The sequence below is a fragment of the Enterococcus sp. RTP21361st1_A6_RTP21361_211029 genome (assembly GCF_040910045.1).
Lineage (GTDB): Bacteria > Bacillota > Bacilli > Lactobacillales > Enterococcaceae > Enterococcus_D > Enterococcus_D gallinarum.
Genome location: NZ_JBDGBK010000009.1, coordinates 1 through 53,710, shown reverse-complemented (window position 1 = coordinate 53,710; position 53,710 = coordinate 1). Strand labels below are relative to the sequence as shown.

Below are 53,710 nucleotides of genomic sequence, written 5' to 3'. Positions count from 1 at the left end.
TAACAGTTAATCTTATCATACAAAAAAGGAGTGGATTTCTCCACTCCATAAAAGTCTAACTTTTTGGGGTCACTACATTTCTCTGCAGACGTGCGGCTTTTTTCTTTTTAGCTTTCTAGCTTTTGGTTTCTAAATCATGTAAAAACAGACCACTTAACAATTTGGGTTCAAACCATGTAGATTTAGGCGGCATGATCTCATTCGCATCGGCAACAGCCAATAAATCTTTCATCTGCGTTGGATACATCAAAAAGGCCATTGTCCATTCTCCGGAATCCACCATCCGTTCCAATTCTTCTGGACCACGAATTCCTCCTACAAAATCGATGCGCTTATCTGTGCGGACATCTTCAATACCGAGTAATGGCGCTAAGATATTTTTTTGCAAAAGAGAAACATCCAGACTTTCGACTGCGTCATTCCCTGCTTCTTTGATGGTTAAAGAGAACCATTCGTGGCCCAAATACAAATAGAAGGTTCCCTTTTGAGAAGGCTTGCTGCTAGTTGGCTTCTCAATGTGAAATTTCTCTGCTAGATGATCGAAGAAATGATCTGGAATCGGTACATTGACCACTCGGTTGTATTCCCAGATCGCCAATTCATTTTCCGGAAACAAAATCGCTAAGAAGCGCTCGCTTTCCTCACTATTGTTTTTTTCCTTGCGCTTTTGCAAGCCGACTTTCACTGCCGACTCGGTACGATGATGGCCGTCAGCGATATACAACGCATCAATCGCTGAGAATTCTTGTGATAAAGCAGCAATCACCGCAGAATCATCGATCAGCCAAACCCGATGATGGACCTCATGGTAACTCGTGAAATCATAGATCGGTTGATGGTGACTCTGCCAATCCTGGATCGTTTTTTTTAAGGACTCAGGCTGACGGTAACTTAGAAAGATTGGACTCGTGTTTGCATCACAAGCTTGGATGTGATTGATGCGGTCAACTTCTTTTTCTGGTCGAGTAAACTCATGTTTTTTGATTTTACCAGCTACATAATCCTCAATCGATGTGCAAACAACAAGCCCAGTTTGACTCCGCCCCGCCATTGTCAGCTCATATAAATAATAGGACGGTGCATTGTCTTGGATCAGCCATTTTTTTTCTCGAAAAGCAGCCAAATTTTCTGCTGCTTTCGCATACACTTGCGGATCATAAGGAGCAATATTTGGCAGATCGATTTCTGAGCGATCGATATGAAAATAGCTGTAAGGGTTGCCGGCAGCATATGCCGCTGCTTCTTGCGTGTTGACTACATCATAGGGCAACTCCGCAATTTTCTCTGCTAAGTCAGTTTGTGGGCGGATTGCTTTAAAAGGAAAAACTTGAACCATTAATAGCCTACCTCCTGATTCTTGATCACTCGCACGCGAATAATATCTTCTTTAGCTCGTAATTTATCTGCCACCGCTTCAAGCAATGCAGCATCTGTTGCTCCGACATCCACCAATGTGTAGGCATAGTCGTCACGTCCGCGATTCAACATATTATCGATGTTGATTCCAGATTCAGCGATGATCGAGGAAATTTGTCCTAGCATATTTGGCACGTTGCGGTTAATCACTGTTAAACGATACGGCGAATGGAACGCCATTTCTACGGTTGGAAAATTCACTGAGCGTTTGATCGTCCCAAACTCCAAAAATTTCTTCAATGTGCGGGCAGCCATTTTGGCACAATTGATCTCAGCCTCTTCTGTCGATGCTCCTAAATGCGGTAGAACTAGCACGTTGTCATGGCCCAGTAAGCGTTCATCTGCAAAATCAGTTGTATAACCAGCAATCTCATTATTATCTAACGCAGCAAGAGCTGCAGCTGTATCAACGATCTCACTACGAGAAAAGTTAAACAGTTTAGCCGTTGGCTTCATTTTGGCCAATTCATTCTTGCCCACTAAATGGCGGGTGTTTTCCATCAATGGCACGTGAAGAGTAATGAAATCACAGGTTGTGAAAATTTCTGCTAAATCATTGGCCCGTTTGACTCTGCGGGAGATGGTCCACGCTGTGTCCACCGAAACATAAGGATCATAGCCCACAACTTCCATCCCTAAGCGGTAGGCATCGTTAGCGACCATGGCACCAATCGAGCCTAACCCAACCACACCAAGCTTTTTGCCTTCTAGTTCCGTACCGGCGAATTGCTTTTTGTTGGCTTCTGCCTGTTCCTCTACATCTGATCCGTTCAGTGTTTGGACCCATTGAGCACCTTGGAGAATCGGGCGAACACTTAATAACAAGCTTGCAATAACCAACTCTTTGACTGCATTTGCATTAGCTCCTGGGGTATTGAAGACGACGATGCCTTGTTCTGTACATTCTTTGACCGGAATATTGTTCGTACCAGCTCCAGCTCGCGCAATCCCTAATACACTTTTTGGAAAAGGATAGTCATGCAGCTTTTGGCTTCGCAGCAAGATTCCTTCTGGCTCATCACTTTCATTGATGGCATATCTTTCTTTGTTTAGCCTTTGAAGCCCTTCTGGTGCAATCGCATTGAATGTCTTGATCTGATACATTTATTTGACCTCCGCTTCGAATGATTTCATGAAATCGACAAGTGCCTGAACGCCTTCGATAGGGAACGCATTGTACAAACTTGCTCGCATACCGCCTACCGAACGGTGTCCTTTTAAGTTTTTAAAGCCGGCTGCTTCTGCAGCTTCATTAAATTGTCGATCCAGCTCCTTATCGCCAGTGATAAAAGGAATGTTCGTTAGGGAGCGGCTATTTTTGTCTACGGGACTGCTAAACAAGTTCGATGCTTCGATCGCTTGATAGAGCAGTGCAGCTTTTTGTCGGTCTTGCGCAGTAATCGCTGCTACACCGCCTAATTCTTTCAACCACTCAAAAACCAGTTTTGCGATATAAATGCTGTAAGTAGGCGGCGTATTGTAAAGGGAACCGTTGTCAGCTTGAAGACGATAGTCCAACATTGGAGCAAAGACCGCTTCTTCATTTAATAAATCTTCTCGAATAATAACCACCGTCAATCCTGCTGGTCCAATGTTCTTTTGGGCACCTGCATAGATCATACCGAAATCTTCTACACGATACTCATTGGCCAAGATATTTGATGACATGTCAGCAATGATCGGGACTTTGCCAGCATCCGGAATCGTCTGAAAAGCTGTTCCTTCAATCGTATTATTCGTAGTAATATGCAGATAAGTCGCTGTTTGGTCGATGTTATCTACTGTGATTTCTGGAATATAAGTAAAATGCTTATCTTCACTTGATGCGATCACCTCAACCGTAGCAACTGCTTCAGCCGCTTGAATCGCTTTTTTTGACCAAGAGCCCGTGTTGATATAAAGGGCCTTTTTGTTTTTCGCTAAATTTAATGGCACCATACTAAATTGCAGACTTGCTCCACCTTGCAAAAACAGCACCCGATAGTTATCCGGGATCGCCATCAATTCCCGCAAGAGGGCTTCTGCGTCTTGAATGATCTCTTCAAACAAGGAAGACCGATGACTCAGCTCCATAACGGACATCCCACTGCCACGATAATCCAAAAGCTCGGATTGAGCTCTTTCCAATACGGGGCGGGGCAAGACGGCGGGACCAGCTGAAAAGTTATAAACAGTCATACAAAAATCTCTCCTTTGTTGTTAGATGTGACACCCATTATAGCAGAAGGAGGAATATGAAAAAAGGTTAAAAATAATTAAAATTCTCAATTTTCTGAAAAAAAGATGAAAGCAATTGATAACGTTCCTCAATTGCTTTCTAACCATTGCCAGATTTCATGAAATACGACTTGTTTATTGGTTTCATTTAAGATCTCGTGACGACCGCCTTCCAGCAAATAAACTGTCAGATGCCGCTGCCCTTGCTGGTTCAAATAGTTTGCTAGCTTACGGACACTCTTGCCATAATGGCCCACAGGATCTTCTTTTCCTGAAATCAGCAGTAACGGCAATTCGCGATCGATTTTCTGCAACAGGCGGGGGGCACTCGCTTTTTTTGTCAATAAAAACAAATCTCGATAGGCACTTAATGAAAAATGAAATTGCGTATGCGGATCTGCTAAATAAGCATCTACTTGTTGGGGATCACTGGACAACCAATCTTTCGCCGTTCGGTTGGGCTGAAACCGCCGATTATGTTGACCAAAAACCAGATTTTCCATCACGCGATAGGGCCATGCTTGCTGTCGAAAAGGCATCAACGACTTCGTCAATAAAGCGGCACTGGTCATTTTGGCCGGCGCTTCCAGTGTCGTCCCCATAATGATTGCTCCTGCCAATTTTGTATTTTTCTGATACAAAAAATTGCGCAAAACCAAAGAGCCCATACTATGACCTAAAAGATAATAAGGTTGAGCTGGAAACTGCTCCAACGCAAAACGCTGAACCAATCCCACATCTGCTACAAGATAATCCGCACCATTTGTTTCTCCAAATGTCCCATACTCGTTTTGCTCAGCTACTGTTTTCCCGTGTCCCAAGTGATCATGACCGATCACTGTGAATCCTTTTGAAACGAGATATTGAGCAAACGGATCGTACCGTTCAATGTGTTCAATCATGCCATGGATCAGCTGAAGCATTCCTTTGGACTGTCCCTCCGGCTGCCAAATTTTCACATAAAGTTGATCTTTGCCGTTTGAAGATCGAATCATTTCTTGCCTGGTTTTCATCCATTCACCTCATTTGCATTTACTTTTACGTCTACTTTGTAAAACGATTTGCTCCGTCCCATTTGTCTTTATTATACATGGAAGAAGGAAAACTGCCTATCTTGGCCTAGAGCTCTATCAGCGGCTCATCCTAATTACTCAAAAAAAAAACAGTATCATGGCACGTCTGTCCATGACACTGCTTTAGGATGTTAGTTTGCTTCATTCGGATCGAAGAACAGCCCTAAATTGAACAAGACAGATCACAGCATGGCCATTTGAGCCACGCCATTGCTTTCAGTGTTATGATATCTAAACCACTGAAAGCAGCTCTAGAAACTATTCTCCCTCTTTTGGTATGATCTCCATCCGATCGACACTCAGTGTGTCGACCCCAATTTCTGAAGACACTTCGATTTTGATAGTGCCTGCTTTCAAATTCATAGTAGTTTGGATAGGCTGATAGTATTGTGACGGATAGACCGCCAAACGTTGGCTGTCATCATCTGTTTTCAGTTGAACATACACGGGCTCATTCAATGACAAATAATCTTGAGTTTTAAGATAAACGATGACCGTCGCTTCACTAGCCTGTCCCATTGTTGGTTGAAAAACCAAACGATCTTCGGTCGATTCAAACCCTTGAACCACTTTTTTCATCAATGCTTCCTCGTCTGTCACTGTTACTAAATCACCTTCAAGAAGCGCATCACTGGCGGTCATTCGGATCCTTTTTGCTTCACCACTGGGAAGCTTCTGTGTTTCATTATCCGCTAAAGGAACTTCTAATTTCAGCTTGTTTTCTTCCCATTTGATTGGCTGCAAACGAATCGAGCGTTGCCAGCCAGAATGATCCCAACGAGCAGCGTGAAATATCAACCAGTCTTCGGTGCCGTCTTTCGACTTGGCAAACCCATTGTGCCCGGGACCAAAAACAGTTTCTGTCTGCTGAAAAATCGGTTCGGATTCTTTCGTCCAACTTCGGGTATCTAATGGATCATCTTGGCGATCCATTGTCAAAAGTCCCAGTGCATAATCATTGTCCCAACTTCCACTAGCCGAATAGACCACATTTACCGTATCTTCTTTGATGATCACTTGAGGTGCTTCGTTAATCAACGGCGTTTGCCGCATTTCCCATTCGTATTCCGGAGTCGAAATCAGCTGCTTTTCACCAATGACTTCTGTAGGTGAGATCATTTCAGCAATATAAATATTTTGGGCAATATTTTCATATCCTTCCCAACCTGACCAAAGGAAATACCGTTGTTCGTCTAATTCGAGGACAGTTCCATCAATAGCAAACTTGTCATCCAGTCCTTTGATTTCTTCCAACTGCCAATCATCACTGTAAGGATCCTGGTTTTCGTTGACTAGTGCATACATCCGGTGGGTTTCTGAGGGATGATTGGCCGCAAAATAAACGACCCACGTACCATCCAGCTGATGAAGTTCCGGTGCCCAGATACTTTCAAACTCCGCAGGCATTTCCCAGATGACTTTTTTCTCCCCCGCTGCTACTTCAGTCAGATTTTCCGAACGCCAAAGGGTTAAGTTGTTACCAGTAGTTTTCGTATAATAATAATATTTCTCATCTTGAAAAATCCACGGGTCTGCACCATCGTTGTCGATGATCGCTGTGAAATCGTCAACCAGCGTTTCATGAGAAGTACCGCAACCTCCTACGAAAGGAGTCGCCAAAATCAATGCACAAATAATACCATTTTTTCTCATTGTCTCTCCTTTCCAATGTTGCCGTCTGCATATCATTCAACTTGAGAAACATGAAATTGATCATTGATAGCTTTGATTGCTGCCAAGTCCACTTTAGGCTGACGGTCATAAGTCAACAACCCATTGATCTCCTGTTCGACATCGGTCAATTGCGTATAGCAATATCCCCAGAGCCCTACTGAAGCATAGACAGCCGACAGCACCCGTTGGTAGTCCTTTAAGAATTCAACTTCATTGTCGACTGACGTATACCCCCAACCTGGTTGTCCCGATACATCAAAGCCGATGCCACCAAATTCCGTTAACAAGATTGGTTGCTCCTGATAAGAAAAGCCGTTGGCAAAAATCGGCCACGGAGTAGAAAGCCGCTTAATCAGATTTTCGCGAGTTCGGAGGGTTTCTTTAAAGTAATCATATTTCTCAGTTTCTTCTTTTTGGCCATGGGCATAGTTGTGAATGGCGCAAATATCTGTTTCTGTCATTGCCCAACCATCATTTGAGATCACTAATCGTGTTTTATCCAATGCGTGCAAGAAATGATACATTGCTTGAGAGAAATGTTGCTGTGTTCGGTCAAAGGAAATCTTTGGCACGCCCCAGCTTTCATTGATCGGCACCCAAGTCACAATGGAGGGATGGCTAAAGTCTCTGGCAATGATCTCGGTCCATTCCCGCATCAGTCGTTCAACAGAATCTTCATTGTAAATCGCCGGAGCCGCACATTCTCCCCAAACCAGAAAACCTAACTGATCCGCCCAGTACAAAAAGCGCGGATCTTCTGTTTTTTGATGTTTGCGGCAACCATTGAAGCCCATTTCTTTTGCTAGTAAGATGTCTTTTTTAAAGTCTTCATCTGACGGTGCAGTCAAGAGGCCACTAGGCCAGTACCCTTGATCCAAAATCAACTTTTGATAGTAAGGTTTGTTGTTCAAATAGACCATGCCGTTTTCCGTATGGATTTTACGCATGCCGAAATAACTTTTCAGGTAGTCAATTGTTTCTCCATCGTTGATTAAAGAAAGTTTAATATCAAATAACTGGGGATTTTCCGGTGTCCAAGACCAACCGTCATGATGGAAATTGCTTCTGAAAATATGTTCCTGAAAAAGATCGGCATTGAACTTCATTTTTGCCGAATCTGCAGACAGTCTCCCCGCTGCGATTAGCTGTTCTTTAAAAGAGATCCGATAGTCCAGTTCACACTGCGGCTGGAACTGATTCAAGATCGTTTCAACAGTCACGGTCCCCTCATCAAAATTTGGAGTTAGATTGATTTCTTTCAAATAAGTCTCTGAAACGACTTCCAGCCATACTGGCTGCCAAATCCCGGTAGAATTCGTATACCAGATACCAGCAGATTCTGTCTCCCAGAATTGTTTTCCTCGAGGAATACTTTCATCTGCATGAGGATCAAATGCACGCACACTTATCGCTTGCTGACCGTCGACCAAATAATCGGTAATATCTACTTCAAAAGAGGTATGACCGCCTTGATGATTCGTTACATGACAACCATTGACAAAGACATCCGCCTCGTAATCCACCGCACCAAAATGCAAGACTACACGTTGACTGTCCATTGCCTGCACTGTGAATGTCCGGTAATACCAGACAATATCGTGAGGTTCTCGTTGGTTGATCCCGCTCAATTCGCTTTGATAGACGAAGGGCACCTTGATTCTATGCGGATAGGCTTCCTCCTCTTGATACCATTTCTCTTTTAGTCCTACATTTTTATCATCAAAGGCGAAGTGCCATTCTCCATTTAAATTCAGCCAGTTTTCTCGTTGAAACTGGGGTCTAGGGTATTCATTTCTGCTCATAGTTCCTCCAAAAAACAATTTATTTTATACCACTTTGCAATGACATTGATTCCATGAAACTCTTTTGCGCCACTAAATATAAAAGGAATGTCGGGATCAATGCTAAAAGAGCTCCTGCAGCTCCTACTCCCGGATACGTCATATATTGCCCTTGCAGCAACTGAAGTCCCGGCGTGATAGGCAGTTTATCAATATCGCTCATAACGATAGAAGGCCACAAGAAGTCGTTCCACGAACCAGTAAAACTAAATAACGCAACGACGGTTAAAACCGGCTTGATCAGCGGCAGAATAATATGATAAAAAATCTGAAATTCATTGGCCCCATCAATTACAGCCGACTCATCCAATTCTTTAGGAATCCCTAAGATAAACTGACGAACTAGAAAAATGTTATAGACACCTGCTGCGCCAGGAACGATCACGGCTAGAAACGTGTTGGTCCAGCCTAATGTATCCACGATTTTGAAATTGGGGATCAAATTGACGACACCAGGAAACATCATCGTTCCCAGCAATAATGCAAAAATCAAGTCTCGACCTTTAAACGTCAGCCGTGTATAGCCATAAGCCGCAAAAGAAACGATCACCATCACCAACAATGTGTGGGCTGTTGAAATGATCATCGAATTCAAAAACCAGCGAAAGACTGGCGATGAATCATTCCCCTGCAACAACCCTAAAAAGTTTGCGAAGGTCCACTCTTTAGGAATCAGGCTAAAGCCAACTTTTTGGATCTCAGCATCTGATTTGAAAGAGGTAAAAATAGCCCATATCAGAGGAAAAATCCAGACAATACAAACAATAGCTAATACGATAAATGCGACTCTTTTTCCTACTTTATTTTCTCGCATGGCTGTCCCCTTACCTCTCTAATTTTTTGATCATGATAAATTGAAAGACCGAAACGATCATGATAACGATCCCTAGTAAAATCGCCATCGCCGATGACATACCAGCAACGGACGTACTACTGCCAAAAGCATTCTCTTGAATATACATCATGAGTACTCTCGTCGAATTGTTCGGACCACCCCCGGTCAGCATCAATGGCTGTCCATAAATATTGAATTGAGCAATAGTCGTCATGACTGTTGTAAAAATCAGCTGATTCCGAATACTCGGCAACGAAATCCGGAAAAACTTCACTACACTGCTGGCTCCGTCAAGCTCGGCTGCCTCCATTTGTTCCCTGGGCACACCGTTCAACGCAGCTACATAAATGATCAAATTTCCTCCTAATGTCCACCAAATCGTTACGATCAAAATCGCGATCCAGGCCCATGGTTGTGTCCCGACAAAATTGATATCTATCCCAAAAACTTCTTTGATGGGGCCAAAGGATTTACTTAACAGAAACCCCCAGATGATCATTACAGCAGAGATGGCAAACAATGTCGGCAAGTAAAGAACCGATTGAAAAAAGCGCATCATCTTTGGCTTTGCGGACAATGCCACAGCTAATAGCAATGGAATCGCGATACACAGAGGTACTGATATCACTGCAAAGAATAGCGTGTTTTTCATCCCATTGAAAAATTGCGTATGATACAGCGAGTCTTGATCAAATAGAATCGTCTTAAAATTGTCTAAACCAATAAAAATCGGTGAACTAAAAAGATCCCATTCGGTAAAGGAAACATAAACACCAATTACAGCAGGAACCAAAAAGAATAAAATAAAAAGAATCATGTGGGGACCGATAAACAAAACGGGCCAACCACTGAGCTTTTTTTTGCTACTCATACATTACGCATCCTTTCATGCCTTGATAAAATCGACTAGAAAAAGACTGTGACAAAAACCACTTCTGCATGGAAGATGCTCTTTCGTGTAAGTTGCCAAGCTAACCAGATCAAAAGGCCACTCTTTGAGAAATCTTATATGAGTCCTCTTTTGGTATGTGTCTTCTCGACATGCCTGATCACTATCTTCTTTGCCTTCAGCTTTTGTCACAGACCCTGCGATTATTTCATTTTCTCTTCCACGACTTTTTGGATTTCACCAAAGGTATCTTTAATATCGGCTTTTCCAGTGATCATGTCCCAAGAACGATTGTCGTATTCATCAAAAATGTAAGACAATCCATCGACTGCATTCACAGAGATCGCCGCCTGTCCTTTTTCTGTTTTCAACAAGAAAGATTGCGGCATCTTGACATATTCCTCATTGTCAAGCATCGCTAGTGAAGTTGGATTGGCGCCAGATTTCACCCATTCTAACTGGTTTGCCTGCAACCAAGTCAAGAAATCCACCATTCCCTCTTTCTTTTCATCAGAGCGTTCTTCTTTTGTCTTAAACATCGCAAACTGATCAACTCCCGATCCTTGAACGATATTTTCCGCATCCCATTGCGGTGTAAAGGTTTCTCCCCACTCAAAGTCACTGATTTCTTCCATATTGCTCAACATCCACGTTCCTTCCGGCAAGAAGATCAACTGTTGATTCGCAAAAAGTTTATTGGCATCTTCCCCGTCTGGCACCATGTAGCCCGCATCATACAAATTTTTGAATTCCTGTACCGTGTTATACGAATACTCATTATCGATATTGATTTTGCCATCTTGATCTTGCCATTGTCCGCCCATTTGCTGATATAGATTGGAATAATTCTGCATCCCCCAGGTATAACCAAAGCTATAAACGCCATCTGCTTTTGCTTTTTCACCTGCCTGATTGATTTCTTCATAAGTCACGATGCCATCATCTAATGCTCCAGGAATGTATTTGTCTACCAGATCTTTGTTGTAATACATGACCCACGACCCCATGGTGGCAGGAATCCCATACTGGCTGTCCTCAAGAGTACCGGTATCCCAAGCTGCTTCAACATAATTGCTGCGATCTAGCTCTGTACCTTTGATCATGTCATCCCAAGAATCCAGCATCTCTTGGTTCTTATAGGTGGGAAGTGCTTCTGAAGCGACTAAAGCCAAATCTGGTACACCTTTCCCCGATTTACCTGCTGTAGTTAGTTTTGAGGTGAAGGTATCCCCTTGCATACTCACTAATTTCACTTTGAAATCCGGATCCGTCGCATTGTATTCGTCAATCGTCTTTTTGATTTTCTCCCCATCTGGTCCAGTTGTGGATGACCATAACAAAATTTCAGAACTCTTGCTTGAGTTGCCGCCGCCACTTCCACATGCTGACAATACGATGCCACACAGCAACGTCGCCCCTACTACTATAGCTGCTTTACTAAATTTCATTTTTCCACGCTCCTATTATTTAACTTATTTGTAAAACGATATTCCAACTCACTTTACTTTTTTCAACAACAATAAAAACCAAACTGTTTACACCGTTAAATTAACATCAAAATAAAGCGCTGTCAACAGCTATTTAACAACTAAAATAAAATATTTATATCGTTTAACTATAGTGTAAAATCATCAAGTTATGTTATAATAAACCTGCGCAATCAATTAACAAAAAAAGTATAACGAGGTGAATAGAATGGAATTAAATTTAGAGAAAACCTCTTTACCGGTTTATGAAGCTTTAGCCAATGAGACGCGTTTGGCAATTTTGAGAGAGTTAGGCGGGGAAAGAAAAAGCATCAGTGAGATTGGGGAAAAACTGGCAATCAGCAACGCACTCATGACCAAGCACATCAAAAAATTAGAGCAGGCACAATTGATCAGATTAGAAAAAGGAACGGGAAAAGATTGGAAAAAGAAGTTTCTAGCTTTAAAGACTGATTTCATCAACATCAACTTCCCCGAAAAAGTATTTCCAGAAATGAATTTGACTTCATTACCTGTGAAAATTGGTCACTTCACTGATTTTAGAGCCGAAGCTTCTTGTGGAATGGCTACAAAAGATCGCCTGATCGGCGCATTGGATGATCCTAAATCCTTTTTGGCACAAGAACGAGTAGATGCCAGTATTATCTGGTTAAACAATGGATTCTTAGAGTACAAAATTCCGAAACCGCTAAAAAATGGGGAAAAAATCGAAATGCTGGAAATCAGCATGGAGATTGCTTCTGAATTTCCTATTTCCAATAATTATTGGCCGAGTGATATTTCTTTCTATATCAACGATGTCTGTTTAGGAACCTATACTGTTCCAGGAAACTTTTCAGATGTACGGGGGGCATTGACCCCTCAATGGTGGATCGATGAGTTCAGTCAATACGGCTTGTTGAAACATCTGCGGATCAACCGTTTTGATACTTCGATCGACGGAGAAAAGCTGACCGACCATAACTTAAGCGAGATCGATTTGGATCACAGTGATTTCTTTACATTCAAAATTGCAGCACCGGCAACCGCAGAAAACGCTGGCGGTCTAACTATTTTTGGCGATCGTTGGGGCAATTACCCGCAGGATCTGCTTTTCAATTTTTATATTTCGGAATAAAAAAAGACACAGGCAAACAATCACCTGCATCACTTGATGATCTCTGTTAACTCTCCTTTGACTGCAAGATTTAACAGGGATCATTTGCTATGGCGGGATTCGTTTTTCTGTGTCTTGATTGCTCTTATTTTGCGCTGGCTACGGCAAAGATTCGTTCGATCAATTCCATGACGTTGCGAACTTCTTCATTTTTGACAATTGGTTCAGCACCGTGACGGACTACATGATAAAAATTCTTGTAGAAAGGATCAAAATCGGCTTTCGCTTCTGGAAATGGGATTGATTCTGCAGCCAATTCAGATGGCGGTGCCATTGTTTTCGTTAATCCAACACCTGCTTGGACAGGTTTAGGTGCGGCAACATCTTCGCGGCCAGTTGCCCGAACCATCTTACCATTCAACGCCCAATCTTGGATCGTAGCAGTTCCTTCAATTCCCTTAATGTACCAGCGAGGCAATTGGGTGTAATTGGAGGTCCCAACTTCCACGATTGCTTTGACACCATTTTCAAATGTGATCAAAGCAAAGAATCCATCGTCGACTTCTTCTCCCAGAATATAGCTTAAGTCAGCTTTCACATCTTTCACTGGACTGTCCACTAACCAAAGTATTTGATCCAACAAGTGAACGCCCCAGTCTAATACCATGCCGCCTCCTTGTTTTTTCACATGGCGCCAATCACCTGGGATGCCATTTGCACCTTGGACCCGTGATTCGATTTGGAAAAGATCACCGATCTGCCTATTACGATATAAATCGCGAACGATCAGAAAGTCTGGATCCCAGCGACGGTTTTGATGGACCATAAATGTATTGCCTGTTTCTTTGGCCACAGCAACGATTTCGTCTAGTTCAGCAGTGTTTAAAGCAACAGGTTTCTCACATACAACATGCTTACCCGCTCTGAGGGCTGCGATCGACAAATCCTTATGCAAATCATTCGGCGTTGCGATCAGCACTGCTTCAATGGTTTCATCTGCTAAGACTTCTTCATAACTTTTATAGATTTTATGCCCTTTTTCTTGTGAAATAGCTTGTCTTTCTTCCGAAATATCATAGGTTCCCACAATATGGATCCGTTCATTTTCATTCGGCAGGATGTTGTGCACATGGTAAGCACCCATACCGCCATAACCGATGACAACAAAATTGATTGCACTCATTTTCTATACTCCTCGTTACACCCACCACATTGCGGATGGTTCTTCTTTGATCATAATCGATTTCAAATTAGTGATTGCTCGGTTCAATCCTTCATCAACAGACATGATTGGATCTTCATGCTCGATACTCAAGACATAATCATACCCATAGATCCGCAATGCGGAAATGATGTCCGACCAAACTTGCAAGCTGTGCCCGCAGCCAACAGAGCGGAAAGTCCAAGCTCTTGTTTTGACATTGCTGTATGGCTGCATGTCTGTCAACCCATGCATGTTGATATTATCTTGATCAAGATACGTATCTTTGGCATGAAAATGATGAATCGCATCTGCTTCACCTAAAATCTTGACTGCTGCCACTGGATCGATCCCTTGCCACCACAAATGGCTTGGATCAAGGTTACAACCAATTGCTTTACCTGCAGCGTCGCGAAGTTTTAACATCGTATAAGGCGTATGAGCCAAGAATCCGCCATGCAGCTCAATACCGATTTTTACACCAGCAGCTTCTGCCTCGGTATTGATTTCTTTCCAATAAGGGATCAGCTTTTGCTCCCATTGATAGTTGTAATTATCATCGTATTCCGTTGGCCATGGCAGAACAGGCCAGTTGACTTGCGTGTCTGTTGCATTTCCTCCCGAAACACCAGAGAATCCATTGACGACAGGGACATTCATCAAACTGGCCAGCTTGATCGTTTTGCGTAATAATTCATCTGCTTCCTGCGCTTCATTTTTTAAAGGCGAAATGGGATTGTTGTGACAGCTTAACGCCGAGATTTCTAGTCCTTTGTCGGCTAATTTAGCTAAATATTCTTTCCGGTCTGCTTCACTAGCAAGCAACTTATCGATATCCAAGTGGGCATTGCCTGGAGAACCTCCTGTACCGATCTCAACTGTCTGCAATCCTTTTTCTGCAACTTCTGTGATCATTTCTTCAAACGTTAAATGATTGAATAATGGCGTAAATACTCCTAATTTCATTTGCCTACCTCCTCATTGGCTTGATAATGGCCGTACGTTGGGTACGTATTTTCTGTTGGTGCGCACCAACGTGCCGCGTTTTTGATAACTTTTTGTACTTTTTCGTTGTAATAACTCGGAAACGTCTCATGCCCAGGTTGGAAATAAAAGATCTTGCCATTGCCACGACGGAAGGTGCAGCCGCTGCGGAAGACTTCGCCTCCTGGGAACCAGCTAACAAAGATCAATTCGTCTGGAGTTGGGATGTCAAAGTGTTCCCCATACATTTCTTCTTTCTCAAGTTCAATAAATTCGCCGACACCTTCTACGATTGGATGACTCGGGTTGATATTCCAAATTCGACAATGCTGATCATCCACGCGCCATTTCAAGTCACAGGAAGTGCCCATCAATTTCTTGAAGACTTTTGAGAAGTGACCAGAATGGAGGACAATCAGACCCATTCCTTCTAACACCCGTTGTTGAACGCGCTGAACGATTTCGTCTTGTACTTCATCATGGGCCATATGCCCCCACCAAACGAGCACATCGGTATCAGCTAATACTTCGTTTGTTAATCCGTGTTCTGGTTCATCCAAGGTTGCTGTGCGAACTTGAAAATCATCTGCTTGCAAAAAGGCAGCGATTTGTCCGTGGATTCCTTCGGGATACATTGCCTGAACGGTTTCATCTGTTTTTTCGTGTCTAAATTCATTCCAAACAGTGACATGGATCATTGGTAAACCTCCTCAACGATAGCTTTTAATTGCAAATAATCGATGGCCGTCGCTTCTAAAGGTGCGTATTTTTGGAACGCTTCTTGTTCCACGATCAACCAAGGCAATTGGAATTGTTGCGCAACTGTGACATAGTCCTTGATAGGTAAAATGCCATTATTGATTTCTGTGCTTTCTTTTGGTTCTTCCTGCATATCTTTGATATGCAAAAGACCAACGGACTCTTGATGTTCTTTCAACCAAGTGAAAACATCAGTGCCGGAATAAGCGATCCAATAAAGATCTGCTTCTAATTTAAGTGCTGGATTTTCAGCTAACAATTCTTCAATCATTGATTTATTAGGAATCTCGGTAAATTCATGGGCATGATTGTGATAGTAGCATTCAAAGCCCTGAGCAGCTGCTTTCTTAGCAACTTCTGCAAACTCTCGGGCAAACTGTTGCCATTCTGCGAATGTCTCAAATGAAGCATATGGAACCACGAGTCGGTGATTCCCGATCGCTTTTTCATAGGCCAGTGTTGCTTCAAAATGATCCCGCAATGTTTCAAAGGGTAGATGAGAAGCAGCAACTCCCAAGTCGTATTCTTTTAGCGCGTTTGAGACCTCTGTTGCGGAATAACCGTAGTAACCCGCGAATTCGACTCCGTCATACCCGCTTTTTTTGACACTTTCAAGTGCTTGGAACAAGTCTTCTTTACACGCTTCTTGGATGCTCCATAACTGTAGTCCGATTTTTGGTTTCATGCTTTGCTCCTTTTTAGCGACTGCTTTTACAAGTAGACCGGTTCGCCAGTTGCTGAGGATTTGTAGATTGCTTCTAAAATCTCAGTAACTACCATTGCCTCTTCCGGCTTGACCACAGGTTCTGTGTCATTGATGATGGCGTTGATCCAAGATTGTGCTTCCAAGATTTCAGGCGTTTCGCCGTCCCCTTCATAGAAGTCGACACCACCAGTTTCCAACTCAATATTTTTTTCATACAACAAACTATGATCTTCGCCATTGATTGTTAAGCCATTATTCATATCCGCGCCAGCTTTGCTGCCCATCAATGTTGTTTTTGCTTCTTTGACATCTAAACTGTTCAACGCCCAGCTAGCTTCCAAGAAAATCGTTGCGCCATTTTCCATCACGACAAATCCAAAAGCAGAGTCTTCTACCGAAAACTTCTCTGGATCCCATGACCCCCAAGCGTTCGCCGCATTCTTTGTCTGAGATAATTCATGGTAAGCTTTTCCGACAACAAATTTAGGTTGGTAGTTATTCATCATCCACAATGTTAAATCAAGAGCATGCGTACCGATGTCGATCAATGGTCCCCCGCCTTGAGCTTCTTCGTCTAGAAAGACACCCCAAGTTGGTACTGCACGACGACGGATGGCATGGGCTTTCCCAAAATAGATATTGCCTAATTGTCCTTCCGCACAAACCTCGTGCAAGTAGCGGGAATCTTTTCTAAAACGATTTTGATAACCGATCGTTAATTTTTTGCCTGTTCGATTAGCGGCATCGATCATTGCTTTTGCTTCTTCTGTCGTTTTTGCCATTGGTTTTTCGCACATTACATGGCAATCTGCTTCTAATGCTGCGATGGACAATTCCGCGTGAGAAGCATTTGGTGTACAAACATGCACAACATCTAATTCAGCTTCTGCTAACATTTCTTTGTAGTCGCTGAATACCTGGGCATCTTCTGTACCGAAAGCTGTTTTAGCTTCCACTGCTCGTTCGACGATCAAATCACAAAATGCGACCATTTCCGCTTCTTTTACTTGTGATAATGCCGGCATGTGTTTGCCATTCGCAATCCCACCGCAACCAATGATTCCAATTCTTACTGTCATCTCTTTCCTCCTGAAAACGCTTATTATTTTCTACTCATTCATTATAGCGAAAGGATTTGACAGGTTCTTCCCAATTTCCTCTTAAAAAATTCCCGAAATTTATCTTATGGAACTCTCACTAAAACGAATCAAAGACTCCTTCACACCAAATAAAAGCACCCAAACAAACAGTGAACAATCGCTTAAAAATTGCGCTTGTTCAAGGGTTCGAGTGATTGACAAGATTGGCTCGTTGATCTAGCTTTCATCAAGTATTCAATTATTTAATTGTTTCTGATACTGCAATGGGGATTGTCCTACGGTCTCTTTGAACACGTGATGGAACGTTTTGACACTGGCAAATCCGGCTTTTTCCGCTACTTCTGCCATTGGAAGTTTCTCGTTTGCCAAAATGAATTTGGCTTGATTGATCCGGTATTCCGTCAGAAACTGCATGAATGTTTTTCCAGTATTCGTCTTAAAAAAGCGGGTAAAGTAATGGGGACTGAATCCAACATGCTTCGCTGTTTCTTCCATCGTTAAGACATCTTGGTAATGGGATTCAATATATTCAAACACTTCATCCAGACGTTGCAGCGTTTCTTTGTATTGAGCTGCAGAACGTTTTAAAGGAGCGATCTTTTTGGCACGCGGCGGCAACCCTTGATAACATTCGCCGATCAACTGATACAAAAAACCCATAGTCAAATAGCGTTTACCAGCTACTTGCTCTTCCTCTAACTGGTAGAGTTCGATCAACAATCCTGTGATTTTTTCGGTAAAACTGACTGGCCAATGCTTGCTGTGGGGTTCCCCCTCGTCAAAAAGTGTTTTTAAAGAAAGTTCTTTTTCTCGCAAAATGGTTTCATCAAACAGTGCGAAATCAAACTGATACACATAACGCTCACTCTCTGGAGAAGCCAAAAAATAGTGGGGCTGGCCACTGGCAAAAATGTACAGCTCGCCTTCTTCCAACTCAATGATCTCATCAGCTACCCCAATATTGACTTTTCCTCGTTTCGCATAAATCAGCTCGATTTCTTTATGTACATGGGGATAAACGATCGTCAGCCCATCATTAAGGAATGTCCGAAAGCGAAAATCGCTTTCAAATTCCGGAATCTCAAGATACATACTCATACTGCTATTTACTCCTTTGCTTCCATTCTCATCCATTATAGAACAAAGAATTTTTGTACGAAATGCTTTTCTGATTTTTTATGAAAAAATAGTCGCTTCTCGCTTTTTATGGTATCTTGTACAAAAAGGAGGTTATTATGAATTACTACGATCAGCATTTGCATACTTTTTTATCTTTTGATTCAGAAGAACGCTTCGAAAATTATTTAGCTTTTCAACCGGAATTTTTTGTGGCGACTGACCACTTTGATCTCAAGAACCCTTATTCAAATTATCGCGATGATATTCCCGATTATGAACAGCTTCAACAATGCCATCAGACTTTACAGGAACAAACAGCAACGAAACTTTTGAAAGGGATCGAAATCGGTGTCGTTCCTGGGCAAGAAACACAAATACGCGACTATCTGGATCAGCATCCTTATGACCTGAAGTTAGTCAGCATCCATCAAAACGGTTCCTTTGACTATATGGATGATGCCGTATTGGAGAAAGACAAACTTACCGTCGTCAAGTCTTATTTTGATCAGATGGCCACAGTTTTAGATACTTTTTCTGACGGACATATCCTGACCCATTTTGACTACGGGTTGCGGCGCTTCGACTTTACAGCAGAAGAACTTGCACAGCATTTCGAAAAAGAACTGACAGTTATTTTCAAGAAAGTCGTCGCTCGCGAGCTAGCTTTTGAAGTCAATGCCAAAAGCTTTGGTCCTTATCAAAATGCATCACTTTACGAATATGCGATCCCGCTCTATCAAAGTGTGGGGGGCAAACTCTTTACACTAGGTTCAGATGCGCATAAGTCCAGTGATTATCGCTTGTTATTTGCCGAAATGAGCCAGATGCTGTGCTCCTTCGGTGTAGAACAATTGGCCGTCTTTCAAGGAACCGAAAGATACATGGCAGATTTGCCTGAAGGTTGAGGGAGGATACTGTAAACAAAAACTTCTTCCTGCGAAGCATCCGTATAGCTAGTCGAATAACAATAGCAGAAAAAATCTATCCGGAGAATGGATTTATTTCTTTCCATCTTCAAGATAGATTTTTCTCGCTTTAAGATCGTTTTAATGAAAATGCTACTTCGCTCTTAGTTCATTGTTTTTCGTTTTTGCACATGCAAACTTTTAATTTTGTTACTTTTAAAACCACTGCTGAACACAGCGATCGTCACTACATATAAAATCAGCGGGATAACGAAAGTCACGAATAAAATCCCTTTTTCCGCAGTGCTTGATTGTGACTGATTCGCTGCATAGCCGGTAAAACTTAACACAAATCCCGGAACAGCACCACCTATAGCCATCGCAAATTTCATGATTAATGAAGTGAGAGAAGCAATCAATGCTGTCGCCTCTATGTCTAATTCGTTTCTTATCGTATCAACATTATCGGCCGAAATACTGTATTGCAGTGTATTCGTCAACCCTAATGCAAATTGCACCCCGCAATAGCATAAAACGAAAACGGCTGAGTGATGATTGATGACCAGAAATCCCAGCATACATAATGAAATCAATACCAAACCTGTAATGTACAGATGTTTTTTTCCATATCGCTGCGATAATTTTGGAACCAGAAGCCCTGCTGCCAATGCCCCCAGCATACCTAAGAAACTGGCTGCACTCAATAATTTAGGGTTGCTAATAATATAACTAAGATAATATAGAAGTGAACCATTGAAGATGTTCGTTGCCGCTGTAATGAATAGCATTGCTAGAAACAATGAAACAACTGGACGCAGTTTGAATACAGATAACGCATCCTTCATTGTATATTTTTCTTTTACCGGCTTTGTTACATAGGCAGCTTCCGTCCCTCTTTCCTTTACCATCAACGTCCCTACAATCGTAAAAAATAGAACAACTAGTACCGTCCCTACAATCAATAAAACGTATCCTTTCAAAGACGTTGCAAAAGCTGCGATTGCCAAAGGTGCTGCTACATTTAAGATAGCTGGACCTACCGTATATGAAATCCCTTTGATTGATGAAAGTTGATTACGCCCTTCATCCTCTTGCGTCAGTACGGGGATTAAACTATTCAAAGGAATATCCATAAAATCAAAAGTAATTCCTAGAAGGATGTAAGAAATACTAATAGCAATGATTTTTTGAGCTGGAAATAGGAGAGGCGAAAACCAAACAAGCAAATAGTTTAAGCAACAGATGATGACTCCTAAAATCAACACAGGTTTGTATTTCCCTATCTTTGTTCTTGGAAAACGATCAATCACAAAACCAATAAGTGGATCACTAACGCCATCTAAAAGTCTCGAAACAAGGAATAACATTCCTACCAAAGCTGGATTAACACCAATGACATCCGTATAGAAAATTAACAAATACGTATTTAATAGTGTCATAATAGGGATATTCCCTAGATTTGTTAAGGCAAATCCGAGTTTTTCAGACACTTTTAACCGATCACTATTCATTGCTTTCTTCCTTTCTTTGATGAATCCAGCTTGGACCTTTTTTACAACCTCATAACTTACAGGTTGATTGGCAAACATTGGCTGCTCTTTTCCATCTATCCGCAAGATCCCACCGTCTCGATTTGTACAAATTGTTAAGCACGTATCTGTCTTCTCAATCTTCACCCAGCCACCTTTAACTGGGAATATACACGTTAATTGATGAAAAGAATCGAGCTTAGGGTCAACTAAGAATGTTTCATAACCTGGTCGAATAGGTTGAATTCCTGCGAAATAACGTCCTAATAAGTAGATAGGACTGGCTCCCCATGCATGACATAAACTTTTCCCAAAAGGATCCCCATACATTTCATAAATAGCATTTCCACTTTCTCCAGGAATATACTCCTCCCAGAAAGTAACCGCTTCTTGTTCCACCATTCCACCCCAGTAGTCAAGAATAATCTCATGTACTTGACTTGTCTGTCCCAGTTTACAAAGGGCATCTTGTTCGAAGAATTTGAAGTAAGGAGTTGTGATTTGAGTGACTTCATCATTAAGCAATACATTTTTCAAAATTTGTTGCTTTTTCGTTTCATCTACAAAGTCGAATAAGACCGCAAAAATATTGGCATGGCGTGTCACATTTCTCTTTCCAGATAGATAAGAATCAATAAATGCCCCTTTTTCTTCATCCCAGAAATAACTCATTAAATTAGCTTTCAACTGTTCATATCTTGTCACAGAGTGATCAATATCACGATTCAAGATAGAGCCACAAACAGTCATAGCTTTGTATGCTTTCAATAACAGGACTTGTTCCGCTGCCAATGTCCCTTCCTTATCTATTTCAGACCAATCAATAAAAATCCAGTCCTTTTCGCGACCATAAATAAATCCTAACTCATTGGTTTGTTTTTCAAGATAGTCCATCATAGTCACCATTTTCGAATAAATCTGTGCAAGAAATGAGCTGTCCCCAGACATCATATAGTGATTTTCAATCCCTATGATCCATAAAATGGAATAATCAACAATTGTATTCATATGCTGTTTTACTTCATTTTGACCTCGCAATGCCATGATCGTTCGCTTATTGATATCTTCATCAAAGAATAAGTATTGGTTGATAAAATAGCTTTGGTAAGCATCCCCTGACCAGATCCAGCGATCTCGTTTGATTCCGTCAATAAAGAAAAGCCCACTGCACAATGTAAAGGTTTCTATAGATATATCCCATATTCGATTCATCACAGAGTCATCTGATTTGAATGTGGCTTGATTGTGTATGGGAAGATATTCATGCATCGCACGAATATCAATTGCTTCTGGTGCTATATTAGGAATGAAAAGATAACGAAAAGCACGTTTGCGAATGTTTGTTTCTTTTCTTACATTTTCCTGTTTGTAATAACACATTTGACTATCACATGCTTCTGCTTCTGATTCTCCATAGCAAATAGATATCGGTATCTCCGACAACAATTTATCGATCATTAATGAACCGAAAATCGTCCGTCCATAATCAAACAACGTGCCGCCAGCAACCGCCGTCTTCGAAACAGGGAAACAAGTTTCTATTTCATAATAGACTTTATTAGGGTCTTGCTCTTTATTCATATAAAGATTGCTCCATCCTACTGGAGCTTCTTCAACAAAGTTACTGCAATACCAGCCTTCATCACTCTTGATTCTTTCTCCTTCAATATAGATGGCTGGCAAACCGTTTGGATTCCCTACATTCACCCTAATCTTATTAAAACCGGGTTGACAGACAATCTCTTGTTCAAAAGAATATTTCACTTCATTCACTTCTACAAAGCCAATCCCTGTTGCATATACAACAAATGTCGTGGGACTTTGTAATTCATATTCACGTTTAAATTTTACATTTTTATGGCAGTCATCAATATACCAGTAAGCTGGCCAATCGTATCCTCGTTCTTCTCTAGAAAAATTTTGTAAAAGTCCTTGACGTATTTCAAAATCGCCAGCATACCAGATCCATCGTGGCCGTTCATTTGTTATCACTATTATCCGTTCCTTTCGTTTACTCATTTATATTCTATCGATCAACTACTTTACTAAATCAGCTAGATTAGAATCTCTTCGACTGTTTGCTCTCGTTTTAGCTCCTTTTTGCAATTTCATCATGACAGCTCCTGCAATAGCTGCTACTAGAACAATCGCCGCAAAGCCATACATCGAAAATTGAATATTGTTTGGCGATACCAAAAATGGTGTGACAAAGGCAAACAATCCGCAACACAACCGTGAAAAACCATTGATAACGCCTTGTAAGAATGCCCGAGATTCTGTTGGAAATGATTCTTGAGTCCAAACTTTATAGATGGCTTCCCCTGCTAATGGATTTCCAAAATTATAAAAAGCAATCGTTATCGCCAATGCGATGAATCCTGCACTACCGCCAATAACTGCCATACCAACCATTGCCATGAATTGAACAAAAGCGCCAACAAAAAATGCTTTATTCCGATGCTTTCCACCCGCTACTGAAGCAAAGATAATCGTAGTCACTAAAGAAATGATATTCAGCACAATACCTAGCCCTGTTGCTTGCATTTGTGTAGCACCAGCATTAGTCAAAGCGTATGTCTGAAATTGTCCCCATGTATTCGCTAACAAATTCCAACAAACATAAAAGACTAAAATAGCGAAGAAAAAGTTGCGATAAATTTTTGCATTGTTCCCACTAAAAATCTCTTTTAGTGAAATTTTTTGTTGATTGCTAACCAGATTCAACGCAGACTGACGTGCTGCACCTTCTTCGTGGAACATCCGAAATTTTTTTGAGACTGTCCGCCAAACCCACGCAAAGATTGAAAAGACCAATAAAATAACAAAAACAATACGCGCTCCCAAAACTCCATTGACTCCGGAAAGTAAGAAAGAACAAATATAGGAAATAAAAATACCAATTTGCCAAAATATTTGTGTCGAAGATACTAAACTTGCAGAAGTTTTTTCATCTGGTGCATCATGAGAGACAACGGTTAAACTGATTGGTAAATCCGCCCCAGATGCAATCCCCATGACGATGACTCCTAATAATAAAGCCACAAAATTTCCTGAAAATACACAAATTGCTGCTCCAATAGCATAAAACAAATTGATCCAGTTGAACGCTCGAATCAGGCCGAAGATTTTTGTAATTTGTCCTGCAAACAAAGAGCCGAACGCAATTGCAAAGGTTAGTGCACCAGAGATTAATCCAACTTGTCCCGCAGATAAGTTCAACCCTTTTTGCCAAACCGGTATGGTTGCCGAGAGACCAACGATACATCCAGAACCCAACATAGAACCTACACCGGCTGCAGTTGCTAAAGGAGAATACTTTTTCACTAATGATTGCTGCTTTCCATTTGTGTCCATTTGAAACATCCTTTCTTGTTCATAGGGTTATATTAAACGCTTACACAAAATGGTACAATTTCAAAAATGTAGGTCTTTACTATCAAATTCACAGGTCATAAATTTGAATTTTTTTGAAAGGCTATTTGTTTGATCTGACAAACCCTTTAATAGCAAAGTAAATATTGACTATTTATTGGGAATAACTTATATATAGAACTAACTATATAAAAAAATTAGGTGATTGACGGATGGAAAGTTTGATTAAACTTTTTGATATAGAAGATCGAATTGAAGCCCAGCAAAGAACTACTGGGAAGAATATTAATGAAATGAATTTAGACTATCATGGATCAGTAATTCCAAAAATACCCGTTAATGATTTTTTTGAAGAGGGATCTATTTATATCAATAAGCATCATCGCTACTCTTATACGTCTGCTCATACTCATAGTTTCATTGAAATGAATTACCTTCTAAGAGGATGTTGTCGGCAAAAAATAAACGGGGAGGCATGGAGGTTCACTGAACAGCAATTGATTATTATGGACACTGAAGTGATTCAGCAAATTGATTATGTAGGAAAAGATGATTTGATTCTCAATATTTTAATTGACAAACATACTTTACAAACAGAGCTCTTGAACCACTTGCCCGCTTCAAGTAATCCAGTCACGGACTTCTTTTTGAATGCTGCTAAAAAGGATAGTGTTCATAATACTTTTTTAGTTTTTGATTTAAAAGAACACGCGATCATCAATCAGCTTTTATTCTTGATGATTCACAAATTTTATCTCAAAGAAATCTTCTATCATCGTTCCTTAAGTCTCCTTTTAGGATCATGTTTATTGGAATTAGCAGCAATTCCTAGTTTGAATGAACTGTCGTTAACTTCTCAAAGAAATGATTTAGCTGCACTCTTAAAATATATTAACGATCATTACACAACTATCACTCTCAAAAAATTAGCCACGGAGTTTGGTTATAACCAAAACTATTTAGGTAATATGCTCAAGACAAAAACTGGCGCGACTTTTCAAGAAATGATCGACCAAAAACGTTTGATTGAAGCACAAAGATTACTTAGAGAATCTTCCATGACTATTGATACTATCGCTGAAAATTTAGGTTACAAGAGTACGCCCTCCTTATTCAAGCTCTTTCAAAACAAAATGCAGATGACTCCTACTCAATACCGTCACTTTTCAAAAAAAGTTAATTAATCACAAGTAAAATTTGTAATAAGCAATAGCAGGAAAAATTCTTTATCGTCAATTGAATTAAAGTCACTACGATATGAACAAAAAAAAGGATCCGGACCATAAATGTTTGATTGCTCCTGAACGTCCAAAATGTGTGACGATGTTCTCCTAAACTACCAGGGCATTACATAGATGATTCGGATCTTTTATTATTAGACTTATATCATAGTTTTTTATTTTTACTACTACTTCGCTTCAAGCACATCTTCTTTGGCATGGATCAATTGGGTCAAGAAGTCGCAATAAGGCGTGGGAACATTGTATTTTCGACCTTTACGCGAAATAGCCCCGTTGATGTAATCGATCTCCGTTTTACGATGATTATTGATCAAATCTTGATACATGGAAGGATAGTGTAAGCCAATACCTGCAGGATCATAGGTTTTTTCAATATGGGCAACGACTTCTGGAACATCTAGTTCTACCGATTCATGAGCCGCAACAGCTGCGAATTCTCCAACAATGGTTTGCACCATTTGTCGTGCAGTGGCTGTATTTCCAAACTGTGCAATGTTGACATCCAAAATTGAACATAAACCATTCAATGTACCATTGACACAGGCTTTACGATAGATTGAATAGCGAATATTTTCAGAGTATGACGCATTCAATCCAGAAGCAGTTAGTACCTCAGCCAGTTCTTTGGCCGCTGCTTCTTTGCCTTCACCAATGTTTTGCAGTTCAACCGATCCTTCCCCAAACAATCGAACTTGTCCAGGTCCAATCAAATCTGCTGTCCATAGGGTATTTCCTAAGAAAATTTTATCGGTAGCGACATATTTTTCAATTGTATCTTCATGTCCAATGCCATTAAGTAAGCAAAGTACTCTTGTTTGATCACCGATTAGTGAAGCAATGTCTTGCATCATTTGGTCTAATTGCATCGCTTTTGTAAAAACAATGATCAGATCCGCTGGCGTATCCGCCGTTACTTCGGACTGTGGATAAATGGGGAAAGATTCTGTGATTTCTTCTCCATCCAAATTTGCTTGTAGTCCATTGGTACGGATCGCTTCGATATGCGCTGGCCAACCATCGATCAACGTTACATCGTTGCCGCCTCTTTTTAATTTAATGGCAAATCGGCTGCCCATGGCACCAGCACCAGCAATAACAATTTTCATCTCTATTCCTCTTTCCTATCTGACAATTAGGTATAGTTTACTCCAAATCAAACAAATATGCGAGGAGCTTGCCTTTTTTAAAGTGAAATTTGTTAAAAAAATCAATTGGAATCGTTTGATTTTTCAGATAATTAAAGAACAAAAAAAGATCCTTTTCAGGATCTTTTTAAACCGTCACTTCAGACGCTAGTTGTGCTAAAACTGCTGCTTGTTCTTCTTGAGAGATATTGTGCTCAATGACGTAACGATTGTTTTCATTGGCGGCACATTCATAGCAGCAGCCGCCTAAGTGTGCCGCTTGATTCTCTTCCGAAGTGAGGAACTGACGATTGCACTCTGGATTTGCACAATTGACGTAACGCTCACATGGTGTGCCATCGAACCAATCGCGACCGATCACGGTCTTGTCGACATGATTGATCTCAACACTGATACGTTCATCAAAGACATACATCTTACCGTCCCACAACTCTCCTTGAACTTCTGGATCATTGCCATAAGCAAAAATTCCCCCGTGAAGTTGTGCTACGTCTTGGAATCCTTCTCGCAACAACCAGCCCGAGAATTTCTCGCAGCGAATCCCACCTGTGCAGTAAGTGACCACTTTTTTATCCATGAATTTCTCTTTGTTCTCAATGATCCATTGAGGCAATTCACGGAAACTGCGGATATCGGGACGGACCGCACCTCGAAAATGACCAAGATCGTATTCATAATCATTCCGCGCATCGATCACTACGGTATTTTCATCCAACAACGCTTCTTTGAAATCTTTCGGTTCTAGATACTTTCCGGTTAGTTCTAAAGGATCGATATCATCTTCTAAGTTCAATGACACCAATTCTTTTCGCGGTCGAACAAACAATTTTTTAAAGGCGTGTTCTTCCACCTCATCGATTTTGTAGTAGATTCCTTTGAAACGGGGGTCCGCTTCCATTTTTTCCATATAGGCATCCGTTGCTTCAATCGTTCCAGAAAGCGTTCCGTTGATTCCTTCTTTCGCAACAAGAATTCGACCTTTGATACCGATCTCTTTCCCAAAAGCTAAATGCTCTTTCGCAAAACTTTCTGGATCTTCGATGGTCGTGTATTTATAAAATAATAAAACGCGATAGTTCACAGTCATTCCTCCTTTTTTCCACCCTACAGTATAAAAAAGAAAAATGAAGAACACGAATTTTATGCTTGTACATAACCACACAATCCCTTTGCTTACCTAGATACCTGTCGTTTTTTGTTGTCAGAGTGAATCAGTGCTTTTTCCTAATTGTTCAACAAAAAAGGCCGTTACCTGATCCATGGTCTCTCCACGAACTAAATGTCGTTCTTCGCGAGAGATAAATGTCAGATTCGCTTCTGGATTCCCTTGCACAAAGGTTTCTACATCGGCGTAAGGGATTTTCTCATCTTCCGTCCCATGCCAGAACAACAATGGACGTCCAGCTAGTTTTTCTGGTTGCGTCTGGAGATCATAAGCTTCGATCCATCCCAGTAGCAACTGATAGTCATCTGGGACAAAGAAACCTGCAGCACCCGCATGTTTCTGGATCCGTTCACGGTAACCGATCATCGATGGCGAGCCCATCACACACGCAGCAGCGGTGATCTCCGGATGTTGACATAGCAAGCCGCAAGTCGTCATCCCTCCCATTGAAACGCCTCCTACAGCGATTTGCCTATTTACCAAGCCTAGATTTTCAAAGAAATCCACCAAATAAAAAAACTCAAATAAGTTGGTATGAATGCTTTGCCAGAAAATCAATGAAGGAATCTCGGATAGTTGGGTCTTTCGTTCGCCATGATTGGCGGCATCAGGTAAAATCACACGAAAGTTTTCCCGTGCTAGTTTTCGACCTTGCGTCAGTACCAATTCTTTACTCGTTTGCCAACCATGATAATAAATGATCAACGGCAACGGTTCATAGATCAAATGTTCTGGAACGACTTCCAATACTGGGATATTCCCGATTTTTCTTTTACGAACTGCAATTTTCATCTCTTTCCACCTCTGCTTAAGTATACGCATTCTGCTCTTACCTGCCAAATAATCCCTTCAATCACAAAAAAATCACACCAATGTTTTGGTGTGATCACATGTATCAGGAATGTAACACAGCTTCTCGTGCTAGTGCCAGACAGCCTAATGTTCCTGCATTGTCTTCTAATTCAGGTGTCACGATGTAGTCTGCAACTGCTGGTGTTTTGACATAGCCGTTGACCAATCGTTCAAAAGCTTGATGAACCTTTTCCACCATGTGACGCTGCTTCATTACGCCACCACCAAAAATAATGACATCCGGTGAAAGCATCAATGTAGTGTTGTAGGCGCATTGCGCGATATATTCAGCTTCGATGCTCCAGAAAGGCTCATCTTCAGACAGTTCCTGTCCTTTCTTTCCTAAGCGTTTTTCAATCGCTGGACCTGCGGCCATCCCTTCGAGACAGTTGCCATGAAATGGACAGCTGCCTTCGAATGAATCATCAGGATGAGGCACTACCAGCATATGTCCCATCTCCGGATGGCTGAATCCCTCAACAAAGCGGCCATCTTGTAATGCACCGCCGCCAACACCGGTGCCGATCGTATAATAAACTACACTGGATAGTCCTTTTCCTTTACCGAAAACATATTCCCCATAAGCTGCAGCATTGACATCTGTGGTCCAAGCAATGGGGATGGGAAAGGCTTGTTTCATCGTACCTACAAAATCAAAATTCTGCCAAGCTAATTTGGGTGTGGAGGTAATGTAGCCATACGTTGCGGAATCTCGATGGATATCGATTGGGCCAAAGGAACCAATACCGATCCCCACTAACTGGTCTTCATACTTTTTGAAAAAATCGATCACTAATGCCATTGTTTCTTCTGGTGTGGTGGTGGGAAAACTGACCCGTTCTTTAATGGTCATTTCTTCATCACCAATCGCACAAACAAATTTTGTACCGCCTGCTTCTATCGATCCGTACATCTTTTCGTCTCCTTTTCCATCGTTGCTTTCATTTTCTGTTTAAGTACTGGCAGAACTCGCAGCTGCACCATCATCGGCTTTTACGCGATCGATGGCAATGACGAGACAAATAATCAAGTCCTCCAGATCTTCCTCATAAACCGTTACTTCATAGGTATCCCCCCATGAGATCCATCGTTTATGAATCTCAGCAATTTGACGTCCCTGTCGATTGACGACAAAGTCCATGTCCCACCAATTCCCCTGAATTTCAATTCCTTGGGCATGGATGGAATAACGCGCTTTGAAAAGCGTGAATTCTTTTTCTAGAACAATTGCTTCTTCTCCATGTACCTCAACAAAAAACTTGGGCAATAGACTAAACACTTTCTTTGTGACTTCACCGATTTGCTGTTGTCGTTCATCATAAATCGCAAAGCTTTTAGGAATCTTCATGAAACTCCCTTCGACAAAATAGCGCGGCTTTTGCTGCTCATCCATGACAGTAAATTTTTCACCGATACTGAAGACTTTTTGCTTGATGTAAAGTTTTTTCATTTGATTACACCGCCTTTTCTTTCACATCGCCTGTATTGATCACAGGTTGAGTGCCTTTGTCAGTAATGATCGATACGAGTAAATTGTTGATCAATTGGACTTTTCGATCGTCAGTAAAGTTAATATCCTGGCCATCTTCGATCTGTTCCAAGGCCATTTGTGTCATGGAGACCGCTCCTTCAACAATGATTTGTCGTGCCGATAAAATTGCTTTGGCTTGCTGACGCTGCAACATGGCACTAGCGATCTCAGTGGCATACGCCAAGTGATTCAACCGCGTCTCGATCACCTCGACACCGGCTACCGCTAAACGCTCTTGCAGTTCTTGTGCCAGTTCTTCAGAAACTTCATTGGTATTGCCTCGCAAAGTCAAATCATCATCATTAAAAGTGTCATAAGGATACTGGGTAGCGATATGGCGAATCGCTGTTTCACTTTGGATCTCAACAAAATCTTGGTAGTAATCGACATCGAACAATGCTTTGGCCGTATCTACGACTCGAAAGACGACGACTGCTGAGATTTCGATCGGATTGCCATCAGAATCATTGACCTTCAATAAAGAGCTATTGAAGTTACGGACTTTCAATGATACATTGATTTTCTGTGTTAGCGGCACAGTCACAAAGAGTCCATTGTCTTTAATGGTACCTAAATATTGACCAAAGAAAAGAATCGCTTTCGCTTGATTCGGCTGCACAATCGTCAATGAACTAATGAACAAGATAGCGATGATCCACAACACGACACTGATGACTAACTCCCAAACCGCATTGCGGACAATCCCATCATAAAAGAGATAGCCGCCGCCGATCATTAAGGCGATCAAGACGATCAGTGCTAAGTAACCGTTAACATGAAACGTTTGTTTTTCTTTCATCTTTACTCCCTCATTTCTTTTAATACCATATTACCTTTGTTCACAAAAGACTTCAATTCTTCTTCTCATTTTTTTAACCCCTTTCATAGACCTGCGATCATACTATTTTGCAATCAACCAAATTCCCGCTACAATGAAATGAGAGTCAATTGACAAGAAAGGGGTATCCAAATGGCACAAAAAATTTCATTAGAAAACGTAAAATGGTAATTAGAAGAAATCATTCAGACTGTTGGGCCTGATCTATCTTCTGTTGTCGAAATTCAAAATCAAGAAGGAATCGATGTCGTGGTGATTGCCAAAGATGAATGGCAGCACCTCTTAGAACTACTCGATGCGCGCCATGCACAAGGCTATCGAATCGATCAAGAACTGCCAACGGATATATTGATTGACGTTGCTGATAGCGACAACGAATACCAACAAACAGCTGAACTAGAGATGGAATTACCGGAACGTGTCCATCCAGCACCAGACTTTGAATTAGACTCAGAAGAAATCGTTGAAAGCGATGATGTGCTGGATTAAGCTGAAAAAATAGACTACTGTGAAAAATCTTCCCCTAAAAATAGCATCCATTCGACCAATAGCCGAGCAATGTCGGAATACTTCCAGACTTTTCAGGTCATGTCGCATTTGCGGCATAGTTGACGTATTCTAAACATTGCTCGGCTCTTTATTATAAAAAATCGCGTGCTTTAATTTTTTGTACGATTGCTCACGTGCTTATGGAGTTCCGCCTAGCACGCAATCAATCAACTGACTTGTTTTTCCGATCTGCACCGGAGGATGCCACGATCGTTTTTAAGCGTTCGATCGCCGCTTGTAGTTCAACGCGTGCTTCTTCTTCTGGTTCTAGTTCTTCGCATTGCTGTAAGCGTTCTAGCCATTGTTCGGGTTCTTTGATGCCTAATTGTCCAATGGCCCAATAGGCTGTTCCACGGATGACAGGTCGGACGTCTTCTGTCGCACACCGCCAGATGGCTGGCAATGCGGTGCGATCTCCCAGATTTGCTAAGGCAATGATCGCATTACGCTGCAATGGTTTCTTCCCGCGCCAAGAACCAGATAAATGCCCAAACTGATTCTTAAAAGCTTTATTTGATAAAGAAAGCATTGGCTGCAACTTAGGATAAACGGTTTCTACTTCCGGTTCCATTTCCTGATGAAAATGGAAATCCTTGCCTCGATTGTAGGGACAGACCAACTGACAAATATCACAGCCATAGATGACATTATGCATCTTTTTACGATATTCCTCAGGCATCATGCCTTTTGTTTGTGTCTGATAGGAAAGGCAGCGCTGTGCGTTCATTCGCCCATCCCCTAAGAGCGCTTTTGTAGGACAGGCAGTAACACAGCGCATACAATCCCCACAGCCAAAGGGTACCGCTTCATCTGTTTCGAAGGAAATATTGGTGACGATCTCGCCTAAATAAACAAAAGAACCAAATTCTTCCGTGATCAATAAGCCATTGCGGCCAATAAACCCCAAACCAGCACGCTGTGCAACTGCCACATCCACCAGCTCACCGGTATCCACTTGCGGGGCAAACCGCCAGCTTTCTGCTTCTTCCAGATTCTCTGCTTGCGCTTTGATAAACTGGATCAATTTTTCTAAGCGATCACGTAAAATATCATGGTAATCGATCCCCCAAGAGGCGCGGGCAAACATCCCCCGTTTCTCATCTCGCGGCACTTTCTCTTTGATTTTTGTCGGATATGCCAGAGCGATCGCAATGATTGTTTGCGGATTTTCAAAGGTTCTTTCTGGATATATCCGCTCTTCGATCACTTGATGTTCGAAACCAGATGTATGGCCTTTCGCGCGCTGCTCCCTCAACGAGGACTCTAATTCATAAAACGGTTCAGCAGAAGCAAAGCCGATTTTATCAATACCTAAACGCTTGCTTTCTGCGATGATTTTCTCTTTTAAAGACATGATATACTCCTATCCAACATGTGTTCATCAGACCTTCGTCTTTGCTTTTTCTATTATACGAGACCACTTCCGATTAGTCGAATCGCTGCCCTCAAAAAATTCAAACAAAAAACTACCTAAACGCTCGGCGTCTATCTCCCAGTCTTTTTAGGAGATCAGCTGCCTCAGCATTCAGATAGTTTTCCTTGAATACCCCTCCATACAGCGCATTTCTGAGCTATCTAGAAGGGAGATTGTTTGATTGTATTATTTTTGTTACACCTATTAAATGTTTACCAACTAGCTTTTTTTACACCTGGCAATTTGCCTTCATGTGCCAATTGTCGAAAAGTGATCCGTGAAAGACCAAATTTACGCATATAGCCCCGTGGACGACCATCAGTCATATCCCGATTCTTCAAGCGATTCGGATTAGAATCTTTAGGCAATTTTGCTAAAGCTTGGTAATCTTTTGCTTGTTTCAATTGGTAACGGATCTCTGCGTATTGCTCGATCATTGCGGCTTGTTTTTTTGCTTTTGCTTGTTTTGATTTTTTGGCCATTATTTTCTCCTTTGTTTTTTCTATCCATCATTCTAAAAAGAAAAGAAATCAGCTAGCAGAGTCCTCCATTTTCGATTCAAAAACAACAAATCGAAATCATTACTATTTGAGCATTATGACTATATCAAGTTTCTGGGAACAAGTCAATGAAAAGCCCCTTCTTTCGAACAAACCGCTACTGTTTTTTAAGATTTCAATTATTTTTTCATCATTTCTTGCAATGACTTCTTGGCATGCTAGACTAAACAAGGAATCTGATAGAAATGGAGAATTATATGAAGCAAATAGATACGGGACTTACCTCAGAAGAAGTCACACAACGAACCGAACAAGACCAACACAACGATTATGAAACAAAAACATCGAAGTCTACGACAGCAATTTTTAAGGACAATATCCTCACATTGTTCAATTTGCTGAACTTGTTGATTGGTGTCTGTCTTCTGGCAGTTGGCGCCTATTCCAATTTATTTTATCTGGTAATCATTTTGATCAATATCACTGTAGGGATCAGTCAAGAGATCCATGCTCGAAATCTAGTCAAAAAACTCTCGATCATCGCCCAACAAGAAATACGTGTGATACGAGATGGCGTTACACAGTCGGTGGATGCCAAATCCCTGGTCCTTGATGATCTTGTTGTCATTGGTGCAGGAGAACAGATTCCAGCCGACATGGTGGTTTTATCTGGACAAGCCGATGTCAATGAGTCGATGCTGACAGGCGAAGCCGATCTCGTCGTCAAAGAAAACGACGCGACTCTCTTATCTGGCAGTTTTGTCGCCAGTGGAGAGGTCACTGCAAAAGTGATCCGCGTAGGAGCAGAGAATTATGCGGCAAAATTAAGCAATGAAGCCAAAACACATAAACCGCTGCGTTCAGAGCTAGTTTCTTCGATTCGCAAAGTCACAAAATTCACCAGTCTAGTGATTGTTCCATTAGGGGTGATCCTATTTCTACAAGCTTATTTATTTCGTGGTAGTGACTTAAAAGAAGCAGTGATCGTTTCGTCTGCTGCTTTATTGGGAATGCTGCCTAAAGGACTCGTCCTATTGATCAGCATTGCTTTGACCACGGGTGTCATCAAACTAACCAAAAAAAGGATCTTAGTCCAAGATATGTACGCGATCGAGACACTGGCCCATGTCGATACCCTCTGTTTAGACAAAACCGGCACATTAACGGAAGGTCGATTATCCGTCGAATCGATCCAGCCAATCGATGACACCCAAGATATAACGGCAATCTTAGGTAGTTATTTGGCTGCCAGTACCGACAACAATGTGACGATGCAAGCGTTGCGCCAAACCATCACCGGATCTGATCATTACCAGTCCTTTGCAGCGATGCCGTTTTCTTCTGATCGAAAATGGGGTGCTATCGCATTTCACGAATTAGGGGCAGTCTATCTAGGAGCACCTGAAAAGACGATCGCCAACCAACAGCTGCCGCAAATTCAAGAAGCGCAATCGGCTGGTTTAAGAGTCCTCGTCTTGACTCTTGATCCTCATTATAACGACGCCAATCAGCCCTTTGATCCAGCAAAGGCTGCCCCGCTGGCAGTTCTTGTTCTTGCTGATGTGATTCGGGAAAATGCAGAAAGCACATTGGCCTACCTGTCTGCAGAAGGAGTGGACTTGAAAGTGATCTCGGGTGACAATCCGATCACTGTTGCAGCCATCGCCAAACGCGCCGGATTGCCTAATTCAGAGAACTATATCGATCTTTCCCAACTAACTGAAGAAGCAGACGTTCGTCAAGCTGCCCAAACCTATACCGTTTTTGGGCGAGTGACGCCTCAGCAAAAGAAACTGCTAGTTTCTGAGTTGAAGGCACTAGGCAATACGGTCGCCATGACTGGAGACGGCGTCAATGACGTGTTGGCACTGCGTGAAGCCGATGTCAGTATCGCTATGGCTGCTGGGGACAGTGCGGCTCGTCAAATCGCGAATCTGGTTTTATTAGATTCCGATTTTACGACACTGCCAGCAGCACTCTTTGAAGGTCGCCGTGTCGTTAATAATGTGACGAAAGTATCTGGGATCTTTTTTATCAAAACGATCTACAGTTTCCTATTGTCCTTACTATGTGTTGCCACTTCTACGGCATTTCCTTTTATTCCGATCCAAATCACATTATTGGACCTAGCAATTGAAGGATATCCTTCCTTCTTCCTTTCCTTTGAAGAAGACAAAAAGCGAATCACCGGCCGTTACTTGCCTACCGCATTGCTGCGAGCGTTGCCGAGCGCACTCTTGGTGCTTCTGAATTATTTCGCTGTACAGTTCCTGCAAACTGACTATGGCTGGGAACCAATGACCGCAACTACATTGTTCTATTATCTGCTGATCGGCATCAGTTGTTTAGCTGTGATCCGCAGCTGTTTGCCGCTAAATCCATTGCGCTTATTTTTGATCGTAACCACGATTAGCGGAACATACATCGCCGCAATGCTCTTCCATCACATTTTAGAAGTAGGCTTTTTGACTAGCATCACCTTGCCAATCTTTGTTGGATTGATGGCGATCAACTGCTTATTGCAGTGGGGGCTATCTGCCCTTGCAACACAGATCACCCGCCGGCTAGAGCAAAACGCTACGGCTTGATCCTTTCAATAAAATAAATCCGAACAACGATGATCCCTTCTCCTGATTAAGATACTTATCAACGGTTGTTCGGATTTTTGTTGTTTCCGCTCATAAAATCTTTATTAACTTTCTGTCTTTCCTTAGTAGAAAAGGCGACTAGCAATTTCAGTTCTTCAACTTTGATATCCATGTTCAAAATACTTTTGACTATCAGCAAAATAGGTCTCAATCAAGGGATCCATTTTGCATAGGAGTGCTTTGGCTAAGGTAAATAGAGGCTCAAGATTATTCTCTTTTTTACAAATCAATAGATAGCTAGTCGCTAATTCACTGCTTGGAACAACTAACCCTACTGCTTGACACATATTCACAACCCGAATGTACCCTTTTCCTGCTTGCTGTTGTATTCCCATTGTCCGTTCATCAAAATGACCGAAAACAGTATCCCCGATGCCAAACAAGTCAATGGGTCCTTCTTTGACAACAATCACATCGAAATCAATGAGCATTGCCTGTAACTGTTGAATCAATGTTTCTCGAGAAAAGGTCGTTGCATCTTCAAAGGTTTTGTACATGCATTCGATGGTAGAAATATTAGAAAGTTCTTGGCGCATCTTCACGTCAATTCTATTATCGACCACTACCCTTCTTTTAGGTGTCTGCTTAAACATTTGGGGTAAGCAAAGGTGACAAAGCTGTTCAATCAGTGAGAGCTTTTTACTAATAAACCCTAGCGAGGGTGTAAATGAAATATTATCCGTTGATGTTTTTCTATTTACAGATAGATCAACAAATTGATTTCCAAGATCAGGATGGATAAATCCTACCAAATTTAAGGCAGACGCAGGAGCTAGAACGGATCCGCCCCCATCAGTGCCCAATCCAACATCGTTGATTCCTAGAAAAACATTCAATGCTGTGCCACTAGATGATCCTGACATAAAGCGACCAGTAATGGGGTTCTTCAAATCAAGATCAATCCCTCTGCCGCTAAAACTTGCTTTGTCTAATGTGTGTTGATGAAATCCGTTGCTTGATAAAAACGTTAAAAAGTCAGTCAACATAAATGATACTTGCTTCACTCCTAGATAATAGTCATTGAGTGTATTGATCTGCTTGATCGCATTGGGATAAACAGTTACTACTGAACCACTTGGATTTAACATGCCCAAACTAGTTTTTAGCGCATACTTTTGTACCCTTTCATGCATCCTTATACCTCCTTCCTAAAAAAGACTTGGCATAGCTTTTTATGAAAACAAGCACCCAAGTCTTTTTTATCAATCAAAAATTTCTTTTAAAAAGGAGTCACCATTTTGTGGTGCTGCCACCTTAAAATAGTCAGCAACCGTTGCTCCTACATCCGCTAAGGTCAGCCGCTCACCAATTTTTTTCCCTTGCACCCCCGGGCTATAAATTAATAGCGGGACGCGCTCACGAGTATGATTGCTGTGTCCAATCGTTGGGTCATTGCCATGATCAGCCATCACAATCAATAGATCTCCTTCTCGCATCTCAAGTAACAATTCGCCAATTCTACGATCACTTACTTCCAAACGATCTGCATACTTCTCAGTATCCTCCGCATGCCCCGCTAAATCGGTTTCTTGAATATTCAAAGCAATAAATCCGTGATCAATTGTTTTTACTTCACTCATCAAATTATCAAACAATCCTTCAGAATCAACCCCGGGAAATAGTCGATGACTTTCCGTTTGAATAATATCAGCAATTTTTCCTAGGAAAGATACCGTGATTCCTGCTTTATCCAAGATGGTCGGTGTTTGGACATTTTTGTCAATCCCATACCCCAAGTGAACGACTTGATAGCCATGATTGTAAACACCTGATTCAGGAGCATCCACTCCAGCAATCTCATCATTTTTCACTTTTTTGGCTGATAATAAGTCATCTAAAACAATCTGTTCTCCACCAAAAGTGATCACACGAGAGACTTGAACAACGTCTCTAACCGCTTGTCCTATTTTTTTTAAGTTAGTAAAATCAACTAAATCCAGACAAGCCGATACATTATAGACTTGTCCATAATCAGTTTCCAAGTTATCGCCGACTGTTGCCACCTCGTTGACCACTAAGATTTGAGTCCCTTTCTCACCAACTCGCCGCACTTGATACCCTTGTTTCACTAAATTCTCTTCCACTACATCAATCTTTTGGTTGAATGGCTGAATCAAAGGGATTTTTGGTGTCGTTCCCATAATTTCCTGATGTCCTAAAAAAGAATCCGCACCATAGTGAGCCAAATTACTCGTTCCATAATTTGCTGTTTTAGAAAAATGATGACGTCCAATTTCCTCCCCTAAAGCATTCATTAAGCCTAATTTTTCCAAGGTTGGTATTTGAATATTCGGTATGTCTCGAATAATATGTCCAGCTGTCGTACTGCCAATATCACGTGGCCGTACCTCCTGTACATCATTCATAGCACCAACACCAAAACTATCTAATACAATAACGACAAATCTCCCCATATTCTCACCTTCTAATTTGTTTTCCAAGACTGTCATATATTCCTTCAATTCTAGGTTGTCCAGTTTGAATCCCTGACACTACAGCAACATCACTTCTAGTAACAAATATTTGAGTGCGAAATGCCGCAAGTACTGTTGCACCAACTTCATGTGTGAGTTTAGTTGAAAGATAATAATCAATACTATCATTACCAAAAGGTATAACTTCATCTTTTGCTAGCTTCTGGTCGTCAGTAGAAATCATTACGCTTTCTAAATGCCCTCGCCGATAATAACCGCCCCCATAAAAATAACCGTGACCATCTAAGTTATGAGAAATCTCGCTGACATACAATATTGCTGGTTTTTCTGGCAATTCTAGTTGAGCATGTAAGGGGGTCGTCCCTGTTAAAGCATGCCCCGGTTCCCCTTGTGTCCCTCCTAACTCATGGATAAAAGGAATTGTTCGACTACAAGTAGCAGAAGGCATATTTACTTCTTTTATTGCAAAACCAGCCTGTTTAAGAATGGTTATTGCTTTCTTAATTGTTTCAACATTGTGCGTTGGTTGTAACTCAGAAACGCCATCAAAAAGAAAACAAGGAAAGGAAGTAATCCCCCCAACGATAATTCCTTCCTGTTTTACTATTTCAATGACCTTCGTTAATTCATTTAGATGAAATCCTCCAAATTGTCCCTCATAAATTTCGTCGCCTGGTTCAATCACTTTGAGTAGTATTTTTTGCTGGATTCCTAACTCCCTGGCAACAGTCGCGATATTATTGATCATTTCAGTTGAAAAAACAGTGATATAGTCTGTACCATAATCCATAATTTTCTTTAGCAAGTGTTTGGGAATTTGCACAAGATGACCGACATTCCCTAAAGGCAAGCCTTGTTTCATCATCACTAAAGCTTCCTTGTAATCCACCACCACAACTTTTTTAATACCTGCCTCATGAATTTTCTGTGCGACATAAGGGTTTCGCCCAAACTGTTTTGTCATAAAGAACAGTTCGATTTGATTTTTTGTAGCGCTTTCCACTAAAAGCCGAGTATTGTTTTCGATAGCATCAAGATCTAGCACATACGTATCTGGAAGAATTTGTCCTGTTTGATGCAATCTTAATCCGGCTTCTACTAACTGCGGATTTTTGCGCATCGTTACATCTAAGAACATATTACTCCTCCCTTAACATATTAATGATATGCAGATAAAAATAATCTAACTCCGCATCCGCGAATGACTGTTCACTTGTCATTTTTTGTAAGTCTTGCCACAATTCTCTAGAATGAAGATAATGCGGATCACCTTCAATCTCTGCTTGGATGAAAGACTCTAAGCTGTTGACAGTTTCATTATTTTTTCTTCGCATATCTGCCATCGCTAAGTGGGTCAAAAAAACATCAGCTTGTTGCTCTTCTTCAACAATTTCTTTTTCTAATAAATAGGATAAAACGTTAAATACATAATCGTACGTTTCCTGATCAACAATCCCCGAATCTAATAAAACAGTTAATTTATCTCTTATCATGAATAAGCCCCCTTACTAATATTGCGGAATTAATTGTCCTTGGCAAACTGCTTGTTGAATTTGCAGTACTTTCTCTTTATTGATGCTTTTTTGTAGGAAGGCTTTCATTGAAACATCTTCAATATGCGTAATGATTACCGAAGTCCCCATCGCTTTTTCTAACTGATTTTCTTTTAAGGACACATACTGTAACCCTTGCTGATTTTTATCCCTAATTTCATCAAAGTTCCATATCCCAGCATCAATGTGATCATCCTTAAGCGCAGAGATGATTTGATGTCCTTGCATCTCAATAAATTCTACAGGTAAGTCACCAATTATTTCCTTTGTTAGTGCCTGTTGATCTAATGAGCTGTAGTCGATGGCAATTCTCATACCTGATGTAAGAACAGTTTGTCCCTCTTCTTTAAATAACAAGACGTGCTCGCTTAAATATGTCTGTGTCCCAAAATTAACAACTATTTCTAAAGGCTCTCCTTGTTTAATTGCTCGTTGAGCAGCAAATGCTGAAACAACTGCAAAACGATACGTTTTATTTGTAATTGAGCGGATTCTTTCTTTGGAACCTCGAATGTATGCCATATTAAGTTTGATATTATTCTCTTTAAAGACTTCGTAAATTCCTGTTGCTAGCCCTTCATACAATCGTGAATAGGGTAACGTCATTGTTCCTAAAATCGTATCCGATAAAGCGTATTCTTGTAATACTCCATAATCAATGGCTTCAATAAAGGTTCCTAAATGCCCATGACTTTTTAATTGAACTGCCTTTATCTCTTTTAGAAAGGTTAGCGCATTTTGGATCGTCCCTCTCGCAACATCGAAGCGAGTCTGATATTCGCTAACACTAGGTACACGATCCCCTTTTTTTAATTGTAAAAGATCGGATGCTAGAAAGTTAATGACAATTCCTTTTTTCTTTAAAAACTCTTCCCCCATGATTTCTCCTTATCTTGAGGCTCGTTTTACAGATGCTTGCAAGATACGCATAATGGTATCCGTGCCAGATCGATTCGGGTTTATTCGGATCATTGTTGTCTCAGCTTCTGGATCAGATTGCTTGAAGGTACCCGAAACGCGATAAACTAAAGGTGCAAACTCGTATTGTGACTCTGCACCGACTGGATGAGGCAAAGCCCCTAACTTGGTTGCTTCTGTAATAATCGCCTGTGCTATTGGTTCCTTTAATTTTACTACAACAACTTTAGATTGCGCATTGACAATATAGGCTTTTTTAAATTCTGCGATTTCGCCTTCGTTGATTCTTCTACAAACTGCTTCACTTACCTCAGCGGAGATTGCTAAAGCTACTGGTGCATAAATCATTCCTTTAACTACATCCAATGCCTCATGCCCTTGTACCTGTCCACCACCAGAATAATTTTCTTCTCGTAATTTACTAATGTATTCTTTCTCACCAACAATGCATCCAATACCTTCCGGACCAAGCAATTTAAATGTTGAAAAACAGGCTAAGGTGCCACCTAATTGAGAACCTATAGCTTTTGTCTTTAAAGCCGCATAATTATCATCTGTAATAATTGGAATTAGTGGATTCACCCTACGAATAGTGGCAATCAGTTGTGCTAAGTCATATGAATCTGAAATTTTTTGCCTCGTGACTTGGATTAGAACTCCATCAACTTGCCTTTCATTTAAGGCCTGTGTCACACTCGTCTGATCATTAAAGTCAGCATGAATTGTCTGGATTCCCAACATCTCAATTGAAACTTTCGTAGTAGGATAAATGGGGGCATCATGCACTAACAACGTTTTACCAGTTCCTACTGCAGCATGGAGGGCTAGTCGAATAGCATTTGTACCAGATCCGCGAACGAGCATAGCTTGTTCTGATTCAAAAAAATTAGCCAATACTTGCTCAATCTGGTAGGTAGTTTTTGGTTGATTTAGTCCTTTTACTACACCAAGATCCCCTCTTGTTAATAGTTCATCCCCAGGTACAATTCGTGTAATGGCATCAACAAGCTTAAATTGTAATTGTTGTGCTTCTGTCACCGTTAGACTGGTTAAAGGATAAGCTTTCATGATCAATATCTCCTAATCATCCATAAATTTTTTGGGATTTATTCGTAGCATTCGGTCAATAAATGTCTGAGAAACACCATTTTCTAAAGCCATCGGAACAAAGGTATCCAAAAGATAAGAATACCCTATACCACCTTGATAAGACAGATTTGATTTACGCGTGATATCCATTGAAAGGAAGACTTTATCTTGATAGCCACGTTTCTCTATTTCTTTCAGCATTTCAATTCTTAATAAATCTGGCTGATAGTTTTCTTTTCCGATCGTATCAAATTCAACATAAACACCTTCGTCTAGCATTTTTAGAATATAGTCTGTGCTGCCACTTAGATCAACATGGCCGATAACTATTTTTGACAAATCCGCCTGTTGTTCCTTGAAAAAAGCTACCTGCTCATGCCCGTATGTGCCTAATGTTGTATGTGTCGTAATCGGGATCTTAGTCTGTTGTTGGGCAATGACAGCAGCGGTAAATATTTTTCGTTCTCGATCTGTCATCCTGTCCTTGCTCGTACCGATTTCCCCTATAATCCCTGCTTTGATCGTTGTTTCCGCAATTCCTTCTTCGATTTCTTTGATCATTAATGAGGACAATTGATCAATCGATGCTTCTGTCACAAAGCTAGGTAAAAATTTATCCTGATAAAAACCTGTTGCCTGAATAATATTTATTCCAGTTTGTTCAGCCACTTTTTGAACATATAAAGGATTTCTTCGCATATCAAGATTCGTTACATCAACGATATTTCGAACACCTTTATCGTACAAATTTTTGTATTCTGAAACAGTTTCATCAAAGCAATTTAAATTTGTATCATCACTCTTTTTTAATCGAGATAAATCAATCGTTGTGTGTTCATGCATATATGTGATACCTTCAAGAATCATGTACAGCTACCTCCTAGTTCGCTACAACTGGTGCAAATAATCCAACCAGATAAAGGATGTTTACAATTACACCTAAACTAATTGCCGCAATTGGACCAACAGCCAATTCAACCACTGGTTTCTTCGCTTTTCTATTCAATAACATTAAACCAATGACCCAGAAATAACCGATTCCCGGCGCAATTTGTTCAGATGCCATAGCGCCCCCAATCAGTAGTGCTACTTCTAAAACCTTATTCATTGCCGTTCGAATATGCTCACCCATTTCACGAATACCCGGAAACTTATCCAGGGCTTTTGCCATCAAACTCAACAATTGTACTTCAATAAACATTAAAGCTGAACCTACGATAAAAGCCATTATTGGATTATCATGCAATAAAATACCAGCTACAAATACAAAGGTCGTACCAGCTGGACTATAAACTCCCGTTACGATTGCAGTTGAAAACACCAACGGAATAAATCCAATGCCTCGAGCGAAGGCAGCTAATCCAGCCTCACTAAATTTTCCTTCCGAAAGTAAATTTAAAGAAATTGGATCTCCGGCAATAATCATTAAACTAGTTGCTGCTGAGACTAAGCCACCGGTCACTGCTAACCATGCCCAATTTTTTTTAATACGGTTAACACGTTCTAAAAAAACACTGACAAGACTTTCATTTGAGTTGCTTCCATCACTTTTGACCTGAATGGCGTACACAATCATGAAAATCATACCAACCAGTAATGACATTCCCTCCGCACTCAGTGTTAAGGAAGTTCCATTACCTAAATCAAACGTACCAAAGCGCTTCACTGCAAATAAAGTTAATAATGTGGCTGCAAAAGAAATAGCTCCTTTTTTAAATCCATGCTGACTAGCAATTGCGACAGCTGGAAAAATGCTAAAAGAAATAACAACTGGTGTCCCTACCATAGACAAAGAATCCATGAAATTCACGGGCATCATTGCAAATAAATCAACTACCGCCTGCAATCCTAGAACAAGACCAATTCCATACATAGCGCCTATAATTGCCGAAATGATGATACCAGACTTGCCTTCTGGCGCCCAGGATCCGATGATATCCGTCATTAATAAAACACTATGAACCAGTAAAATAGATGCCCCGATGGATACTGGAATACCAAAACCAATAACTAGACCAAAACTCAATGCAAAGCTCGTAGCAGCAATTTCTTTTTTCCCAATCTTTCCTTCTAAAAATTCAGGAACAATTGGTCGTAATCCATCGTTAAATACTGCGATACCTTTATTTGCCAACACTGCACATATTCCACCTAACAACGCGATTGCAACTAACTCAATAATTTTTGATGAATCCATCTTCTTTCCTCCGCTAGATTATAGTTTTTTTCAACTCATCCATGATGATCGGTATAACCGTTTCTTTATGCTGAGCTGTAAAGCCAAAGGCAGTTTTACCTGATTGTACATTCTCACGGATTTCTGCTTCAGGCATTACATTTCCCGGCATTGAAACAGTTACACAATTTTCTCTTCCTAATAGTGCTAAAGCCATTGCTAATGCCCCGCCTCCACCAGTATTACAAGCACCTACATAATAATCTGCCTGCCCAGACTTTACTGCCATAGCCGCATCTAAGTCACTTTTAATGTCAATTTCAAATTGCCCCTCACTAAATTTTTCTACCAAGTCCTTCACTTCATTTTTATCAATCTGACCGCCAATAACAATTTTTTTCATAGAAATCCTCCATTCCCAATATACATTTTTTTGTACATTGAATAACAAAATAATGATTACAATTGGATTGTAATCGGTAACAAACTCAAATGCAAGTACTTTTTTTAAATCCCTATAAAATTTAGGCAAAAAGAAAAGATGCATAGGAGTAATTTTCTATTTATAAACAACTATTTAATCGATTGATCTTCTTACCGTTGCTCAATTCCTCTTTCACGAGTTGTTGTTGATCGTTAAAAACAAATTTAGCTTGTTGTTTGTTTTGCCCCCTCTCAATCGTCATCCATGCAAGTTTTGCGAAATTTGTTATACTTTTAGTGAAGGCGGTTTCGTCTACTGCCGCTGAATCTATTTAAGAAAGCGTTGGTGAATCGAAATGAAGAAAAGTATTTTACTTGTTTCTCACAGTCAACAACTGACAGACGGACTGAAAGCCATGATCGAAGACATGTCGGACAGCGAAACAGTCACTCTTTTTTCATTGGGTGGAACAGCTGAAGGCGAATTAGGGTCTGATCCGACAAAAATCGTTGAAGCGGTCAATCAGTCTCCGGATGCCGAACAGATTCTCGTTTTTGCTGATTTGGGTAGTGCCGTACTAAACGCAGAGCTAGCCTATGATATGTTGGAACCGGAACAGCAAACCCGCTATCACTTGATTGATGCACCGCTTGTAGAAGGTGCTTTTGCCGCAGCAATCACCGCTGGATTCAGTGATGACCTATCCCAGATCACAGCAGAAGCCCAAAAAGCAGCTGAGAAAGGATGGAATCAATAATGAAAAAAATAATCAATGATCCTTCAGCGATCGTCGAAGAAATGCTAGCTGGTCTGGTTGCCAGCTATCCGCAACTGATTCATCAAGTCGAAGACTCCCGAGTCGTAGCAAAAAACGCCACCCACAAACAAGTTGGCTTAGTCTCAGGCGGAGGCAGCGGACACGAACCGGCACACGCTGGGTTTGTTGGTGATGGTATGTTGAGTGCCGCCGTCTTAGGAGACGTCTTCACTTCTCCAACACCAGATCAGATCCTGACTGGGATCAAAGAAGCCGATCAAGGGCAAGGCGTGCTTTTGATCGTTAAAAACTATACGGGAGATATCCTAAACTTTGAAATGGCCAAAGATATGGCTGAGATGGAAGACATCACTGCTGAAATCGTCGTCGTAGATGATGATATTGCCGTCGAGAACAGTACCTATACTGCTGGAAAACGAGGCGTGGCTGGAACCATTCTCGTTCATAAAATTTTGGGTGCTGCTGCTCGTCAAGGACGTTCATTAACTGAATTAAAAGAATTAGGTGAAGCATTAGTTCCGACCATCAAAACCATTGGTGTTGCCTTAAAAGCAGCAACCGTTCCAGAAGTGGGTAAACCTGGTTTTGAATTAGCAGATGATGAAATCGAGTATGGCGTGGGGATCCACGGAGAACCTGGTTATCGCCGGGAAAAATTGAAACCATCGAAAGAGCTAGCCAAGGAATTGGTGGACAAAATTTTAGCTGATTATGAACAAACACCGAAAAAAGTTGGTGTCTTGATCAACGGCATGGGCGGTACACCGCTGATGGAACAGTTCGTCTTTGCCAACGATGTACAGAAATTGCTCGCAGACAAAGACATTTCTGTCACATTCCATAAAGTCGGCAACTATATGACTTCTATCGATATGCAAGGTCTATCATTGACCATGATCGATTTCAGTAACAACGATGCGACGGATGCGCTCAACGAACCTGTTGAAACGATTGCTTGGTAAAGGAGGAATTTTCAATGCAAATGACAACAGAGATGACCCAACAATGGTTAAATGCATTTACAAAAGCCATTGAGGAAAATAAAGGCTATTTAAGTGATCTAGATACCCCTATTGGTGACGGCGATCACGGCAACAATATGGCTCGCGGCGTCGCAGCCTATCAAGAAGCATTTGCAAAACAACAGCCTAAAACAATCACAGACACATTCAAAGTACTCTCGATGGCATTGATTTCTAAAGTTGGTGGTGCTTCAGGTCCACTTTATGGCTCAGCATTCATGAACATGACCAAAGCTACAAAAGAACTGGAAACAATTGATTCGTATGAACAATTAGGAAGCATCATCGAAGAAGGGCTTAATGGGATCAAAGCTCGAGGCAAAGCAGAATTCGAAGACAAAACGATGGTCGATGTCTGGCAACCTGTTGCCGCAGCGTTAAAAAACGGCAGTCTGACTAAAGAACAAATCGAGGAAGCCAAAGAACATACAAAAGACCTAGTCGCCAAAAAAGGCCGTGCTTCTTATTTAGGCGAGCGGGCAATCGGACATATCGATCCAGGTGCCGCTTCCAGTGCATTGTTGTTTGAAACGCTTGTTGCAACGATTGGATAAAGATCCTCATTCCACTTAGGAAAGGCGATACAAAAAACCGAGAGATCTCTTGCGATTCTTGAAGATAAACAAGAATCTGTGCTTGAGACCTCTCGGTTAGTTTATTTTTCTAAGAAATAGTCAACGCCATTATTGCAAAATAGCTTGAGAAACTAGTGTACAATATTGCAACATGCCATCAGGATTTGGATGAACTCGATCTTCATAGAACCACTCTTCATGTTCATTACTTAAATCATACCAATCGATCAATGTCATATTGTCGTATTTAGCAGCCATTTTCTCCAGCATGCTGTTGACCTCATTTTGCCATCTTTGCGTAGGTACCCGCACATTGATCCAATAGACTTTGCGATCGCCAATTTCTTTCATCAAATTATCGAATTGGGTTTCTGTAAAGGACCCATTCGTTCCTAGACCGATCAATACCGTATCTCGTAACAAATCTTTTTCTTTCAATGCTTTGATCAGTTCCGGACTCTCATACAATTGTCGTCCCACATCCCCATCAACGACAGCTTTGGGAAAAATTTCTTGCAAGTCGGCAGTGGCATCCAGCATAACAGAATCACCAAAAGCGGTAATTTCCAGCTCTTCGGCCTTCTTCACCTGGGCTTCTGTCAACCCATATTTTTCCATTACTGATTGTTCGGCTTCCGTTGCCTTTGAAGAATTTTCTCCTGTACTTTCTGTATCCGAGCCATTCGCATTTTTTTGTGTCTGTTCTGCCGCTTTTTTATTGGCAGCAATATTTTCTTTTAACTGCTGCTGTTGCGCATCTACATAATTCACCGGAGCGGTAGCTATTCCATAAAGAGCAACTAAGGAAACAAGCAGTCCTGGAAGCAGCCAAGGCTTTTGTCGACTGATCACTGGCTTACTGAACCAATTGCGCACCGTGCGGAAAGTATCTTTGTAGTGGAATTTCCGCAACGGATTTTCGATAAACCGATAGGACAATTCACTGATCAAGAGAATCAATACAATCTCAATCAATGTATGCAGGAGAACATTCTCGCCGACATTCCCAATCTTTGCTTCATAAAAAATCATCACAGGGAACTGATACAAATAAATCCCATAACTCCGCTTGCCGATGTAACTGAATAACGGATTTGTCAGCCAACGGTTCAGACTAGCTCCAGGATGGGCAGTGACCGCCACCAAGATCGTACAAAGCAAGCTGACTAGCAGCATTCCTCCGTAATAAACAAAGGAAAGATGATCATCTAGCACAAAAAATGTTATCACTAAACCAATAAAAGAAAGACCACCAGCTAGGTTCAATACCCGCTTCGCTTTCTTCGGAATTTCTTTTTTTAAATGGGTGCTGGGCCAAATGAAAGCCAGCGCACTTCCCATCCAAATCGAAAACAAACGCGTGTCGGTACCATAATAAACTCGAGTAGGGTCTGCCCCTGGTGAATACCAGATCGCTAATAAAAGAGCCGAAAGTAACGAGCAGCCGATCACGATTTTAAAAATCGTCCCACGATTTTTGACTAACTTCATCAATAAAATAAAGAGTAACGGCCAAATCAAATAATTCTGCCCTTCAACAGCCAAAGACCATAGATGCGTAAAGGGAGATTCATTGCCGAATCGGTCAAAATAAGAAAGACCGTGATTGATCTGCCACCAGTTGTTGACATACAAGAGACTGCTGACGACGACTCCCCGCAGATTATTCAGTAAATTCCGCTGGAACAATGTAATATAGGCAGCAGACAGAAGCAGCATCACCACCATGCCAGGATACAGTCGTTTCATCCGGCGGACATAAAAATCTTTGACAGCAATACGACCGTTCTGGTCCCACTCCTGTCGAAGCAAATCGGTGATCAAATAACCAGAAACTACAAAAAAAACAGGAACTCCTAAATACCCGCCTCGCATTTGAGTAGGTAATAAATGATATAAGATAACGCCGATCACGGCTAATGTACGGATACCGTCGAAACCAGTGATATAGCGGCTTGTTTTTAACCGTTTGTTCATTCTCCAACCACTTTTCTTTTTTTTGATCAACTGTTTTCGTAAGAAACAGTCAATGTGGAACCATTAAAAAATAATGACCCATTTCTTCATAATTTACCAGATAAAGCAACAAGAAAGCTAGCAAGAATACTCTATTTTCTAAAAAAATTAATTTTTACAAAAAGAAAAAAGCATTTCATCACGAAACGCTTTGATCCAAGCTCTCCTATAATTCTTCTTCATAAAAACGACCCAATATTTGTACATTTTCAGCAATACTGACAAATGCCTTGGGATCTGCTTCTTTCATGGCAGAACGTAACATCGGCAACTCGAAGCGTGTAACGACAGTCAATAATACTGTCTGTTTATCATGCTTGTAGGCTCCTTCTGCTTCATTGATGATCGTAATTCCTCGGCGCAGACTTTTCTGGATCGTATGGATGACTTCTTCAGGAATTCTCGTAATAATCGTTACCTGCATTTTCTTTTGCTTGGTAAAAACAGCATCGGTGACTTTACCACTGACAAAAATCGCAATGGCACTATATAGCGCATACTGCCAGCCGAACAGGATGCCCGCAGCAAACATGATGGCAATATTGAAAAAAATCGAGATGGACCCGATGGTTTTCCCCGTACGTTTCCGGATCGCGATACTTACAAAATCGAGGCCGCCAGAGGAAAGTCCGCTTTTTAGCGCATAACCAATACCGGCTCCGTTGATGGCTCCCCCAAAAATCCCGCAGATCATCGGATCTGTCGTCAGTGTTTCTTCTGGAAGAATCTGTACGAACAAAGATGTTAGGACTACAGTAATTCCTGTGAAAATCGTAAATTTATGACCAATCTTGAACCAGCCGAGAAAGAAAAGCGGAATATTCAGCAACAATAGGGCGACTGAGACGGGGATATAGAATCCAAGCCAATCCGTGGAAACGGTGGTCAAAATTTGAGCTATCCCTGTGATCCCGCTAGAATAGATTTTGCCGGGTTGATAAAAAAAATTGACTGCGATCGCCGATAAAATGGCGTAGACGATCGAAAACGATAATTTGTTGGCATAATCAGGGTGTGGCAGCCATTTAAAGAGGGTATTCATTTCATTCAAGAGCCTCGCTTTGTTGATTTGCTCTTATTATACTTCAGATAGTAAAAAAAGAAACGAACAATGAAAGAAATAGACAAATTCTCATGGAATTTTCTTAATCGTCTATTTTCATTCATCATTCGCTCGTTTGTTCTTTACTTGTTCATTTCTTTTTACTTAGTCTTCTTCAACTGTTGTGACATCAATATTCAATTCGAACAATTGCAGCGGCGCCACTTTACTTGGCGCTTGTGACATTGGATCGGCGGCTTTCCCGTTTTTAGGGAATGCGATCACTTCACGGATGTTTTCTTCACCAGCCAGCAACATCACTAAACGATCCAAGCCTAGTGCGATTCCGCCATGTGGTGGGAACCCATAGTCTAATGCCGTCAGCAAGAAACCAAATTGTTCTTCCATTTCACGGCGAGAAAAACCAAGGGTTTCAAACATTTGTTCTTGAACATCCCGCTGATGGATCCGGAGAGACCCACCGCCAAGCTCGTAACCGTTCAAGACGATATCATAAGCTTCCGCATACACTTTTGCAGGATCAGTTGCCAACAAGGGTACATCTTTTTCTTTAGGCATCGTAAATGGATGGTGAGCAGAGACATAGCGGCCAGCTTCTGCATCGTATTCAAATTGTGGCCAATCTGTTACCCATAAGAAATTGAACTTGCTTTCATCGATCAAGCCTAATTCTTTTCCTAACTTGCTGCGGATTGCTCCTAAAGCCGCCGAAACGATCTCAAACTTATCCGCACCAAACATTAGGATATCGCCCACTTCTGCATTCGTAGCAGCAATGATCGATGCTGCAGCGTCAGTCAAGAATTTTGCGATTGGTCCTTTTAAGCCATCTTCTTCTACTTTGACCCATGCTAACCCTTTCGCACCAAACTGTCCTGCGTAATGTCCCAAATTATCCATATCTTTTCGGGAATATTTATCCGCAGCACCTTTCGCATTCAATGCTTTCACCACACCGCCATTTTCAAGCGCCATTTGGAAAACTTTGAAATCAACATCTTTAACGGTTTCGGACAAATCAATCAATTCCATGTCAAACCGAGTATCTGGCTTGTCGCTGCCATAACGTGCCATGGCATCATCGTAAGTCATTCGCGGAAACGGCGTAGTTACTTCTAGCCCTTTGACTTCACGCATGACATTGACTAACAGTTCCTCCGTGTAAGCTTGAATCTCTTCCGCCGTCAAAAAGGTTGTTTCAATATCGACTTGGGTAAATTCAGGCTGACGGTCTCCCCGCAAGTCTTCATCCCGGAAGCAACGGACGATTTGATAGTAACGATCGAATCCAGCACCCATCAATAATTGTTTGAAAATTTGTGGCGATTGTGGCAATGCATAAAAATGACCAGGGTAAACCCGGGAAGGAACGAGATAATCTCTGGCGCCTTCTGGTGTTGATTTCGCTAAATAAGGGGTTTCGATATCTAGAAAGTCATTGGTATCCAAGAAATGACGAATCACTTGTGTCGTTTTTGCCCGCATCATGATATTCTTAGTCATTTTGGGACGGCGTAAATCCAAATAACGATATTTCAACCGCGTTTCGTCTCCTACGATTTGATCATCTTCGATCGAAAATGCAGGTGTTTTGGCTGTATTCAAAATAGTGATCTCGCTGACCATCACTTCATAGTGCCCGGTTTTCATCTTAGGATTGATTGCTTCCGGTGCTCGATTGATGACTTGACCTGTCACTTCTAGCACATACTCGCTGCGGCAAGTATCTGCAATCGCCCATGCTTCTTTGGATACTTCCGGATTAAAGACAACTTGCACGATCCCTTCTCTGTCCCGCAAATCAATGAAAATCACTCCGCCTAAGTCACGACGTTTTTGGACCCAGCCTTTTAAAGTAACGGTTTGATCTAAATGGGCTTCTGAGACGCGCCCACAATATACTGTACGTTTGCTCATTCTTCTTCTCCTTGCTTGATTAAGATTGTAGTCATTTCATCATAGATTTCATCAAAATGATCATACAGATCGGCTAACTTAAATTGTTTCTCGATCCGGCTTGCCATCGATTTGATGTTGATCACTTGTTCAGCTAATTCATTTTCACCTAGGGTCAGCACCAAACGCGCCCCTTGCTTATCTGCCGATTTGAACTGCGCTTTTGCTTTCCGATTCATAAAATCACGATCTGCCGAAAAGCCAAAATTACGGATCGCCTGAACGACTTTCAATGCTTCCAAATTGGTTGCTTCTCCTAGACCAACAACATAAGCATCTAATTCGTTCAATGCTGGAATAACGACTTCTTCTGCTTCCATTGTGATCAATAGACGTTCTAAGCCCATCGCAAAACCGAAACCTGGCGTTTGTGGGCCGCCTAATTCTTCGACCAGATGGTCATAGCGTCCACCCGCACAGATCGTAGCTTGCGCCCCCATTTTTGGCGCTTCACTCATAATCTCAAAAATAGTATGGGTATAATAATCCAGTCCCCGGACCATATTTGAATCAATCTCATAAGGAATGTCCAAAGCATCCAACATCGTGATGACTGTTTCAAAATGGGCTTTAGCTTCCGGACTTAAATAGTCCAAGATCGAAGGAGCATCCGCAACGAACTGTTGATCTCGTTTGTCTTTACTATCTAAAACCCGCAGTGGATTCTCATGCAGACGACGTTTTGAATCTTCACTTAATTCTGCTTCATGAGGCGATAAATAATCAATCAGTGCTTGACGATAGTTCTTACGCGTTTCTTTATCCCCTAAAGAGTTAATCACTAATCGAAGTTGACTTAGCCCTAATTGTTTAAAGAAATCCATCGCCATCGCCATCGTTTCAACATCTGTCGCAGGATTTGCGGAACCAAATGCTTCTACACCGATTTGATGGAATTGACGCAAGCGACCTTTTTGCGGCCGTTCATAGCGGAACATCGGTCCAATATAAAAGACTTTGTAAGGCTTGTTGTATTCAGGTCCGAAAAGTTTATTTTCAACATAAGAACGAGCAATCGGCGCTGTGCCTTCCGGACGCAATGTCACATGGCGCTCTCCTTTGTCATAGAAATCATACATTTCTTTTGAAACGATGTCGGTTGTATCACCAACGCTTCTAGCAATCACTTCAAAATGTTCAAAAATCGGTGTGCGGATTTCATTGTACTGGTAATCACGAAAAACCAAACGGGCTGTTTCTTCAACAAACTGCCATTTTTCGGATTCTCCTGGTAAAATATCATTGGTGCCTTTTGGACGTTGATAACTCATCTGTTTTCATCCTCCTATTGTGGGTATCTTCGATCGATCAAAAACGATCGTATGTATTCATTACAACTATACTGATTTGATCCATTGTGGGAAACGATTTTCTGTTCATCATCTGCTCGTCTACTCTGCGTTACGCCTACCGTCGCTTCTAAGCTGTCGCTAAGAAGGACTTGCATAGTCTTCGACCAGTCGCAGTGATTCGGAAAGCGGTGACTACTCTCCCTTCGGTCGCCTACTACTGTTCATCATCTGCTTCGCAGGTCAATCGCAATGATTCGAAAAGCGGTGACTACTCTCCCTCCGGTCGCCTACTACTGTTCATCAGCTGCTCTGCCCTGCTTCGCAGGT

General features: G+C 41.3%; 45 protein-coding genes and 2 pseudogenes. 8 read left to right on the top strand and 39 right to left on the bottom strand.

Features of this window, described 5'->3' with window-relative positions; all coding sequences use genetic code 11:
* Window positions 1-115 precede the first annotated feature (115 nt).
* The 9 genes from AB5Z52_RS02870 to AB5Z52_RS02830 form a co-directional block, all read right to left on the bottom strand.
* Window positions 116-1,336 (bottom strand): DUF1015 domain-containing protein, encoded by a 1,221-nt coding sequence (locus AB5Z52_RS02870; RefSeq protein WP_003128740.1) that lies wholly within the window; start codon window positions 1,334-1,336, stop codon window positions 116-118.
* On the bottom strand, window positions 1,336-2,520 hold the full coding sequence (locus AB5Z52_RS02865) for a phosphoglycerate dehydrogenase (protein ID WP_161667536.1): 1,185 nt from the start codon (window positions 2,518-2,520) through the stop codon (window positions 1,336-1,338). The genes AB5Z52_RS02870 and AB5Z52_RS02865 overlap by 1 nt, the downstream gene beginning before the upstream one ends.
* Entirely contained in the window at window positions 2,521-3,594 is a 1,074-nt protein-coding gene (gene serC / locus AB5Z52_RS02860) for a 3-phosphoserine/phosphohydroxythreonine transaminase (RefSeq protein WP_003128738.1), read from the bottom strand.
* A 128-nt stretch (window positions 3,595-3,722) separates the two neighbouring features.
* Window positions 3,723-4,646, bottom strand: a complete 924-nt coding sequence (locus AB5Z52_RS02855) for an alpha/beta fold hydrolase (protein WP_003128737.1) — start codon at window positions 4,644-4,646, stop codon at window positions 3,723-3,725.
* 318 nt (window positions 4,647-4,964) lie between these two features.
* The gene (locus tag AB5Z52_RS02850) at window positions 4,965-6,359 is read right to left on the bottom strand and encodes a glycoside hydrolase family 43 protein (protein WP_021149175.1); all 1,395 of its coding nucleotides are present in this window, start codon (window positions 6,357-6,359) and stop codon (window positions 4,965-4,967) included.
* A 32-nt stretch (window positions 6,360-6,391) separates the two neighbouring features.
* A complete protein-coding gene (locus AB5Z52_RS02845) occupies window positions 6,392-8,182 on the bottom strand; it encodes a glycoside hydrolase family 2 protein (protein ID WP_021149174.1) in 1,791 nt (596 codons plus the stop codon).
* A 19-nt stretch (window positions 8,183-8,201) separates the two neighbouring features.
* Window positions 8,202-9,035, bottom strand: coding sequence for a carbohydrate ABC transporter permease (locus AB5Z52_RS02840; protein ID WP_003128734.1), 834 nt, complete (start codon window positions 9,033-9,035; stop codon window positions 8,202-8,204).
* 10 nt (window positions 9,036-9,045) lie between these two features.
* Entirely contained in the window at window positions 9,046-9,927 is an 882-nt protein-coding gene (locus AB5Z52_RS02835) for a carbohydrate ABC transporter permease (RefSeq protein ID WP_003128733.1), read from the bottom strand.
* A 221-nt stretch (window positions 9,928-10,148) separates the two neighbouring features.
* Window positions 10,149-11,393 (bottom strand): extracellular solute-binding protein, encoded by a 1,245-nt coding sequence (locus tag AB5Z52_RS02830; RefSeq protein WP_005472664.1) that lies wholly within the window; start codon window positions 11,391-11,393, stop codon window positions 10,149-10,151.
* Between the two features lie 247 nt (window positions 11,394-11,640).
* On the opposite strand from AB5Z52_RS02830, the gene AB5Z52_RS02825 reads away from it, so the two are divergent.
* The gene (locus AB5Z52_RS02825; protein WP_003128730.1) at window positions 11,641-12,549 is read left to right on the top strand and encodes a transcriptional regulator; all 909 of its coding nucleotides are present in this window, start codon (window positions 11,641-11,643) and stop codon (window positions 12,547-12,549) included.
* A 124-nt stretch (window positions 12,550-12,673) separates the two neighbouring features.
* On the opposite strand, the gene AB5Z52_RS02820 is transcribed toward AB5Z52_RS02825, so the two are convergent.
* The 6 genes from AB5Z52_RS02820 to AB5Z52_RS02795 all read right to left on the bottom strand — a co-directional run bounded on the left by AB5Z52_RS02820 (window position 12,674) and on the right by AB5Z52_RS02795 (window position 18,376).
* Entirely contained in the window at window positions 12,674-13,711 is a 1,038-nt protein-coding gene (locus tag AB5Z52_RS02820) for a Gfo/Idh/MocA family protein (protein ID WP_003128728.1), read from the bottom strand.
* Between the two features lie 15 nt (window positions 13,712-13,726).
* Entirely contained in the window at window positions 13,727-14,695 is a 969-nt protein-coding gene (locus AB5Z52_RS02815; protein ID WP_003128726.1) for a sugar phosphate isomerase/epimerase, read from the bottom strand.
* Complete coding sequence (locus AB5Z52_RS02810) at window positions 14,692-15,411, bottom strand: trehalose utilization protein ThuA (RefSeq protein WP_003128724.1); 720 nt, start codon at window positions 15,409-15,411, stop codon at window positions 14,692-14,694. Before AB5Z52_RS02810 ends, AB5Z52_RS02815 begins: the two co-directional genes overlap by 4 nt.
* Window positions 15,408-16,157, bottom strand: a complete 750-nt coding sequence (locus AB5Z52_RS02805; protein ID WP_003128722.1) for a sugar phosphate isomerase/epimerase — start codon at window positions 16,155-16,157, stop codon at window positions 15,408-15,410. The genes AB5Z52_RS02810 and AB5Z52_RS02805 overlap by 4 nt, the downstream gene beginning before the upstream one ends.
* A gap of 26 nt (window positions 16,158-16,183) precedes the next feature.
* A complete protein-coding gene (locus AB5Z52_RS02800; protein WP_003128720.1) occupies window positions 16,184-17,257 on the bottom strand; it encodes a Gfo/Idh/MocA family protein in 1,074 nt (357 codons plus the stop codon).
* 255 nt (window positions 17,258-17,512) lie between these two features.
* Window positions 17,513-18,376, bottom strand: a complete 864-nt coding sequence (locus AB5Z52_RS02795; protein ID WP_003128718.1) for an AraC family transcriptional regulator — start codon at window positions 18,374-18,376, stop codon at window positions 17,513-17,515.
* 137 nt (window positions 18,377-18,513) lie between these two features.
* On the opposite strand from AB5Z52_RS02795, the gene AB5Z52_RS02790 reads away from it, so the two are divergent.
* Window positions 18,514-19,302, top strand: a complete 789-nt coding sequence (locus tag AB5Z52_RS02790; protein ID WP_003128717.1) for a PHP domain-containing protein — start codon at window positions 18,514-18,516, stop codon at window positions 19,300-19,302.
* Between the two features lie 164 nt (window positions 19,303-19,466).
* Here the strand turns inward: AB5Z52_RS02790 and AB5Z52_RS02785 are convergent.
* From AB5Z52_RS02785 to AB5Z52_RS02775, 3 genes and pseudogenes are all read right to left on the bottom strand, one after another.
* Window positions 19,467-20,771 (bottom strand): annotated as a pseudogene (locus AB5Z52_RS02785) (MFS transporter); the annotation flags it as partial.
* Window positions 20,772-20,870: 99 nt separating this feature from the next.
* A pseudogene (locus AB5Z52_RS02780) lies at window positions 20,871-22,820 on the bottom strand (alpha-rhamnosidase); the annotation flags it as partial.
* A gap of 48 nt (window positions 22,821-22,868) precedes the next feature.
* Entirely contained in the window at window positions 22,869-24,185 is a 1,317-nt protein-coding gene (locus AB5Z52_RS02775) for an MFS transporter (RefSeq protein WP_060813022.1), read from the bottom strand.
* A gap of 230 nt (window positions 24,186-24,415) precedes the next feature.
* On the opposite strand from AB5Z52_RS02775, the gene AB5Z52_RS02770 reads away from it, so the two are divergent.
* A complete protein-coding gene (locus tag AB5Z52_RS02770; protein WP_041119841.1) occupies window positions 24,416-25,387 on the top strand; it encodes an AraC family transcriptional regulator in 972 nt (323 codons plus the stop codon).
* A gap of 224 nt (window positions 25,388-25,611) precedes the next feature.
* Here the strand turns inward: AB5Z52_RS02770 and AB5Z52_RS02765 are convergent, their stop codons facing one another.
* From AB5Z52_RS02765 to AB5Z52_RS02740, 6 genes are all read right to left on the bottom strand, one after another.
* Window positions 25,612-26,550: a 2-dehydropantoate 2-reductase gene (locus AB5Z52_RS02765; RefSeq protein WP_003128712.1), complete on the bottom strand. Its 939-nt coding sequence runs from the start codon at window positions 26,548-26,550 to the stop codon at window positions 25,612-25,614.
* Window positions 26,551-26,716: 166 nt separating this feature from the next.
* Complete coding sequence (locus tag AB5Z52_RS02760) at window positions 26,717-27,670, bottom strand: rhodanese-related sulfurtransferase (protein ID WP_003128711.1); 954 nt, start codon at window positions 27,668-27,670, stop codon at window positions 26,717-26,719.
* Between the two features lie 120 nt (window positions 27,671-27,790).
* On the bottom strand, window positions 27,791-28,546 hold the full coding sequence (locus AB5Z52_RS02755; RefSeq protein ID WP_288551567.1) for an alpha/beta fold hydrolase: 756 nt from the start codon (window positions 28,544-28,546) through the stop codon (window positions 27,791-27,793).
* Between the two features lie 103 nt (window positions 28,547-28,649).
* The gene (gene scrK / locus AB5Z52_RS02750) at window positions 28,650-29,519 is read right to left on the bottom strand and encodes a fructokinase ScrK (protein ID WP_003128707.1); all 870 of its coding nucleotides are present in this window, start codon (window positions 29,517-29,519) and stop codon (window positions 28,650-28,652) included.
* 39 nt (window positions 29,520-29,558) lie between these two features.
* Window positions 29,559-30,056: an LURP-one-related/scramblase family protein gene (locus AB5Z52_RS02745; RefSeq protein WP_003128705.1), complete on the bottom strand. Its 498-nt coding sequence runs from the start codon at window positions 30,054-30,056 to the stop codon at window positions 29,559-29,561.
* 4 nt (window positions 30,057-30,060) lie between these two features.
* Window positions 30,061-30,936, bottom strand: coding sequence for an SPFH domain-containing protein (locus tag AB5Z52_RS02740; protein ID WP_003128704.1), 876 nt, complete (start codon window positions 30,934-30,936; stop codon window positions 30,061-30,063).
* A 288-nt stretch (window positions 30,937-31,224) separates the two neighbouring features.
* On the opposite strand from AB5Z52_RS02740, the gene AB5Z52_RS02735 reads away from it, so the two are divergent.
* Window positions 31,225-31,464 (top strand): hypothetical protein, encoded by a 240-nt coding sequence (locus AB5Z52_RS02735; RefSeq protein ID WP_288551568.1) that lies wholly within the window; start codon window positions 31,225-31,227, stop codon window positions 31,462-31,464.
* A 223-nt stretch (window positions 31,465-31,687) separates the two neighbouring features.
* Here the strand turns inward: AB5Z52_RS02735 and queG are convergent, their stop codons facing one another.
* The gene (queG, locus tag AB5Z52_RS02730; RefSeq protein ID WP_003128702.1) at window positions 31,688-32,878 is read right to left on the bottom strand and encodes a tRNA epoxyqueuosine(34) reductase QueG; all 1,191 of its coding nucleotides are present in this window, start codon (window positions 32,876-32,878) and stop codon (window positions 31,688-31,690) included.
* Between the two features lie 272 nt (window positions 32,879-33,150).
* Window positions 33,151-33,420, bottom strand: coding sequence for a 30S ribosomal protein S14 (gene rpsN, locus AB5Z52_RS02725; RefSeq protein ID WP_003128701.1), 270 nt, complete (start codon window positions 33,418-33,420; stop codon window positions 33,151-33,153).
* 275 nt (window positions 33,421-33,695) lie between these two features.
* On the opposite strand from rpsN, the gene AB5Z52_RS02720 reads away from it, so the two are divergent.
* Complete coding sequence (locus AB5Z52_RS02720; protein WP_143351621.1) at window positions 33,696-36,026, top strand: HAD-IC family P-type ATPase; 2,331 nt, start codon at window positions 33,696-33,698, stop codon at window positions 36,024-36,026.
* Between the two features lie 155 nt (window positions 36,027-36,181).
* Here AB5Z52_RS02720 and AB5Z52_RS02715 read toward each other — a convergent pair whose 3' ends face one another.
* From AB5Z52_RS02715 to AB5Z52_RS02675, 9 genes are all read right to left on the bottom strand, one after another.
* Window positions 36,182-37,219, bottom strand: coding sequence for an amidase family protein (locus AB5Z52_RS02715; RefSeq protein WP_003128699.1), 1,038 nt, complete (start codon window positions 37,217-37,219; stop codon window positions 36,182-36,184).
* Window positions 37,220-37,288: 69 nt separating this feature from the next.
* Window positions 37,289-38,500, bottom strand: coding sequence for a phosphopentomutase (locus AB5Z52_RS02710; protein ID WP_003128698.1), 1,212 nt, complete (start codon window positions 38,498-38,500; stop codon window positions 37,289-37,291).
* A gap of 4 nt (window positions 38,501-38,504) precedes the next feature.
* Window positions 38,505-39,659 carry an alanine racemase gene (locus AB5Z52_RS02705; RefSeq protein ID WP_003128697.1) on the bottom strand — a complete coding sequence of 385 codons (1,155 nt, stop codon included), beginning with the start codon at window positions 39,657-39,659 and terminating at the stop codon, window positions 38,505-38,507.
* Between the two features lies 1 nt (window position 39,660).
* Window positions 39,661-40,014 carry a hypothetical protein gene (locus tag AB5Z52_RS02700; RefSeq protein ID WP_003128696.1) on the bottom strand — a complete coding sequence of 118 codons (354 nt, stop codon included), beginning with the start codon at window positions 40,012-40,014 and terminating at the stop codon, window positions 39,661-39,663.
* A 15-nt stretch (window positions 40,015-40,029) separates the two neighbouring features.
* Window positions 40,030-40,953, bottom strand: coding sequence for a GntR family transcriptional regulator YhfZ (yhfZ, locus tag AB5Z52_RS02695; protein WP_003128694.1), 924 nt, complete (start codon window positions 40,951-40,953; stop codon window positions 40,030-40,032).
* A 9-nt stretch (window positions 40,954-40,962) separates the two neighbouring features.
* Window positions 40,963-42,060, bottom strand: a complete 1,098-nt coding sequence (locus AB5Z52_RS02690; RefSeq protein ID WP_005472684.1) for an aminotransferase class V-fold PLP-dependent enzyme — start codon at window positions 42,058-42,060, stop codon at window positions 40,963-40,965.
* Between the two features lie 12 nt (window positions 42,061-42,072).
* Complete coding sequence (locus AB5Z52_RS02685; RefSeq protein ID WP_003128691.1) at window positions 42,073-42,948, bottom strand: phosphotriesterase; 876 nt, start codon at window positions 42,946-42,948, stop codon at window positions 42,073-42,075.
* Between the two features lie 13 nt (window positions 42,949-42,961).
* Window positions 42,962-44,278, bottom strand: coding sequence for a YhfT family protein (locus AB5Z52_RS02680; RefSeq protein WP_003128688.1), 1,317 nt, complete (start codon window positions 44,276-44,278; stop codon window positions 42,962-42,964).
* 13 nt (window positions 44,279-44,291) lie between these two features.
* Complete coding sequence (locus tag AB5Z52_RS02675; protein ID WP_005472686.1) at window positions 44,292-44,660, bottom strand: DUF2620 domain-containing protein; 369 nt, start codon at window positions 44,658-44,660, stop codon at window positions 44,292-44,294.
* Between the two features lie 376 nt (window positions 44,661-45,036).
* On the opposite strand from AB5Z52_RS02675, the gene dhaM reads away from it, so the two are divergent.
* The 3 genes from dhaM to dhaL are packed head-to-tail and all read left to right on the top strand — an operon-like array spanning window position 45,037 to window position 47,035.
* A complete protein-coding gene (gene dhaM, locus AB5Z52_RS02670; RefSeq protein ID WP_003128685.1) occupies window positions 45,037-45,438 on the top strand; it encodes a dihydroxyacetone kinase phosphoryl donor subunit DhaM in 402 nt (133 codons plus the stop codon).
* Entirely contained in the window at window positions 45,438-46,421 is a 984-nt protein-coding gene (dhaK, locus tag AB5Z52_RS02665; protein WP_005472689.1) for a dihydroxyacetone kinase subunit DhaK, read from the top strand. The genes dhaM and dhaK overlap by 1 nt, the downstream gene beginning before the upstream one ends.
* A 14-nt stretch (window positions 46,422-46,435) precedes the next feature.
* Window positions 46,436-47,035: a dihydroxyacetone kinase subunit DhaL gene (dhaL, locus tag AB5Z52_RS02660; protein WP_003128682.1), complete on the top strand. Its 600-nt coding sequence runs from the start codon at window positions 46,436-46,438 to the stop codon at window positions 47,033-47,035.
* A gap of 129 nt (window positions 47,036-47,164) precedes the next feature.
* Here the strand turns inward: dhaL and AB5Z52_RS02655 are convergent, their stop codons facing one another.
* The 4 genes from AB5Z52_RS02655 to hisS form a co-directional block, all read right to left on the bottom strand.
* Window positions 47,165-49,033, bottom strand: coding sequence for an acyltransferase family protein (locus tag AB5Z52_RS02655; RefSeq protein ID WP_005472691.1), 1,869 nt, complete (start codon window positions 49,031-49,033; stop codon window positions 47,165-47,167).
* 205 nt (window positions 49,034-49,238) lie between these two features.
* Window positions 49,239-50,114: a YitT family protein gene (locus tag AB5Z52_RS02650; protein ID WP_005472693.1), complete on the bottom strand. Its 876-nt coding sequence runs from the start codon at window positions 50,112-50,114 to the stop codon at window positions 49,239-49,241.
* Between the two features lie 165 nt (window positions 50,115-50,279).
* A complete protein-coding gene (gene aspS, locus AB5Z52_RS02645) occupies window positions 50,280-52,052 on the bottom strand; it encodes an aspartate--tRNA ligase (RefSeq protein WP_003128677.1) in 1,773 nt (590 codons plus the stop codon).
* The gene (hisS, locus tag AB5Z52_RS02640; protein WP_003128675.1) at window positions 52,049-53,362 is read right to left on the bottom strand and encodes a histidine--tRNA ligase; all 1,314 of its coding nucleotides are present in this window, start codon (window positions 53,360-53,362) and stop codon (window positions 52,049-52,051) included. The genes aspS and hisS overlap by 4 nt, the downstream gene beginning before the upstream one ends.
* Between the last annotated feature and the right edge of the window lie 348 nt (window positions 53,363-53,710).

Coding starts and splice junctions, on each gene's coding strand:
- aspS (WP_003128677.1), bottom strand. CDS start 52,052: ATGAGCAAACGTACAGTATATTGTGGGCGCGTCTCAGAAGCCCATTTA.
- AB5Z52_RS02765 (WP_003128712.1), bottom strand. CDS start 26,550: ATGAAAATTGTTATTGCTGGTGCTGGTGCCATGGGCAGCCGATTTGCC.
- AB5Z52_RS02740 (WP_003128704.1), bottom strand. CDS start 30,936: ATGAAAGAAAAACAAACGTTTCATGTTAACGGTTACTTAGCACTGATC.
- AB5Z52_RS02690 (WP_005472684.1), bottom strand. CDS start 42,060: ATGAAAGCTTATCCTTTAACCAGTCTAACGGTGACAGAAGCACAACAA.
- AB5Z52_RS02835 (WP_003128733.1), bottom strand. CDS start 9,927: ATGAGTAGCAAAAAAAAGCTCAGTGGTTGGCCCGTTTTGTTTATCGGT.
- AB5Z52_RS02825 (WP_003128730.1), top strand. CDS start 11,641: ATGGAATTAAATTTAGAGAAAACCTCTTTACCGGTTTATGAAGCTTTA.
- AB5Z52_RS02720 (WP_143351621.1), top strand. CDS start 33,696: ATGAAGCAAATAGATACGGGACTTACCTCAGAAGAAGTCACACAACGA.
- AB5Z52_RS02790 (WP_003128717.1), top strand. CDS start 18,514: ATGAATTACTACGATCAGCATTTGCATACTTTTTTATCTTTTGATTCA.
- AB5Z52_RS02675 (WP_005472686.1), bottom strand. CDS start 44,660: ATGAAAAAAATTGTTATTGGCGGTCAGATTGATAAAAATGAAGTGAAG.
- AB5Z52_RS02815 (WP_003128726.1), bottom strand. CDS start 14,695: ATGAAATTAGGAGTATTTACGCCATTATTCAATCATTTAACGTTTGAA.
- AB5Z52_RS02655 (WP_005472691.1), bottom strand. CDS start 49,033: ATGAACAAACGGTTAAAAACAAGCCGCTATATCACTGGTTTCGACGGT.
- AB5Z52_RS02710 (WP_003128698.1), bottom strand. CDS start 38,500: ATGGGGAGATTTGTCGTTATTGTATTAGATAGTTTTGGTGTTGGTGCT.
- rpsN (WP_003128701.1), bottom strand. CDS start 33,420: ATGGCCAAAAAATCAAAACAAGCAAAAGCAAAAAAACAAGCCGCAATG.
- AB5Z52_RS02870 (WP_003128740.1), bottom strand. CDS start 1,336: ATGGTTCAAGTTTTTCCTTTTAAAGCAATCCGCCCACAAACTGACTTA.
- dhaK (WP_005472689.1), top strand. CDS start 45,438: ATGAAAAAAATAATCAATGATCCTTCAGCGATCGTCGAAGAAATGCTA.
- AB5Z52_RS02700 (WP_003128696.1), bottom strand. CDS start 40,014: ATGATAAGAGATAAATTAACTGTTTTATTAGATTCGGGGATTGTTGAT.
- AB5Z52_RS02775 (WP_060813022.1), bottom strand. CDS start 24,185: ATGGACACAAATGGAAAGCAGCAATCATTAGTGAAAAAGTATTCTCCT.
- AB5Z52_RS02845 (WP_021149174.1), bottom strand. CDS start 8,182: ATGAGCAGAAATGAATACCCTAGACCCCAGTTTCAACGAGAAAACTGG.
- yhfZ (WP_003128694.1), bottom strand. CDS start 40,953: ATGGGGGAAGAGTTTTTAAAGAAAAAAGGAATTGTCATTAACTTTCTA.
- AB5Z52_RS02755 (WP_288551567.1), bottom strand. CDS start 28,546: ATGAAAATTGCAGTTCGTAAAAGAAAAATCGGGAATATCCCAGTATTG.
- hisS (WP_003128675.1), bottom strand. CDS start 53,362: ATGAGTTATCAACGTCCAAAAGGCACCAATGATATTTTACCAGGAGAA.
- dhaL (WP_003128682.1), top strand. CDS start 46,436: ATGCAAATGACAACAGAGATGACCCAACAATGGTTAAATGCATTTACA.
- AB5Z52_RS02805 (WP_003128722.1), bottom strand. CDS start 16,157: ATGAAACCAAAAATCGGACTACAGTTATGGAGCATCCAAGAAGCGTGT.
- serC (WP_003128738.1), bottom strand. CDS start 3,594: ATGACTGTTTATAACTTTTCAGCTGGTCCCGCCGTCTTGCCCCGCCCC.
- AB5Z52_RS02820 (WP_003128728.1), bottom strand. CDS start 13,711: ATGAGTGCAATCAATTTTGTTGTCATCGGTTATGGCGGTATGGGTGCT.
- scrK (WP_003128707.1), bottom strand. CDS start 29,519: ATGTACGGATCGATAGAAGCAGGCGGTACAAAATTTGTTTGTGCGATT.
- AB5Z52_RS02850 (WP_021149175.1), bottom strand. CDS start 6,359: ATGAGAAAAAATGGTATTATTTGTGCATTGATTTTGGCGACTCCTTTC.
- AB5Z52_RS02830 (WP_005472664.1), bottom strand. CDS start 11,393: ATGAAATTTAGTAAAGCAGCTATAGTAGTAGGGGCGACGTTGCTGTGT.
- AB5Z52_RS02715 (WP_003128699.1), bottom strand. CDS start 37,219: ATGCATGAAAGGGTACAAAAGTATGCGCTAAAAACTAGTTTGGGCATG.
- AB5Z52_RS02800 (WP_003128720.1), bottom strand. CDS start 17,257: ATGACAGTAAGAATTGGAATCATTGGTTGCGGTGGGATTGCGAATGGC.
- AB5Z52_RS02685 (WP_003128691.1), bottom strand. CDS start 42,948: ATGATTCTTGAAGGTATCACATATATGCATGAACACACAACGATTGAT.
- AB5Z52_RS02795 (WP_003128718.1), bottom strand. CDS start 18,376: ATGAGTATGTATCTTGAGATTCCGGAATTTGAAAGCGATTTTCGCTTT.
- AB5Z52_RS02865 (WP_161667536.1), bottom strand. CDS start 2,520: ATGTATCAGATCAAGACATTCAATGCGATTGCACCAGAAGGGCTTCAA.
- AB5Z52_RS02840 (WP_003128734.1), bottom strand. CDS start 9,035: ATGCGAGAAAATAAAGTAGGAAAAAGAGTCGCATTTATCGTATTAGCT.
- dhaM (WP_003128685.1), top strand. CDS start 45,037: ATGAAGAAAAGTATTTTACTTGTTTCTCACAGTCAACAACTGACAGAC.
- AB5Z52_RS02680 (WP_003128688.1), bottom strand. CDS start 44,278: ATGGATTCATCAAAAATTATTGAGTTAGTTGCAATCGCGTTGTTAGGT.
- AB5Z52_RS02705 (WP_003128697.1), bottom strand. CDS start 39,659: ATGTTCTTAGATGTAACGATGCGCAAAAATCCGCAGTTAGTAGAAGCC.
- AB5Z52_RS02770 (WP_041119841.1), top strand. CDS start 24,416: ATGGAAAGTTTGATTAAACTTTTTGATATAGAAGATCGAATTGAAGCC.
- AB5Z52_RS02650 (WP_005472693.1), bottom strand. CDS start 50,114: ATGAATACCCTCTTTAAATGGCTGCCACACCCTGATTATGCCAACAAA.
- queG (WP_003128702.1), bottom strand. CDS start 32,878: ATGTCTTTAAAAGAGAAAATCATCGCAGAAAGCAAGCGTTTAGGTATT.
- AB5Z52_RS02745 (WP_003128705.1), bottom strand. CDS start 30,056: ATGAAAAAACTTTACATCAAGCAAAAAGTCTTCAGTATCGGTGAAAAA.
- AB5Z52_RS02810 (WP_003128724.1), bottom strand. CDS start 15,411: ATGATCCATGTCACTGTTTGGAATGAATTTAGACACGAAAAAACAGAT.
- AB5Z52_RS02855 (WP_003128737.1), bottom strand. CDS start 4,646: ATGAAAACCAGGCAAGAAATGATTCGATCTTCAAACGGCAAAGATCAA.